Source organism: Rhodococcus sp. no. 34, from assembly GCF_054589475.1.
The window spans coordinates 161017-214663 of record NZ_BAAILK010000041.1; the positions used below are offsets into that span (position 1 = coordinate 161017).

53 protein-coding genes, 1 tRNA gene and 1 other RNA gene are annotated in these 53647 nt (G+C 63.0%); 33 read left to right on the top strand and 22 right to left on the bottom strand.

Annotated elements, in window-relative coordinates; all coding sequences use genetic code 11:
- From ACYP01_RS18225 to ACYP01_RS18265, 9 genes are all read left to right on the top strand, one after another.
- Nucleotides 1–566 (top strand): ABC transporter ATP-binding protein (locus tag ACYP01_RS18225; RefSeq protein WP_459681600.1); only part of this gene is annotated, 566 nt, incomplete at its 5' end.
- A gap of 95 nt (nt 567–661) precedes the next feature.
- Nucleotides 662–1579: a carbohydrate kinase family protein gene (locus ACYP01_RS18230; RefSeq protein WP_218748081.1), complete on the top strand. Its 918-nt coding sequence runs from the start codon at nt 662–664 to the stop codon at nt 1577–1579.
- A 95-nt stretch (nt 1580–1674) separates the two neighbouring features.
- Nucleotides 1675–3891, top strand: a complete 2217-nt coding sequence (locus ACYP01_RS18235; RefSeq protein WP_459681602.1) for an MMPL family transporter — start codon at nt 1675–1677, stop codon at nt 3889–3891.
- 18 nt (nt 3892–3909) lie between these two features.
- Complete coding sequence (locus ACYP01_RS18240; protein ID WP_459681605.1) at nt 3910–5112, top strand: sensor histidine kinase; 1203 nt, start codon at nt 3910–3912, stop codon at nt 5110–5112.
- Nucleotides 5109–5783: a response regulator transcription factor gene (locus tag ACYP01_RS18245; RefSeq protein WP_042450142.1), complete on the top strand. Its 675-nt coding sequence runs from the start codon at nt 5109–5111 to the stop codon at nt 5781–5783. The genes ACYP01_RS18240 and ACYP01_RS18245 overlap by 4 nt, the downstream gene beginning before the upstream one ends.
- A 64-nt stretch (nt 5784–5847) precedes the next feature.
- A complete protein-coding gene (locus tag ACYP01_RS18250) occupies nt 5848–7146 on the top strand; it encodes an HNH endonuclease signature motif containing protein (RefSeq protein WP_459681608.1) in 1299 nt (432 codons plus the stop codon).
- A gap of 310 nt (nt 7147–7456) precedes the next feature.
- Complete coding sequence (locus ACYP01_RS18255; RefSeq protein ID WP_003941638.1) at nt 7457–8584, top strand: NDMA-dependent alcohol dehydrogenase; 1128 nt, start codon at nt 7457–7459, stop codon at nt 8582–8584.
- 36 nt (nt 8585–8620) lie between these two features.
- A complete protein-coding gene (locus ACYP01_RS18260; protein ID WP_459681610.1) occupies nt 8621–9460 on the top strand; it encodes a serine hydrolase domain-containing protein in 840 nt (279 codons plus the stop codon).
- 128 nt (nt 9461–9588) lie between these two features.
- Complete coding sequence (locus tag ACYP01_RS18265) at nt 9589–10098, top strand: DUF3145 domain-containing protein (protein ID WP_003941617.1); 510 nt, start codon at nt 9589–9591, stop codon at nt 10096–10098.
- 112 nt (nt 10099–10210) lie between these two features.
- Here ACYP01_RS18265 and ACYP01_RS18270 read toward each other — a convergent pair whose 3' ends face one another.
- From ACYP01_RS18270 to aceE, 6 genes are all read right to left on the bottom strand, one after another.
- On the bottom strand, nt 10211–11644 hold the full coding sequence (locus ACYP01_RS18270) for an acyl-CoA carboxylase subunit beta (protein WP_003941597.1): 1434 nt from the start codon (nt 11642–11644) through the stop codon (nt 10211–10213).
- Between the two features lie 108 nt (nt 11645–11752).
- A complete protein-coding gene (locus ACYP01_RS18275; RefSeq protein WP_003941591.1) occupies nt 11753–13003 on the bottom strand; it encodes a KasA/KasB family beta-ketoacyl-ACP synthase in 1251 nt (416 codons plus the stop codon).
- A 7-nt stretch (nt 13004–13010) separates the two neighbouring features.
- Nucleotides 13011–13286 (bottom strand): meromycolate extension acyl carrier protein AcpM, encoded by a 276-nt coding sequence (acpM, locus tag ACYP01_RS18280; protein ID WP_003941649.1) that lies wholly within the window; start codon nt 13284–13286, stop codon nt 13011–13013.
- Between the two features lie 84 nt (nt 13287–13370).
- Nucleotides 13371–14279: an ACP S-malonyltransferase gene (locus ACYP01_RS18285; RefSeq protein ID WP_064689135.1), complete on the bottom strand. Its 909-nt coding sequence runs from the start codon at nt 14277–14279 to the stop codon at nt 13371–13373.
- Between the two features lie 127 nt (nt 14280–14406).
- On the bottom strand, nt 14407–15735 hold the full coding sequence (locus tag ACYP01_RS18290) for a PucR family transcriptional regulator (RefSeq protein WP_003941635.1): 1329 nt from the start codon (nt 15733–15735) through the stop codon (nt 14407–14409).
- A 99-nt stretch (nt 15736–15834) separates the two neighbouring features.
- Nucleotides 15835–18690 (bottom strand): pyruvate dehydrogenase (acetyl-transferring), homodimeric type, encoded by a 2856-nt coding sequence (gene aceE / locus ACYP01_RS18295; RefSeq protein WP_042445740.1) that lies wholly within the window; start codon nt 18688–18690, stop codon nt 15835–15837.
- A gap of 233 nt (nt 18691–18923) precedes the next feature.
- On the opposite strand from aceE, the gene ACYP01_RS18300 reads away from it, so the two are divergent.
- From ACYP01_RS18300 to ACYP01_RS18325, 6 genes are all read left to right on the top strand, one after another.
- Entirely contained in the window at nt 18924–19484 is a 561-nt protein-coding gene (locus ACYP01_RS18300) for a hypothetical protein (protein ID WP_459681614.1), read from the top strand.
- A 177-nt stretch (nt 19485–19661) separates the two neighbouring features.
- Nucleotides 19662–20087, top strand: coding sequence for a DUF3052 domain-containing protein (locus tag ACYP01_RS18305; RefSeq protein WP_003941575.1), 426 nt, complete (start codon nt 19662–19664; stop codon nt 20085–20087).
- A 35-nt stretch (nt 20088–20122) separates the two neighbouring features.
- The gene (locus tag ACYP01_RS18310; RefSeq protein WP_003941619.1) at nt 20123–20587 is read left to right on the top strand and encodes a peroxiredoxin; all 465 of its coding nucleotides are present in this window, start codon (nt 20123–20125) and stop codon (nt 20585–20587) included.
- Between the two features lie 32 nt (nt 20588–20619).
- Nucleotides 20620–20691, top strand: a tRNA-Val gene (locus ACYP01_RS18315).
- 92 nt (nt 20692–20783) lie between these two features.
- Complete coding sequence (locus ACYP01_RS18320) at nt 20784–21008, top strand: hypothetical protein (RefSeq protein WP_081558012.1); 225 nt, start codon at nt 20784–20786, stop codon at nt 21006–21008.
- A gap of 65 nt (nt 21009–21073) precedes the next feature.
- Entirely contained in the window at nt 21074–22093 is a 1020-nt protein-coding gene (locus tag ACYP01_RS18325) for a cobalamin biosynthesis protein (RefSeq protein WP_459681617.1), read from the top strand.
- Here ACYP01_RS18325 and ACYP01_RS18330 read toward each other — a convergent pair.
- The 3 genes from ACYP01_RS18330 to ACYP01_RS18340 are packed head-to-tail and all read right to left on the bottom strand — an operon-like array spanning nt 22034 to nt 24194.
- Nucleotides 22034–22972 (bottom strand): SURF1 family cytochrome oxidase biogenesis protein, encoded by a 939-nt coding sequence (locus ACYP01_RS18330; protein ID WP_030537566.1) that lies wholly within the window; start codon nt 22970–22972, stop codon nt 22034–22036. The two genes, ACYP01_RS18325 and ACYP01_RS18330, sit on opposite strands and share 60 nt — an antisense overlap.
- 48 nt (nt 22973–23020) lie before the next feature.
- On the bottom strand, nt 23021–23512 hold the full coding sequence (locus tag ACYP01_RS18335) for a low molecular weight protein-tyrosine-phosphatase (RefSeq protein WP_007735468.1): 492 nt from the start codon (nt 23510–23512) through the stop codon (nt 23021–23023).
- On the bottom strand, nt 23499–24194 hold the full coding sequence (locus ACYP01_RS18340; protein WP_042445748.1) for an HAD hydrolase-like protein: 696 nt from the start codon (nt 24192–24194) through the stop codon (nt 23499–23501). The genes ACYP01_RS18335 and ACYP01_RS18340 overlap by 14 nt, the downstream gene beginning before the upstream one ends.
- A 56-nt stretch (nt 24195–24250) precedes the next feature.
- On the opposite strand from ACYP01_RS18340, the gene cobC reads away from it, so the two are divergent.
- The 4 genes from cobC to ACYP01_RS18360 all read left to right on the top strand — a co-directional run bounded on the left by cobC (nt 24251) and on the right by ACYP01_RS18360 (nt 28397).
- Nucleotides 24251–25285 carry an Rv2231c family pyridoxal phosphate-dependent protein CobC gene (gene cobC / locus ACYP01_RS18345; RefSeq protein ID WP_459681620.1) on the top strand — a complete coding sequence of 345 codons (1035 nt, stop codon included), beginning with the start codon at nt 24251–24253 and terminating at the stop codon, nt 25283–25285.
- On the top strand, nt 25282–26415 hold the full coding sequence (locus tag ACYP01_RS18350) for a Nif3-like dinuclear metal center hexameric protein (RefSeq protein WP_311093636.1): 1134 nt from the start codon (nt 25282–25284) through the stop codon (nt 26413–26415). The genes cobC and ACYP01_RS18350 overlap by 4 nt, the downstream gene beginning before the upstream one ends.
- A gap of 108 nt (nt 26416–26523) precedes the next feature.
- A complete protein-coding gene (locus ACYP01_RS18355; RefSeq protein WP_003941604.1) occupies nt 26524–27261 on the top strand; it encodes a zinc ribbon domain-containing protein in 738 nt (245 codons plus the stop codon).
- Nucleotides 27258–28397: a bifunctional RNase H/acid phosphatase gene (locus tag ACYP01_RS18360; protein ID WP_030537561.1), complete on the top strand. Its 1140-nt coding sequence runs from the start codon at nt 27258–27260 to the stop codon at nt 28395–28397. The genes ACYP01_RS18355 and ACYP01_RS18360 overlap by 4 nt, the downstream gene beginning before the upstream one ends.
- A gap of 29 nt (nt 28398–28426) precedes the next feature.
- Here ACYP01_RS18360 and ACYP01_RS18365 read toward each other — a convergent pair whose 3' ends face one another.
- Together ACYP01_RS18365 and ACYP01_RS18370 are read right to left on the bottom strand one after the other, a co-directional pair.
- On the bottom strand, nt 28427–29662 hold the full coding sequence (locus ACYP01_RS18365) for an SLC13 family permease (RefSeq protein ID WP_007735459.1): 1236 nt from the start codon (nt 29660–29662) through the stop codon (nt 28427–28429).
- A 28-nt stretch (nt 29663–29690) separates the two neighbouring features.
- A complete protein-coding gene (locus ACYP01_RS18370) occupies nt 29691–30218 on the bottom strand; it encodes a DUF1697 domain-containing protein (protein ID WP_007735458.1) in 528 nt (175 codons plus the stop codon).
- A 54-nt stretch (nt 30219–30272) separates the two neighbouring features.
- Between ACYP01_RS18370 and rnpB the strand changes: the two genes are divergently transcribed.
- From rnpB to ACYP01_RS18385, 3 genes are all read left to right on the top strand, one after another.
- Nucleotides 30273–30687, top strand: an RNA gene (rnpB, locus tag ACYP01_RS18375) — RNase P RNA component class A.
- Between the two features lie 319 nt (nt 30688–31006).
- The gene (locus tag ACYP01_RS18380; protein WP_007735457.1) at nt 31007–31192 is read left to right on the top strand and encodes a hypothetical protein; all 186 of its coding nucleotides are present in this window, start codon (nt 31007–31009) and stop codon (nt 31190–31192) included.
- A 124-nt stretch (nt 31193–31316) separates the two neighbouring features.
- Nucleotides 31317–32726, top strand: coding sequence for an RNB domain-containing ribonuclease (locus tag ACYP01_RS18385; protein ID WP_311094875.1), 1410 nt, complete (start codon nt 31317–31319; stop codon nt 32724–32726).
- A 4-nt stretch (nt 32727–32730) separates the two neighbouring features.
- On the opposite strand, the gene pip is transcribed toward ACYP01_RS18385, so the two are convergent.
- The 3 genes from pip to panB are packed head-to-tail and all read right to left on the bottom strand — an operon-like array spanning nt 32731 to nt 35072.
- A complete protein-coding gene (pip, locus tag ACYP01_RS18390; RefSeq protein WP_118603027.1) occupies nt 32731–33714 on the bottom strand; it encodes a prolyl aminopeptidase in 984 nt (327 codons plus the stop codon).
- Nucleotides 33714–34151 carry a hypothetical protein gene (locus ACYP01_RS18395; RefSeq protein ID WP_007735455.1) on the bottom strand — a complete coding sequence of 146 codons (438 nt, stop codon included), beginning with the start codon at nt 34149–34151 and terminating at the stop codon, nt 33714–33716. The genes pip and ACYP01_RS18395 overlap by 1 nt, the downstream gene beginning before the upstream one ends.
- 51 nt (nt 34152–34202) lie before the next feature.
- Complete coding sequence (panB, locus tag ACYP01_RS18400) at nt 34203–35072, bottom strand: 3-methyl-2-oxobutanoate hydroxymethyltransferase (protein ID WP_007735454.1); 870 nt, start codon at nt 35070–35072, stop codon at nt 34203–34205.
- A gap of 207 nt (nt 35073–35279) precedes the next feature.
- Between panB and ACYP01_RS18405 the strand changes: the two genes are divergently transcribed.
- The 3 genes from ACYP01_RS18405 to ACYP01_RS18415 all read left to right on the top strand — a co-directional run bounded on the left by ACYP01_RS18405 (nt 35280) and on the right by ACYP01_RS18415 (nt 41310).
- Nucleotides 35280–36851, top strand: a complete 1572-nt coding sequence (locus ACYP01_RS18405; RefSeq protein ID WP_459681626.1) for an alpha/beta hydrolase — start codon at nt 35280–35282, stop codon at nt 36849–36851.
- 107 nt (nt 36852–36958) lie between these two features.
- Entirely contained in the window at nt 36959–38299 is a 1341-nt protein-coding gene (locus tag ACYP01_RS18410; RefSeq protein ID WP_003941637.1) for a glutamine synthetase family protein, read from the top strand.
- On the top strand, nt 38296–41310 hold the full coding sequence (locus tag ACYP01_RS18415; protein ID WP_459681628.1) for a bifunctional [glutamine synthetase] adenylyltransferase/[glutamine synthetase]-adenylyl-L-tyrosine phosphorylase: 3015 nt from the start codon (nt 38296–38298) through the stop codon (nt 41308–41310). Before ACYP01_RS18410 ends, ACYP01_RS18415 begins: the two co-directional genes overlap by 4 nt.
- Nucleotides 41311–41319: 9 nt before the next feature.
- Here the strand turns inward: ACYP01_RS18415 and ACYP01_RS18420 are convergent, their stop codons facing one another.
- Entirely contained in the window at nt 41320–42180 is an 861-nt protein-coding gene (locus ACYP01_RS18420) for a spermidine synthase (RefSeq protein ID WP_007735449.1), read from the bottom strand.
- Between the two features lie 166 nt (nt 42181–42346).
- Between ACYP01_RS18420 and ACYP01_RS18425 the strand changes: the two genes are divergently transcribed.
- From ACYP01_RS18425 to ACYP01_RS18440, 4 genes are all read left to right on the top strand, one after another.
- On the top strand, nt 42347–43474 hold the full coding sequence (locus ACYP01_RS18425; protein WP_459681631.1) for an NDMA-dependent alcohol dehydrogenase: 1128 nt from the start codon (nt 42347–42349) through the stop codon (nt 43472–43474).
- Nucleotides 43475–43662: 188 nt separating this feature from the next.
- Nucleotides 43663–44484, top strand: a complete 822-nt coding sequence (locus tag ACYP01_RS18430) for an alpha/beta fold hydrolase (RefSeq protein WP_003941629.1) — start codon at nt 43663–43665, stop codon at nt 44482–44484.
- A 60-nt stretch (nt 44485–44544) separates the two neighbouring features.
- Complete coding sequence (locus ACYP01_RS18435; protein WP_007735448.1) at nt 44545–45576, top strand: cupin domain-containing protein; 1032 nt, start codon at nt 44545–44547, stop codon at nt 45574–45576.
- An 18-nt stretch (nt 45577–45594) separates the two neighbouring features.
- Complete coding sequence (locus tag ACYP01_RS18440) at nt 45595–46116, top strand: hypothetical protein (RefSeq protein WP_042445775.1); 522 nt, start codon at nt 45595–45597, stop codon at nt 46114–46116.
- A gap of 48 nt (nt 46117–46164) precedes the next feature.
- Here ACYP01_RS18440 and ACYP01_RS18445 read toward each other — a convergent pair whose 3' ends face one another.
- Complete coding sequence (locus tag ACYP01_RS18445) at nt 46165–46851, bottom strand: GntR family transcriptional regulator (RefSeq protein ID WP_003941581.1); 687 nt, start codon at nt 46849–46851, stop codon at nt 46165–46167.
- 128 nt (nt 46852–46979) lie between these two features.
- Here ACYP01_RS18445 and ACYP01_RS18450 point away from each other — a divergent pair, with 128 nt between their 5' ends.
- The 3 genes from ACYP01_RS18450 to ACYP01_RS18460 are packed head-to-tail and all read left to right on the top strand — an operon-like array spanning nt 46980 to nt 49898.
- Nucleotides 46980–47900, top strand: a complete 921-nt coding sequence (locus tag ACYP01_RS18450) for a sulfurtransferase (RefSeq protein WP_073512201.1) — start codon at nt 46980–46982, stop codon at nt 47898–47900.
- 43 nt (nt 47901–47943) lie between these two features.
- The gene (gene thiM, locus ACYP01_RS18455; protein ID WP_050656432.1) at nt 47944–48789 is read left to right on the top strand and encodes a hydroxyethylthiazole kinase; all 846 of its coding nucleotides are present in this window, start codon (nt 47944–47946) and stop codon (nt 48787–48789) included.
- On the top strand, nt 48789–49898 hold the full coding sequence (locus ACYP01_RS18460; protein ID WP_073512202.1) for an LLM class flavin-dependent oxidoreductase: 1110 nt from the start codon (nt 48789–48791) through the stop codon (nt 49896–49898). Before thiM ends, ACYP01_RS18460 begins: the two co-directional genes overlap by 1 nt.
- On the opposite strand, the gene ACYP01_RS18465 is transcribed toward ACYP01_RS18460, so the two are convergent.
- Nucleotides 49891–50241, bottom strand: a complete 351-nt coding sequence (locus ACYP01_RS18465) for an inorganic pyrophosphatase (protein WP_459681636.1) — start codon at nt 50239–50241, stop codon at nt 49891–49893. The genes ACYP01_RS18460 and ACYP01_RS18465 overlap by 8 nt on opposite strands.
- 2 nt (nt 50242–50243) lie before the next feature.
- Nucleotides 50244–51023 carry a helix-turn-helix domain-containing protein gene (locus tag ACYP01_RS18470; RefSeq protein ID WP_256931774.1) on the bottom strand — a complete coding sequence of 260 codons (780 nt, stop codon included), beginning with the start codon at nt 51021–51023 and terminating at the stop codon, nt 50244–50246.
- 56 nt (nt 51024–51079) lie between these two features.
- Here ACYP01_RS18470 and ACYP01_RS18475 point away from each other — a divergent pair, with 56 nt between their 5' ends.
- Complete coding sequence (locus ACYP01_RS18475; RefSeq protein WP_314676987.1) at nt 51080–51472, top strand: VOC family protein; 393 nt, start codon at nt 51080–51082, stop codon at nt 51470–51472.
- Nucleotides 51473–51544: 72 nt separating this feature from the next.
- Here ACYP01_RS18475 and ACYP01_RS18480 read toward each other — a convergent pair whose 3' ends face one another.
- The 4 genes from ACYP01_RS18480 to ACYP01_RS18495 form a co-directional block, all read right to left on the bottom strand.
- Entirely contained in the window at nt 51545–52588 is a 1044-nt protein-coding gene (locus tag ACYP01_RS18480) for an alpha/beta hydrolase (protein WP_436382098.1), read from the bottom strand.
- Nucleotides 52589–52739: 151 nt separating this feature from the next.
- Complete coding sequence (locus tag ACYP01_RS18485) at nt 52740–53078, bottom strand: DUF3349 domain-containing protein (protein WP_459681639.1); 339 nt, start codon at nt 53076–53078, stop codon at nt 52740–52742.
- A gap of 11 nt (nt 53079–53089) precedes the next feature.
- Nucleotides 53090–53416: a DUF3349 domain-containing protein gene (locus ACYP01_RS18490; RefSeq protein ID WP_231915134.1), complete on the bottom strand. Its 327-nt coding sequence runs from the start codon at nt 53414–53416 to the stop codon at nt 53090–53092.
- Nucleotides 53417–53450: 34 nt separating this feature from the next.
- The coding region (locus ACYP01_RS18495) for a hypothetical protein (RefSeq protein WP_459681643.1) at nt 53451–53647 on the bottom strand (197 nt) is incomplete at its 5' end.

Here is a 53647-nt window from a genome sequence, read left to right on the forward strand (position 1 = left end):
AGATCGCGGCGTTGCAGCGTCGTCTCGGAACCACCACCGTCTACGTCACGCACGATCAGGTGGAAGCGATGACGATGGGTGATCGCGTGGCAGTGCTCAAGGGCGGCAAGTTGCAACAATTCGCTTCTCCGACCGAACTTTACGATCGGCCGGCCAATGCGTTTGTTGCAGGCTTCATCGGATCTCCAGGTATGAACTTGGTAACGGCGCCGGTCAGTTCGGGTGGGGTGCGGTTCGGCGACGTCGAGGTTCCGCTGGACCGCGAGCAGATGGCGGCAATCGCCGCGGCCGGTCTGGCTTCGGTCACAGTAGGAATTCGGCCCGAGCAATTCCAGGTGGTCGCTGCCGGAGACGGAATCGCAGCTCAGATCGACCTGGTAGAGGAACTGGGCAACGAGTCGTACATCTACGCACACGTGCCTGGTACCGAAGCCGACCCGATCTCGCTCGTTGCACGCACCGGCGGGCGATCGAAGCTGCAGTACGGCCAGACGCTGGGCTTCGAGCGGGTGGACGGCCTTGTTCACCTCTTCGACCCGGCTACGGGCGAGCGTGTGGGTAGCTGAATCCCATCACAATCGTGACCTGCTCGGCACCCGAACTCGTTCGTGCCGAGCAGGTCACATCGATCTTCGACTGGTGAGAAGGTTAGGGTCTACCGATGAGTGATACACGCGAACGATCCGTCGTGGTGTGTGGTGAGGGACTGGTTGATCTGGTTCCGGTGGGGGAGAACTTCTCACCCAAGTTGGGCGGTGGACCGTTCAACGTTGCGATTGCACTGGGTCGACTCGGATCCGACGTGGGATTCGTCTCTCGCTTGTCCACCGACGCTTTCGGAGATCGGATGATCGACTCGCTGGCCGCGTCCAATGTCGACACAACTGGGGTCGAACGTGGGCCCGAGCCGACAACTCTGGCCGTCGTGAACCTTGCAGCGGACGGAGGTGCGCGGTATTCCTTCTACCTCGAGGGAACGGCGGATCGACAGTTCGCGCTGCCGAAACTTCCCTCTGCCCGGGCATTCTCGTTCGGAACGCTGTCGCTGGTGCTCGAGCCCGGGGCCTCTGCCTACGAAGCTTTGCTGCACGAAGCACACGCCCGCGGTCGACTCACCATGGTCGACCCCAACATTCGTCCGGCGGTGATCTCCGACCCGGACGCGTATCGACGACGGTTTCGTTCGTGGTTGCCCGCCATCGATATTCTCAAAGTGAGCGACGACGACGCGAAGTGGTTGGGTTCGGTCGACGGCGCCGAGTGGCTCCACGAAGGCGTCGGCGCCGTCCTGCTCACCCGTGGCGGTGATGGGTTGCGGTTGATCACCGAGGAACTCGATGTTTCGGTGCCGGCGCCCGCGGTCGACGTCGCGGACACGATTGGTGCGGGCGATACCGTTCACGGAGCCCTGTTGGCCTACCTTGATCGTCACGATGCACTCGACGTCGCTGTTGTGCGCGGGTTCTCCGAGGCAGATTGGTCGGCCGCGTTGACCTTTGCCGCACGCGCGGCAGCCGTCACCGTGTCACGTCCCGGGGCGGATCCGCCGTGGTCAAGGGAGTTGGGCCGGCCCGTCTAGCACTGGGGACCACCGCCCTACTGCGAGCGCAGTACGTCGAACTGCCTACCTGTGCACGATGTGCGACGGGGTCGTGTATCGGCACAGTGACACGCATGTCGATATTCCTGTACAAACTCTCGCGACTCGCGTTTCGGCGCCGTTGGGCAATGGTGGGCTTCTGGGTCGTCCTGCTGGTGGCGGGCGGAGTAGGCGCAGCAACGCTGTCCGGTCCGACCGTCAATACGTTGTCGATTCCGGGCACCGAATCACAAGCGGCGCAAGATCTTCTGGCTGAAAGATTTCCGCAGTCGTCCACCGACGGAGCCAGTGCTCGCATCGTCTTCGAATCTCCGGCAGGCACGACGCTCACCGATCCGGCGATTCGACAATCCGTCAGTGACTTGGTCTCTGCGCTCGGGAAGGACCCCGAGGTTGCAGCGGTATCGGATCCGTATGCCTCCGGCGGAGTGTCGCCGACTGGGACGATCGGATACATGCAGGTCTCCTATACCGCCGACTCGATCGACTTGCCGGACAGCTCGAAAGAACTGCTCGAGTCCGCCGTCCACGACGCCGCGGATTCAGGGCTGGCAGTCGATGTTGCCGGCAACGTGCTGATGGAAAGCAGTGCCGAATCGATGGGCGAAGTGATCGGCGTCGCGATCGCCGCTGTGGTCCTGACGGTCACTTTCGGTTCGTTGGTGGCAGCAGGGCTTCCCTTGATCAGCGCGTTGATCGGCATCGGCATCGCGATCTGCACGATCACTATCGCAACGGGTTTCATCGAATTGGGTTCGAGCACAACCGTCTTGGCAATGATGCTTGGGCTCGCCGTGGCGATCGACTATTCGCTCTTCATCGTCTCGCGCTACCGCTCCGAACTACGTGACGGACATGATCCGGAAATTGCTGCGGGCAGAGCAGCGGGGACGGCGGGCTCGGCCGTAGTGTTCGCGGGGTTGACGGTGCTCATCGCATTGGCAGGACTGTTCGTCGTGAACATCCCGTTCCTGACGAGCATGGGTCTGGCTGCGGCGTTTGCAGTTGCTGTTGCAGTGGTGATTTCACTGACCCTGCTGCCCGCCACGCTGGGATTTGCTGGATCGCGCGTTCTGAGCCGATCCGATCGTCGCCTGCTTGCGTCCGGTGGTCAGTTGACGCATCGCAAGACGAAGGAAGGCGCAGGCTCGCGATGGGCCAAGTTCGTGATCCGGCGTCGAGTTCCGGTTTTGCTCGCGTCTGTCCTCGGGTTGGGATTGCTGGCGATCCCAACCTTCGGAATCAACCTGAGTTTGGCGAGCCCACCAGTGCCCGACACAACTGCCGCCAGGGCTACCGACCGACTCTCCGAGGGGTTCGGTGCCGGGTTCAGCGGTCCGCTCATGGTGGTCGTCGACGTTGCCGACGCCACAGATCCGGCAGCGGCATTGAGCGGCGCCCAGGAAAAGCTCGGTGCTCTGCCTGACATAGCGGCAGTGACGCCGCCAGCACTCAACCAGGCCGGCGATACAGCAGTCGTCACGGTGGTTCCCTCGAGCGGCCCCGAAACCGAGGCAACAAAGGCACTCGTCGCAGATATACGTGAGGTCGCCGGATCACTGACCGACGAGACCGGAGCCACGATGTCGGTCACCGGTCAGACAGCGTTGACGATCGACGTTTCGGATCGCCTGGCCGACGCCCTGGTTCCCTACCTCGCATTGGTCGTCGGCCTCGCCTTCATTCTTTTGATGCTGGTGTTCCGCTCGATCTTAGTGCCGCTCAAGGCAACTCTCGGATTTCTGCTCTCGATCGGTGCGACGTTCGGTGTGCTGGTCGCGATCTTCCAGTGGGGTTGGTTCGCAGGCATTCTCGGAATCGAAGGTCAAACCGGATCAGTTGTGGCGATGTTGCCCATCTTCATGATCGGCATCGTCTTCGGGTTGGCGATGGACTACCAGGTGTTCCTGGTGACCAGAATGCGTGAAGCGTTCGTCCACGGTGACGGACCGGATGAAGCAGTCGTGAAGGGCTTCGACCAGGGCGCGCGAGTCGTCTCGGCCGCGGCGCTGATCATGATCGCCGTTTTCGCGGGCTTCATCTTCGGCGGCGACGCCTTCATCATGCAGATCGGACTCGGACTTTCGTTCGCGGTTCTGTTCGACGCCTTCGTGATTCGCATGACAGTCGTTCCGGCCGTCATGTCCCTGTTGGGCTCGAAGGCATGGTGGTTCCCCGCTTGGCTGGACCGGTTGGTCCCGAACGTCGATGTCGAGGGGGAGCAGTTGACTGCGCTGCTCGCAGATTCGAAGGATTCCACTGAGCCCGCGAACGACAAGTTGTCGGTGTGATCCGGATACGGTAGATCGATGACCTCGACTTCGACGTGGGGTCGATGGTGTGCGGAACACCCGCGCACCATCGACCTGGCACTGACCATCCTCGTGCTCCTTGCCACGTGGACGGCGCACCGCATCGCGCTCGACGGCAATGAGACCCGCGAGGTCACGGTTGTGGGAGTTGTCGTGACAGCTATTGCAGCCGCAACCATCGTGTTCCGAAGGCGCTATCCGTTCTCGGCACTCGCGGTGGCAGTGCTTCTCGGCGTTTTGATGATTGCGCTGTCGGCGCCGCCGAATGCCGGCACAGGTTCGGCGGCGATGGTATGCCTCTATTACATTGCCAGCACGAGTGACCGCCGGAAGACCTTTTTCGCAGCGGCAATCACAGTCGGATCGCTGATGCTTGTCACGATTTTCCTCGGAGTAGGAAACAACCTCCTACAGGAAGCGCTGGGGTTGTTGTCTTGGTTGCTGATGGCGAGCTTCGCCGGCGCTGAGGTCCGTTCTCGCCGTGCATATCTGGAGTCCGTCGAAGAGCGTGCGGTGCAAGCGGAAAGGATGCGCGAGGACGAGGCTCGACACCGGGTCGTCGAAGAAAGGATGCGGATAGCGCGAGACCTGCACGACGTCGTCGCGCACCACATTGCCTTGGTCAATCTGCAAGTTGGGGTCGCGTCGCACCTGATCGGGAAAGACCCGGAGAAAGCGACGACTGCACTACGCGGAGTGGAAGAAACATCCAAGGCCGCACTGGACGAGATTCGGGCCACCGTTGGTGTCCTCCGTGATGCGCAGGACGGCGATCGCTCGATGAAGCCGGCTCCGGGGCTTTCGGATCTACCGGCACTGGTGGATCAATTCGTCAGTGCAGGAATGGAAATCGAGGTGCGCACTGTGGGTTCTGTGCGCCCACTCGGACCCGCAGTAGATCTCACGGCGTATCGAATTATCCAGGAGGCACTCGTGAATGCGAGCAAGCATGCGCTGCCAGGAGCCGTCACCGTGTCGCTGTCATACGAAGCCGAGGTTCTGATGCTGTCGGTCGAAAACTCCGGAACGGCAGTGCCTTCGACGTCACCACCCGGGTACGGACTGCTGGGAATGAAGGAGAGGGCACAGGCGATGGGAGGCGAGGTCTCAGCAGGATTCCGCGCGGACGGGGGATTTCGTGTGGACGCCCAACTGCCGCTTGTCTCGGTGTCCAGGGGTTCGGAGCGTGAGGAGTCGTGAGTATTCGGGTGGTAGTGGCAGACGATCAGGCGCTCTTCCGTCAAACGCTTGCGCTGCTGATCGGTTCGGAAGAGGACATGGAGGTGGTCGCCGAGGCGGCAGACGGAGAGCAGGCATTCCAGGCGGCGCTCGAGCATCGACCCGACGTTGTATTGATGGACATTCGAATGCCAGGCACCAGCGGAGTCGAAGCGACCGCCATGATTGCCGATCATCCGGATTTGACCGACGTGCACGTGTTGATTCTTACCACCTTCGAAGTGGATGAGCATGTGGCACAGGCGATCCGGGCGGGAGCCAGCGGCTTCATCGGCAAAGGAATCCGAGCCGAGGATCTACTCGATGCTGTTCGGACGGTCGCAGGTGGGAACTCTTTGCTGTCGCCGATTGCGACCAGCGCGTTGATTTCTCGGTTCCTTTCCACTCCGTCGCGGGCCGACTCGACTTCTGGGATTTTCGGTCAGTTGACCCCACGCGAACTCGAAGTGGTAACCCTCGTTGCCCTCGGGATGTCCAACGACGAAATCGCTGCGGAATTGGTGATCAGCGCGGTCACGGCAAAAACGCACGTGAACCGGGCGATGACAAAACTGGATGTCCGCGACCGCGCGCAACTGGTGGTTCTCGCCTATCAATGCGGTGTGGTGATTCCGGGACGCTCGGTGGATTGACTCGAGAAACTCTTGACTCGAACGGGTGTTCGAGTATTGTTTGGGGAGGGGATCGGGGGATTCAATGAGTGTCTTGTTGTCGGATGTGGTGTCGGGTTCTGCGGTGGGGTTACGCGGACGGTTGTGGCAGTTGACTGCTGCCGAGTTACGCGCTGCTGCTATCGAGGCGAGTGCGGAGATTCTGCGCCTGGAAGCGGTGCGGGTGGCGGTGGTGGACGAGTTGTCGTTGCGTCCGGATGATCAGGTGATTGCCAGCCGTGGAGTCGGGTCATGGTTGGCGGCGAACACGATGCTGCAGGTTCGGGACGGGAAGAAGATCGCCGCCCTGGGCGCAGCTTTGCGGCCGTTTCCGGCGGTGGCTGCTCGGTTCGATTGTGGGGATTGCTCGTTCGATCATGCCGTGTTGATCGTGGCGTTCTGCGAATCCCCGCCGAAGGGGATGCCGGACGAGGCGTTACCTCGCTGTATCGACCTGCTGCTTGCGGCAGCCTCGGGGGTGGAGGCGACGACGACGAAGGTGCGGCACGTTATCGCGACCTTGGAGCGCGTTTTCGAATCCGATGAGATTCCGCCCGCCGAAGATGTCGATCGGAACGAACTGCGGATCGCCTCGACCTTGAACGGTCGGGTGGTGGTTCGTGGGGAATTCGACGCCCTCACCGGCGAAATGCTGCTCTCGGCCCTGTCGAATTTGACGATGCCCACCCCGGCACCCGACGGAACCCCCGACGCACGGTCGGCGGCAAAGCGGACCGCGGACGGGTTCACCGAACTGATCCGCCGCTACCTCGACTGCGCAAAAACCGGAACCGACGGCGGCCAACGCCCACACGTGAACGTGCACATCAACGCGCGCGATCTCGCTGAGCATCGGGACTGCGCCGCCGCGCCCTCGAATGGTGAAGAGTCCCCGTCGGATCTCGATGTCGGGCACATGCCATGGCTCGGACCGCTGTCGGTGTCGCAGACGAGGCTTCTCGGGTGCGACTGCTTCCTGTCCACCGTCCTACTCGACGCTCACGGCGCACCGCTCGATGCGAGACCCGGAAAACGTCTGGTCAACGCCGAACAGAGAGTGGCCCTGATCGCCCGAGACAAAGGCTGCGCCTTCCCCGGCTGCACATGCGTACCGGCGTGGACCGATGCGCACCACATTAATCACTGGGCGAACGGCGGCCCGACGGTGATGAACAACCTGGTCCTGCTGTGCCGTTCACATCACCGGCTGATGCACCGCAAATCCGGGTTCGTCGGGAAATGGGAGATTCGGATCGGTGTCGACAACAAACCGTGGTTCATCCCGCCACCCTCGATCGACCCCGGGCAGCTCCCGCGACCGGCGAACACCACCTTCAAAACCTGAGGGGTCAAACCTCAGATGCACCAGAACATGCCCAGGCCTGTTTCAGACCCGCTGCTCTGTGTCCGACCGATTGGTGGGAGGTGGAGTCGAATGGTTGCGTGCTTTCGGGGCGGCTCTACTTTCGGGTGCCCGTGTGGCCTGTCCCACTCAGTGGGTCATTATTCCGTCGTTGCCGCGCCGGTTGTGCCAGGTCATTTGGACGTCTGACCTGCAGTGCAAAATCTTTCGTTAGAACACGTTCCAATTTCGCAGATTTGTGGCTATGGTCACAGAGATAGATGCGGGTGTGCGAATGAAAGGGTGAAGTGACGTGAAGACCAAGGGTGCAATCCTGTGGGGCCTCAATGAAAAGTGGTCCGTCGAGGAGATCGAGATCGGTGAGCCGGTAGCCGGCGAAGTTCAGATTCGCATGGAAGCGGCCGGAATGTGCCACTCCGATCACCACATCGTCACCGGCGCGACCCCGATGCCGTCGTTCCCCGTCATGGGTGGGCACGAGGGTTCGGGCGTCATCACCAAGCTCGGCCCGGAGGTCAAGGGTCTGGAGGTCGGCGACCACGTCGTTCTGTCCTTCATTCCGGCTTGTGGAACCTGTCCGGCGTGTTCGGCCGGTCATCAGAACCTGTGTGACCTCGGGATGGGCCTCCTCAGCGGCCAGGCCATCAGTGACGGCACTTACCGGATCCAGGCTCGCGGCGAAAACGTGATCCCGATGTGCCTGCTAGGGACGTTCTCGCCCTACATGGTCGTGAACCAGTCGTCAGTGGTGAAGATCGACAAGGACATTCCGTTCGAGGTTGCCGCACTCGTCGGTTGCGGCGTTCCGACCGGTTGGGGATCGGCAACCCACATCGCCGATGTGAAGCCCGGCGAAGACGTTGTGATCATGGGTGTCGGCGGCGTCGGTATCAGCGCGCTACAGGGTGCAGTTGCATCGGGCGCCCGGTACATCTTTGCCATCGACCCTGTGCCGTGGAAGCGTGAGCAGGCTCTGAAGTTCGGCGCAACGCACGCTTTCGAAAGCGCTGCCGCTGCCATTCAGCCGATCATCGACGCCACGTACGGACGCATGGCGCAGAAGACGATCATCACCGTCGGCGAAATGAAGGGTGAGTACGTCGAAGAAGCGATGATTCTGACGGCAAAGGCCGGCCGTTGTGTTGTCACCGCAATGGGGCACCTGACGGACATGGATGTGAAGCTGAACCTGTTCCTGATGGCGATGCTTCAGAAGGACCTTCAGGGCAACATTTTCGGCGGTGGCAACGCTCGCCAGGACGTGCCGAACCTCCTCGCGATGTACAAGGCAGGCAAGCTGAACCTCGATGACATGGTCACTCGGACCTACACGCTCGAAGGCGTGAACGACGGCTACCAGGACATGTTGGATGGCAAGAACATCCGCGGCGTCATCCGCTACACCGAAGCTGACTGGTGATCGAAAGCGCAACTCTTGTGCCAGTAGTCTGATCGGGTGCCCAGTACTCACCGTCTCGACGTAATCCAGCAGTGGCCGGTCGACCATGCGGCAGCGGTCGTCCTCTCCGGAAAGAATCCCGGTGAGGGCGACCGCATTCGTGGTTTCAGTGGCGACCAGGCGCATGTTTTCCCCCTGGCTTCGGTGACAAAACTGTTGTGCGCCTACGCGATTCTCGTGGCAGTGGAGGAGGGGGCGGTCGAGTTGGATGGGCCGGCCGGGCCTGAGGGGTCGACCGTTCGTCATCTCCTCGCACATGCTTCGGGATTGGCATTCGCCGAACGTGTTGTTCAGGCGCCGGTGGCGTCGAAGCGGATCTACTCGAGTGCGGGGTTCGAGGTGCTTGCCGAGTTGGTTTCCCGGGAGACCGAGATCGAATTTGCCGACTATCTGGCCGAGGCAGTGTTCGCGCCGTTGGCGATGACCAGCGCGGCTCTTGTCGGTCCGGCCGGTCACGGTGCGCAGGCATCGGCAGACGACTTGGCCAAGTTTGCGGATGAACTGCTCTCGCCGACTCTGGTCTCGGCGCAGACGTTCGCAGAGGCGACAACTGTGCAGTTCCCGGGGCTCAACGGAATTCTTCCGGGTTACGGCTCTCAGCGCCCCAACGACTGGGGACTCGGATTCGAAATTCGGGGCGACAAGCGTCCGCATTGGACGGGTCTCGAGAACTCGGCCGCTACCTTCGGTCATTTCGGCCAGTCCGGGACGTTCCTGTGGGTCGATCCCACGATCGATACTGCGTGCGTCGTGCTTACCGATCGCGATTTCGGTGATTGGGCCAAGCCTTTGTGGACCGAATTGTCGGATGGCGTGGTCGGTGAAGTTTCGCGGTAGAGCACAAATTTCTCTCCTTCCACTGGCGCAACACGGGTAACACAAGGCACACTGTTCAATCGAGCGTGCTGCACGAACTCGACAGAGGTCGTTGGGGAAGACGTCCCTCGTCGAAGCAGGAGGCTCGAGTGCGCGAAATGAATCAATTCGCGGACGTGACGACTGGTGTGGTTTACATCCACTCGTCGCCCGCGGCGCTGTGCCCGCACGTGGATTGGGCTTTGTCCGCCACGTTGGACAGCCCTGCCAAGCTCAGATGGACCTCACAGCCTGCCTACGACGGGCTTCTGCGTGCGACGACGGACTGGACGGGTCCCGTCGGAACCTGTGCTCGCCTGGTCGACTCGCTACGCGCGTGGCCGATGTTGCGGTTCGAGGTCACCGAGGACCCGAGTCATGGCGTCGACGGCGAACGGTACAGCCATGTGCCCGGTCTGGGCCTGTGGCGCGGATCCACCAGTGCGAACGGTGATGTCGTCGTAGGGGAGATGAAACTGCGGTCCATCATGAATTCCGGTGGAGACATCGCCGCGGAGATCGATCGGGCGATAGGCGCACCGTGGGACGAGGAACTCGAACCCTTCCGGAGTTCAGGCGAAGGTGCCGAAGTGACATGGCTGCGAAGGCGTGTCAGCTAACCGAGGTCCATCCTGAACCCTGAGCGCTCTCGCGGGGCTTGAACGACAAAGACTTGAATGACAAAGGTGGGCCCCGCCGTATCGGCGAGGCCCACCTTGCTGTCCAGGGTTGTCAGAGCGGAATGTTCTTGTGCCGCGCGCGGACAGATGGTGCAGACGCGAGCGCAGCAGTGACGATGCTGCGAGTCTTCGCCGGGTCGATTTCTTCGTCGACGACGCCGATTTCGACCGCGCGGTCGACGCCGCCCGCGATTGCCTCGTGCTCGGCAGCGAGTCGGTCGTGCAATGCTTCACGCTCGTCGTCCGGTGCTGCTGCGAGGGCCCGCTTGTGCAGGATGCCGACAGCAGCCTTCGCACCCATCACGGCTACTTCGGAGTTGGGCCAAGCGAATACGGCAGTGGCTCCCAGTGCTCGCGAGTTCATCGCGATGTAGGCGCCGCCGTAGATCTTTCGAGTGACGACGGTGACGCGGGGGACCGTTGCCTCGGCGAAGGCGTGAAGTAACTTCGCTCCGCGTCGGACAACGCCTTCCCACTCCATCGAGACGCCCGGCAAATACCCGGGAACATCGACGACGACCACGAGCGGCACGCCAAATGCGTTGCACAGTCGCACGAATCGAGCGGCCTTCTCTGCACTTTCGGAGTTCAGGCACCCCCCGAGTCGCAGTGGGTTGTTCGCGATGACGCCAACGGTGCGTCCGGCCATCCGGCCGAAACCGGTGACGATGCTCCGAGCGTAATTGCCTTGCAGTTCTTCGAAACTCGACTCGCCTTCGACGTTGTCGAGCATTTCGTGAACGATCGGACGAACGTCGTATGCGCGTTTCGCGGAGGCAGGCATCATGGCGCGCAGATCGCTGTCGCCGAGTTCCGCTGCCCGCTGATCGAATTCGCCCTGCTCGCACATCATCGAAACCAGGCGGCGCGCGCGGTGCAATGCGTCGGCCTCGTCGTGTGCGGCGATGTGCGCGACACCCGACTTCTTGGTGTGTGTGTCCGGACCGCCGAGTGACACCATGTCGACCTGTTCGCCGGTGACACTACGAACTACGTCTGGCCCGGTGACGAACACTCGGCCTTCCGGCGCCATGATCACGACATCGGTGAGGGCTGGACCGTACGCGGCTCCGCCAGCGGCAAAGCCGAGCACGACGGAAATTTGAGGTATGAGACCCGACGCGCGGACCATGGCCTCGAAGACCAGTCCGACGGCGTGGAGCGCCTCGACGCCTTCAGCCAGACGCGCGCCACCGGAGTGCCAGAGGCCCACGATGGGGGACTCTTCCTCGATGGCGGTATCGATGGCTTTGACGAGGTGTTTGCAACCGTCGACGCCCATGGCGCCACCCATGACAGTGGCGTCGGAGCAGTACGCGATGGTGCGGACGCCGTCGATGTTTCCGGACGCGGCGAGCACACCGGACTTGTCACGGGCGTGGAGCGGCACTGTTGTGCCGGGGTCGAACAGATTTTCCAGGCGCGCAAGAGGATCGCGCGGGTCTGTCGATGATTCGGACTTTGTCACGGGGGCCAGGATGGTCATCGCGTCCTCCTTCAGTACGAGCCTTGGGTGGAACGAAAGGTCGGTGTTGTCCGCGGGTGACGTTGTGTTGCAACGACACCCGCGGACAGATGCAAACCGCGGTTCGGGCTAGGCCCGACCGAAGGCGAGCGCGACATTGTGCCCACCGAAACCGAACGAGTTGTTCAGTGCGAAATCGAAAGAGCCGGTTCGGGGTTCACCCTTGACGACATCGAGATCGATCTCTGGATCCTGGCTGTCAACGTTGAGCGTGGGCGGGATGATCCCGTCACGCACTGCCAGAACCGTGAGGACTGATTCGAGGGCGCCGACAGCGCCGATCGAGTGTCCCAGCGCGGATTTCGGGCCGTACACCGCAGCGTGATTGCCGACCGCTGCGTTGATTGCCTTTGCCTCTGCGATGTCACCGATCGGCGTCGCAGTGGCGTGGGCGTTGATGTGCTTGATGTCGGACTTCGTCAGTCCGGCCATCTCGATTGCTCGGGTCATGGCTCGCGCCGCGCCCAGGCCTTCCGGATGCGGTGCCACGATGTGGTACCCGTCCGAAGTGATTCCGGAACCAAGCAGGCGGGCGTGAATCGTCGCCCCGCGTGCCTTTGCGTGCTCCTCGGTTTCGAGGATCATCAGGGCGCCGGCTTCGCCGAAGACAAATCCGTCGCGGTCCTTGTCGAAAGGACGTGAAGCTGCGGCCGGATTGTCGTTGTTGGTGCTCATCGCACGCATCATGGCGAAGCTCGCGATCGGAACGGCGTCGATGAAGCTCTCGACTCCACCAGCCACAACCATGTCCGCGTCACCCATGACAAGCATGCGGTGAGCGTGAGCAATTGCCTCGGAACCTGATGAACATGCCGACACCGGAGTGATGACGCCACCGCGGGCCCCGAGTTCGAGTCCGACCGTTGCGGCCGGTCCGTTGGGCATGACCATCTGCACCGAGAACGGGGACACCTTGCGGTATCCGCCGCCACGGAGCTTGTCGACGGCGTCGATGAGCGTGTCGCCGCCGCCGAGTCCGGTGCCGATGACAACGGCCAGGCGGTCCTGATCGACTTCAGGGCTGCCTGCGTTGCTCCAGACCGTGCGACTCAACGTGAGGGCAAGGCGTTCCACCCAGCTCATCCGTCGAATTTCGACGCGGGACAAGCCCTCGTCCGGTGAAACCTTCAGGTGCCCGCCGATGCGAATGGGAAGGTCGAACTCGTCGATGAACGGGTCATCGAGGATTCCGATGCCGCTTTCGCCGGCGAGGAGCGCCTTCCACGTGCCATCCACATCACCAGCCACCGAGGTCGACGTCGCGAGGCTCGTGACGACGATGTCGGGGAATTTCCCTTTGCGGGTAGAAGCGGAAGTCACGGTCGGCTCACTCTGCGTTCTTGGCTTCGGCGCCTTCGGCTTCGAGCTTCTGGATGTACGCGACGATGTCGCCGACGGTGCGCAGGCCTGCGAGATCCTCGTCGGGGACCTTCACGCCGTACTTGTCTTCGGTCTGAACGGCGATCTCGACCATGGACAGGGAGTCGATATCGAGGTCGTCCACGAAGGACTTGTCAACGGTGACCTCGGAAGGCTCGATACCGGTGACCTCCTCCACGATCTGGCCGAGTTCCGCGATGATTTCTTCCTGAGTGTGGGCCACTGGTGTGGCTCCCTTCTTGATCGATTGAGGTGGGGTGAAACGTCCGGCCGCCGTTCGGGCTGATCGGCCGGGTGGGCGTCCGAGCTAGGTCAGCTCGGACAGTGCGGAGATATCCTCCGGGTTCTTGAGGGCCACCGTCGGTGTGCCACGCATTTCACGCTTGGCAATTCCGACGAGGGTTCCGGCCGGCGGGAGTTCCACGATCGCGCTGACTTCTGCTGTCCGCAACGACGCGGAGCAGAGGTCCCAACGAACGGGGCGGGTTACCTGCGCGGCAAGCTTGGTGAGGGCGTCGGCGCCCGAGGAGACGGGTGCGCCATCCGAGTTGGAAAGCAGCGTGCGCGTCGGATCGGAAGGGGTGATCTTGGCGGCAGCAGCTGCGACGGCGTCCTGCGCAGGCGCCATGAAGCGGGTGTGGAAAGCTCCGGCGACGGGTAGTGCGCGGACTCGGGCCTTTTCGGGTGCGTTTGCTGCGAGTTCTTCGAGCGCGGTGAGCAGTCCGGCCGCCACGATCTGGCCGGCCGCATTGCGGTTGGCTGCTTCCAGCCCGAGTTCTTCGATTCGTGCGAGCACTTCGGCTTCGTCTCCACCGAGAACGGCTGACATGCCCGTGGGCTCGAGCGCACAAGCCTTGGCCATCTCGGCGCCACGGAGGGCGGCAAGCGCGACCGCGTCGTCAGCGGAGATAACACCGGCGACCGCAGCAGCGGCAAGTTCACCCACCGAATGGCCGGCAGCGATGACGTCGGCGCCGAGGAGCCCCCGTGATTCGATTTCCTCGTATGCCAGCAGAGCAGCGGCAACGACGAGGGGCTGGGTTACCGAGGTGTCGGTGATTTCTTCGGCGGTCGCGGTCGTGCCGAGTCGGACGAGGTCCAGGCCGGCTGCCTTCGACCACACTTCGAGGCGGTCTTGTGCTCCGGGCAGTGCCAGCCAGGGGCTGAGCATGCCGGGTGTCTGAGAGCCCTGTCCCGGGGCGAGCAACGAAATCACTTATTAAGAGAACACCGCCGCGAGCGACCTGCGAGATGTCGGTCGCGATGAACTCTGGCGAAGTGTTTTGTAGGGTTCCCACAAAATCCCACGTCGCGCTCGGCCATCGAAATTGGACGCTCAGGGGTTACAGGTTTGTTTGTCCGGATGTTAAAGATGTGACTGAAGTAACCGAATTGTTCGATTTGAGATCGATTTGTGTCAATCGGCCCACGGTAGCGGCGATCCGTAGTACATACGCGTCGCGTGGATTCGTTGGATCCCGGCCGGTAACTTCCGCGATTCGCTTCAAGCGGTACCGAACGGTATTTGGATGAACAAACAGAAGACGTGCACAAGTCTCAACCGCACCTCCACAGTCGAGATAACTGTCTAAAGTATCGGTCAAGACTGTGCCGGATTCAGCTAAAGGTGCGACGAGGAAATCGCGAAGAGCCTTCACGGCAGCGGCGTCTCCCAGTAGTGCCCGTTCCGGGAGCAGTTCAGTCGCGAAAACGGGACGAGGTGCGCCGCGCCACCCGGCAACAGCCTTGATTCCCGCCAGAGCTTCGGACGCACTGAAGTGCGCTGCGCTCAACGAGGGTGTTGTCGGGCCGATCACCACCGGCTCGTCGGCGAAACTCATGAGCAGGTCTTGAAGGAATTGGCTGCCTTCCGTCTTACTGCTCAGCTCGCCGCTGACGATCATCACCAGTCGCGGACCCTGCACCACGGCGAGAACAGCGCGCCCGTGCGCGGCGGCAGTCGCGTGGACGGTGCCGGCAACCGAGACCCGCTCGTCCGGCGGGGGAGACCCGACGATGACGGTGGCCGGAGCCGTGGCATCCCAGTTCAAGGTGGCGGCGCGAGAGAGCATGTCCGAGCCGGTGTCTCCCTGCACGACGGCGTCGACGACGAGCGCTTCCAGTCGCGTGTCCAGGGCACCCCGCGACTCGGCAGCGCTTGCGTACACCGTCGCTGCTGCGAAACCGAGTTCACGCCCGTAGCGCAGGACGGCTTCTGTCAGCGCGATCAGCTGCTGATCGTTGCGGGCGAGAGCCGGCAGCCATTTCTCGAAGAACTCCATCGCCACCCGGACCATGTCGACGGTCTGGCGCAGCGTGAGCTGTCGAGCAAGATCCTGAGGGATGACCGGAAACGACTCGTATCCGAAGCTGATCTCCGAGTCGAGTTGCCGCAGCCATTCCAGGAAATTCACCACCGACGTCTGCACCAACAGTTGAACGTCGGCGCGTTGCGAAGCGTCGAGACTGTCGAAGAACGGAAGCTGCTCCTCCATCACGGTCACGGCCTCGGTGGAGAGCCGGCCGGAGAACTGTTTGACGCGGCGGAGCAAGGCTTCTGGAAGTGGATCGCGAACCTGACGACGGCGGGCGAGTACAGCCTGCAACCCGGACGACTGTGGTCGAGTGCGGCGTACGCCCTCTTCGGGTTTCTCGGGATCAGGTTCGGGCATGAGAAAAACCTACGCCCATCGCCGCAGCGGATGTTGAGATGACACCCGCGGCGATGGGCGTAGGTCTGTTTTCGATCGCTGGGACTGTTGCCCTACGACTTAGGCGCTACCGGTGTCCCCGGTCTGCTCGGGAGCAGCATTCACGTCGTCGATGCGGTATCGGCTCGCTGCTTCGACGGCCTTCGACCGCTCGATCGATCCTTCCTTCGCCAAACCGATCAGCACGGCAACGACGATGGATTCGGCATCGACGTTGAAGTAACGACGCGCAGCGGTGCGGGTGTCGGAGAAGCCGAACCCGTCCGTGCCGAGCGTGGTGTAGTCGCCGGGAACCCACTGACGGATCTGGTCCGAGACCGCCCGCATCCAGTCCGAAGCCGCAACGACGGGGCCTTGGGCCGACGACAACGCCGTGGTGACGAAGGGAACCGGAGCATCCTCGGACGGATTGAGCAGCGCCTGACGTTCGCACTCGACGCCTTCGCGGCGCAGCTCACCCCAGGACGTGACCGACCAGACGTCGGCCGAGACGCCCCATTCGTCGGCAAGCAGCTTCTGCGCGCGCAGCCCCTCGGGCATCGCGACACCGGAGACGAGGATCTGTGCCTTCGGGCCGGATGCTTCGGACGTCTTGTAGAGGTAGATGCCCTTGAGCAAGCCCTCGACGTCGAGACCTTCGGGCTCGGCCGGCTGAACGTACGGCTCGTTGTAGATGGTCAGGTAGTAGAAGATGTTCTCGCCACCGAAACCGTCGACGCCCTCGGTGCCGCCGTACATGCGGCGCAAGCCGTCCTTGACGATGTGCGCCAACTCGTACGAGAACGCGGCGTCGTACGTGACAGCTGCGGGGTTGGTGGATGCCAGGAGCAGCGAGTGTCCGTCGGCGTGCTGGAGACCTTCACCGGTCAGAGTTGTACGACCGGCGGTGGCGCCGAGAACGAATCCCCGAGCCATCTGGTCGGCAGCCGCCCACAGGCCGTCGCCGGTGCGCTGGAAACCGAACATCGAGTAGAAGATGTACAGCGGAATCATCGGTTCACCGTGGGTGGCGTACGACGTGCCGACTGCGGTGAACGAAGCCGTCGAGCCGGCCTCGTTGATGCCCTCGTGCAGGATCTGGCCGATCGGGCTCTCCTTGTAGGCGAGCATGAGTTCGGCGTCGACGGAGGTGTAGAGCTGCCCGTTGCGGTTGTAGATCTTCAGCGACGGGAACCACGAGTCCATACCGAACGTGCGAGCCTCGTCCGGGATGATCGGCACGATGCGCTTGCCGATTTCCTTGTCGCGCAACAGTTCCTTGAGGATGCGCACGATCGCCATGGTGGTGGCGACTTCCTGCTTGCCCGAACCCTTGCGGATGACGTCGTACGTCTTGTCCTCGGGGAGCTTGAGCGGCGCCGCATCGGTGTTACGGGAAGGCAGGAACCCGCCGAGTGCTTTACGACGGTCGAGCATGTACTTGATCTCGGGAGCGTCCGCGCCTGGGTGGTAGTACGGAGGCAGGTACGGATCCTTCTCGAGCTCGGCATCCGAGATCGGGATGTGCTGCATGTCGCGGAACGCCTTGAGATCGTCCAGCGTCAGCTTCTTCATCTGGTGTGTGGCGTTGCGGCCCTCGAAGTGCTTACCGAGGGTGTAGCCCTTGATGGTGTGCGCCAGGATGACCGTCGGCTGGCCCTTGTGTGCCATGGCCGCTGCGTAGGCGGCGTGGACCTTGCGGTAGTCGTGGCCGCCACGCTTGAGGTTCCAGATTTCCTGGTCTGTGAGGTCCTTGACCAGTTCCTTGGTGCGGGGGTCACGTCCGAAGAAGTGATCGCGTACGAACGCGCCGTCGTTGGCCTTGTACGTCTGGTAGTCACCGTCCGGCGTCACGTTCATCAGGTTGACGAGTGCGCCGTCGCGATCGGCGTGCAGCAGCGCATCCCACTCGCGACCCCAGACGACCTTGATGACGTTCCAGCCGGCACCGCGGAAGAACGATTCCAGTTCCTGGATGATCTTTCCGTTGCCGCGGACCGGGCCGTCGAGGCGCTGGAGGTTGCAGTTCACGACGAACGTGAGGTTGTCGAGGCCTTCGGTTGCCGCGACGTGAGCGAGGCCGCGTGACTCGGGCTCGTCCATTTCGCCGTCGCCGAGGAACGCCCACACGTGCTGATCGGTGGTGTCCTTGATGCCGCGGTCGTTGAGGTAGTGGTTGAACCGGGCCTGGTAGATGGCGTTCATCGGGCCGAGGCCCATCGAGACCGTCGGGAACTCCCAGAAGTCGGGAAGCAGCCGTGGGTGCGGGTAGGACGGCAGTGCGCCGCCGAAGTCGGCGTGGGACTTCTCCTGGCGGAATCCGTCGAGCTGTTCCGCGGGGATGCGGCCCTCGAGGAAGGCGCGTGCGTAGATGCCGGGGGAGGCGTGACCCTGGATGAAGATGTGGTCGCCGCCGCCGGGATGGTCCTTGCCACGGAAGAAGTGGTTGAAGCCGACCTCGTACAACGCTGCCGACGAGGCGTAGGTCGAGATGTGTCCGCCGACGCCGACGCCCGGTCGCTGAGCGCGGTGGACCATGATCGCGGCGTTCCAACGGATCCAGGCGCGATAGCGGCGCTCGACCTCTTCGTCACCGGGGAACCACGGCTCGTTTTCGGTCGGAATCGTGTTGACGTAGTCGGTCGAAGTGAGCGCGGGGAGTGCGACATGCTTCTCACCGGCGCGTTCGAGCATGCGGAGCATGAGGTAGCGGGCACGCGTGGGTCCGGATCGATCCAGAAGTCCGTCGAATGATTCGAGCCATTCGGTGGTCTCGTCCGGATCGATGTCCGGCAGGTACGACGCAACACCTTCGCGAATGACGCGAACGCGACCGTCGGTTCCCCCCGGCGTATTCGACGCGGGCGAACCCGACTCGCCGGCGGCGCCGGAATCGGCGTTCTGCCCGGACGCGGGACCCTGGATCAGGTCAGACAACGTGTGCTCCTCATTGGTTTGGGGACGCGTGGTGGGGCGTCCTTACATAGGTGATCGAGGCCTTGTTAGGTCCGACGCACTTCCATCGTGAATATGGCGCGTACCTCATCTTTCACCATCCCGGTCGGTCCGGCATACCTCGCCTCTGGTTACTCTCGGGTAGCGTTTTTCGGCGTGACGCAGGGGTGTGATGGTTCCCCGTAGTCACAGGCTTGGGGGATCGATCGGAACGTATGAAGGGGTGGGAAAAAATAAACAAAGAAATCAATTACGGCAGGGTCGGGGCGTGGGTCTCGGTCGGATCGATCGCAGTGGGACTGTCGGTGATCGTGGGATGTTCGGCGGCGGTGACCGGATCGGCAGTACCCAATGAAGCGCACGTGGCTGCATACCAATCCGAGGTGAGTATTTCGATGGCCGCCGCGTCCTCGTCGAAAGCGGCGGCAGATGCGGCAGAGGCAGCTTTCGCGATCTGTGAGGAAGCGGTCTCTCGATCGAAAAACGACGTGGTTGCGTTCAATGCCTACGTCGACGCCGGAAATCATGGTGAGCCCGACCTGAGAGCCGAAGCAAGCGCTGCTGCTTCCTCGGCAAGGGAGACGGCCTCGTGGTTCGACTCGGTCGCGAGTGAACTTCCGACGCAACTTTCCGGACTGTTCGCCGAATTGGCCGCGAACCTACGTTCATCTGCTGTCGTGATCGAGAGTGATCATTCGGCCGATGAAATCAATTCGATCAGCGATACGAGCAATTCGATTCGCAAGTCGATCTTCGATGAATGTGGATCCCTGTGACCTGCGGTAATCCGCAGGCGTAAGGTTCGCCGTGTGTCAGAAGACGATCTTTGGTGAAAGTTTTCGGCGTGGTCGGCTTGCGCTAACGCCTCAGACCATGTTCGCTTTCCCTAATTGATCGTCAAACGGTAGGTGTGCGGGGTCGCCACACACCATCAACAAAAGGAGGACCCCACCGTGGTCGCCGCGGCGGATGCCCAGAACTACGCTCAGAAACTCGGGATTACCACTGACATGGTGGTGCAGGAACTGGGCTGGGATGAGGATACCGACGACGGCATTCGTGCCGCGGTTGAGGAAACCATCGGCGGGGAAATGCTCGACGAGGATTCCGACGAGGTCATCGACGTCGTGCTGCTGTGGTGGCGCGACGAGGACGGTGACCTGGTGGACGCCCTCATGGATGCCATCGGGCCCCTCGCCGACGAAGGCTTCGTGTGGGTTCTCACTCCCAAGACCGGTCTCGACGGACACGTCGAGCCCAGCGAGATCGCCGAATCGGCGCCGACTGCCGGCCTGACGCAGACATCGGCAGCCAACCTCGGTGACTGGTCGGGAAGTCGACTGGTTCAGCCGAAGGCTCGTCCGGCCAACAAGCGCTGACCCGGTCCTTTCCGCACTTTCCCAAGGAATCGCACATGCCTCTCGAAGTTGGTGCCCAGGCACCGGATTTCACCTTGAAGGACCAGAACAACCAGGAAGTTTCGCTCGCAGATTTCCGCGGTAAGAAGAACGTTCTGCTGGTCTTCTATCCGTTGGCCTTCACCGGGACTTGTCAGGGGGAACTCTGCAAGGTCCGTGACGAGCTTCCGAAGTTCGAGAACGACGACACCGCCATTCTCGCGATTTCTGTCGGTGCTTCGCCGACTCACAAGATCTGGTCGGCCGAGCAGGGATACACATTTCCCTTGCTGTCGGACTTCTGGCCGCACGGTGAGGTCGCTCAGAAGTACGAGGTGTTCAACGACAAGTTGGGCTTCGCGAATCGTGGCACCTTTGTCATCGACAAAGACGGAATCATTCGTTTTGCCGAGATGAACGGCCCCGGAGAAGCCCGTGACCACGGACTTTGGGCAAATGCGCTTGCCGCGCTAGAGTCTTAGAGCACTCCCGGTGAGGGTCTCACCGGGAGTTCGGGCGTGTAGCTCAGTGGTAGAGCTCTGGTTTTACACACCAGCGGTCGGGGGTTCGAAACCCTCCGCGCCCACCGAAGAATTCAAACCCCGATCTGCATGTCGATGCAGATCGGGGTTTTTCATTTTCGACAACGAATTGTCCGCAATACGCCATTCTGGACGCATGTCCAGTTCTGTGATCGAAGTAGCCGTCGACCCGACGCGCGTGCATCCCACCCGTCCGCACATACACATCGCCGAGATGCCCAGTCTCAGTGTTGCGTTGTTCGCGGGGCAGACGATCCGGGTTCGTTCCCAGAGCGACGCACTGGCGACCGGGATTGCCCGTGTCTGGGAAATCAACCGAATGCACCGCTTGATCTATCTGACGATCGACTGGGACAGGTAGTGCTCAGCTCGGGCAGACACGTGACGGTTGGCCAGAGAACGAGCGTAGCTGCTAAAACTACGCTCGTGCACATTTCGGTTCGCTTGTCCCGATCTCGATTCAACGCGCGAGCTGCCGGGCTTCTCCTCGGCTTCGTCGCGGATCGGGTCTTCGCCGATCCGGGGCGGTTCCATCCGGTCGCCGGCTTCGGAACCGCGGCTATCGCGCTGCAGAAGATGTCCTACCGGGACTCGCGCGCGGCCGGAACACTTCATGTTGCCGTGCTCTTGGCCGGCACCGCAGGACTTGGGCTCGCAGCCGAAACAGCGTCGCGCCGGGCCGGTTGGGTGGCCGTCACGGGTACGACGGCGATAGCTACCTGGGCCGTGCTCGGCGGGACGTCGCTTGCACGCACAGGCATCGACATGGCCGCTCGATTGGAGGCGTCACAGGTCGATGGTGACCTGACGAAAGCGCGCGAGCTTCTCCCTTCACTGTGTGGACGCGATCCATCGGTACTGGGCGAGGACGGCCTCACGCGTGCAGCGCTGGAGTCGGTCGCCGAAAACACCTCGGATGCAAGCGTCGGTGCAATGTTGTGGGGTGCAATTGCGGGCGTGCCGGGGCTGTTCGTCTACCGCGCTGCCAACACACTCGACGCGATGATCGGCTACCGCTCCGAGAAATACCTCAGATTCGGGTGGGCTGCGGCGAGGTTCGACGATCTGGTCAACATCGTCCCCGCTCGGCTGACAGGTGCGCTGACGGCTGCGTGTGCACCGGTGGTATGCGGCTCGGTTCAGGAATCACTGGCAGCGTGGAAACGCGACGCAGCGGCTCATCCAAGCCCCAATGCGGGCGTCGCGGAAGCGTCGGCGGCAGGTGCGTTGGGCATTTCGTTGGGTGGTCGGACCGAGTACGCGCACGGGGTGGAGATGCGTCCCGTCCTCGGCCGCGGGCCTGTGCCGACGCCGAACGATCTGCGCCGCGCGGCGAGGCTTTCGTCGGCGGTGCAGATCAGTGCAGCTGTGGTGTCAGCGGGTATTTCAGCGGGTATTGCCGTATCGATCGGCAAGTTTGGCTTCCTGCGCCGTGAGCGGCACTGATTCCGGCTCCGGCTTCTTGCGACGGCTGAAGGTACGAGCCGGTTCGGCGGGGGAAGCGGCAGGCGCGGACACTGCCGCTTCCGGGGTCGTCTCGGCAGCGGCGTCGTCGGCTGCGAAACCGTCCACAGCTGCTTGAGCTGCCTTTTCCTTGCGACGTTCGCGCCACTCGGCGCGAATGAAGTAGGCCAGTCCGAGCGGCGCCATGATGCCGAACGCCAGCCACTGGAACCCGTACGAGAGGTAGGGGCCTGCATCGAGTTGGGGGAGAGGGATCGTCCCCAGGCCGCCGGGCTGGTCGGGTTCGAGTTGGATGTACGCGTCGATCAGGTCCGTTCCGATGAACTCGCCGATAGGTTGTGCGTCGATGGAGTAGACCTGTTTCGCGCCGTCCTCGAACATCGGAACTCGGCCGGGCGCGGTGCCTTCCGACAGACGCACGCGACCGTTGAGAGTGACCGGATCGGTCGGCGGCGCGGCGATGGGCGGTGCCTCGGCGCCGTTGATCGGCCGAACGTATCCGCGATTGACGAGGATCGTGCGACCGTCGTCCAGGCGGAAAGGCGTCAGGATCTCGTACGACGGTGCGCCCTCGATGGACTGCAGTCGAACGAGGATGTCGGCGTCCGGCAGATAGGTGCCTGCCGCGGTGATGTTTCGCCATTCGTCGTCCGGTGCGATCGTCGAATCGGCGATGACATCACCGATCGGCACGGTCTCCGCGTTGATCGAGTTCGAGATCAGATCATTGCGGTGCTCGGTCTTCGTGTTCTTGCCGAGCTGCCACGGAGCGAGCACGGTGAAGCACAGGTAGGCGAAGAGCCCGACCACAGCTGCCAGTACCAACCAACCGGGCCGCAACAGGAATTTCAGTCTTCGCACACGTCCACGGTATCCGTTGCCCGAACGGGAGTGAATTTTGCTCCGGGTTCAGGCTCGCTCGCGGATCCAGTCGAGTATGTCGGGAATGGCTGCTTCGATCTGGTCTCGCACCAGTTCGAAGTCCTCCTGATCCCCGTAGTACGGGTCCGGAACCGATTCTCCGTCAGCCTCGGGGTCGAACGATCGCAGTAGGCGCCGACGCTCGGTTGGCACGCCGAGATGAGCAAGCTCACGTTCATGGCCGGTGTCGAGGGCGACGACCAGATCGGCCGCGAGATGATCTGCATTGACCTGCGCGGCACTGTGGCCCGTCGGATATCCGGCCGCTCGGAGCACGACGTTGGTCCGCTCGTCGGCCTCGCTACCGGTGTGAAACCCCTCGGTACCTGCACTGCTGACACGGACTCGGTCGGCGAGGCCTTCACGGTCCAGATGCGCGAGCAAGATCTTTTCGGCCATCGGTGACCTGCAGATATTGCCGGTGCACACAAACGTCACATGAAGTGGTTCAGTCACGTGGAGTGGTTCAGTGGCGGCCATCGAGAAGTCCTCCCAGTTCGGATGCCGACGATACGGAGCGAAACGCTTGCCGCGCTTCCTCGGCGGAACCGTAGCCCCATTCGACGACGACGGTGGGGATGCCGTACTTCGCGGCGCCGAGCACGTCGTGATCACGGTCGCCGATCATGAGAACGTCGGGGGTTCCGCCGTCGGATGCGAGGACGGGAGTGATCCCGAGTGAGGTCAGCGAATGCGCGATCACATCGGGTTTAGCCCGACGAGTTCCGTCGTCACTCGCGCCGCCGATGAACTCGAAGTGCTCGGCCAGGCCGAAATGCTCGAGGATTCGAATGGCGAATCGCTCCGACTTGGAGGTGGCGACGGCCAGTCGGGTGCCGCTCGCGCGAGCCTTACCCAGGACGACGTCCATGCCTTCGTACACCGAGTTCTCCTGCCACCCGGTCGCGTCGTAACGCTCGATGTACGCGGCGATCGCCCGATCCACGTCCGCCGGGGCCATACCGAGTGACCTGAAGGTGTCGACCATCGGCGGGCCGATCACCGATGCCAACATCGCTTCCGTCGGCTCCGGATGGCCGACAGTTGCCAACGCGTGTCGGAAGCCGCCGTGAATGCCGGGAGCGGAATCGGTGATGGTGCCGTCCAGATCGAACAGAACTACGGGAAAGCGGTCGAGCGGGGGTGTCGTCACGGCACTCATTGTCCCGGACGGCAGGGGTGATGTCCGCGCACGGTGCTCGACCGTAGGCTGACCGGGTGAGTACCGGAACGTTTGACCTGGAGAGCTTGCGACATCACGGCGATGTCGAAGCGGAGCCCGGGTTACTCGATTTTGCCGTCAACGTTCAAGGCTCCGGCCCGCCGAAGTGGTTGCGGGATCGGCTGGCCGCAGGGCTGGCGACGCTCGGTTCGTACCCGTCGGCCGCGGCGGAACTGAAGGCACGCGAAACGGTCGCGCAGCGGCACGGGCGCCGGCCCGAAGAGGTGTTGTTGCTCTCGGGCGGTGCCGAGGGATTCGCGATGCTGCCGCGCCTGGGCACTCGTTCGGCAGCGCTGATCCATCCGTCGTTCACCGAGCCGGAACTGGCACTGCGAGAGGCCGGTGTGCCGGTGACTCAAGTGATTCTGGAGCCGCCTTTCGAGCTTCGGACCGCGCAGGTACCCGAATCCGCGGACCTTGTCGTTCTGGGCAATCCGACCAACCCGACGTCCGTGCTTCACCCCAAGGCCGATGTGTTGGCATTGCGTCAGCCGGGCCGGATCCTGGTGGTGGACGAGGCCTTCGGCGACGCGGTCCCCGGCGAAACGGAGAGCATCGCCGGTGTCGAGTCGGCGGATGTACTGGTCCTTCGGAGCCTGACCAAGACGTGGGCGCTCGCCGGATTGCGGTGTGGATACGCGATCGGCTCTCCCGATCTTCTGGCTCGACTCAGTCACGGCCGAGCCCACTGGCCATTGGGCAGTCTGCAGATCGAGGCCATCACGGCGTGCTGCGAACCGTTTGCCGTCGAGCAGTCGAGGATCAAAGCCGACGTGATTTCCGTGGACCGCCGAGACATGTCGCGGCGACTGACCGAGATCGGGATTGCCGTGCACGAACCCGCTGCGGGGCCGTTCGTGCTCATCGACGTCCGTGACGGCGCCACGATGCGAGAGCACCTGCGTGCCCGCGGAATCGCCGTCCGCAGGTGCGACACCTTTCCCGGACTCGGCCCGGATCGGCTGCGCGTGGCCGTCCGTCCAGCCGAGCAGGTTGCGGTACTGATCGAAGCGATGAAGGAGATCTTGTGAGTGGCCCAACTCTTGCGGACGTCATAGCCGTGCTGGAATCCGCTTATCCGCCGGCCCTGGCGGAATCGTGGGACTCGGTCGGCCTGGTCTGCGGCGATCCGGCCGACGCTGTGACGAGAGTGGTTTTCGCGGTGGATCCGACCGAGGCAGTGGTCGACGACGCCATCGCCTCCGGTGCCGACCTTCTGGTCGTTCACCATCCACTTCTGCTGCGTGGGGTGGACACCGTCGGTGCTCACACACCCAAAGGTGCGTTGGTTCACAAGCTCATCAAGGCGGGGTGCGCGCTGTTCTCGGCGCACACCAATGCGGACTCGGCCGACCCCGGAGTGTCCGACGCGTTGGCGCAGGCTCTGGGCCTGACCGTGCTGCGCCCGATCGAACCCAAGCCGACGCAGCCGCTCGACAAGTGGGTCGTCCTGGTTCCGGTGGAGAATGCATCGGCCGTGCAGGATGCACTTTTCGAGGCCGGGGCTGGGCGGATCGGTGACTACAGCCAGTGCAGTTGGACCGTCACGGGTACGGGTCAGTTCCTGCCCGCCGACGGAGCGAATCCGACGATCGGGACCGTCGGCGCTGTGGAGCAGGTTCGCGAGAATCGTGTGGAAGTGATTGCCCCTCGCGGAAAGCGAAGCGCAGTGCTGGGCGCATTGCGTGCCTCCCATCCGTACGAGGAACCGGCCTTCGATGTCTTCGAACTCGCAGCGTTCCCCAGTTCACTCGGACTGGGGCGGTTGGGTGAGCTCGACCACCCCGAAACCTTGCGGGAATTCACCGCGCGAGTGGCGCGCTCACTGCCCTCGACCGAGTGGGGTGTTCGCGCGGCCGGAGATCCAGACGCGACCGTTCGTACCGTGGCGGTGTGCGGCGGTTCCGGCGACTCGTATCTCGACGTGGTGGCGGCACTGGGCGCCGACGTCTACGTCACTGCGGACCTGCGGCATCATCCCGCGGACGAGCATCTACGCGCCGGTGGCCCGGCTCTGGTCGACGTCGCGCACTGGGCGAGTGAATACCCGTGGTGCGCACAGGCGAAATCGGTGCTCGACGCCGCGTTTGCCGACAATCCGGAGTGGGAAAGCCGGGTTTCGACAATTCGCACCGATCCATGGTGTTTGAGTGCGCATTAGTGCAGCGCTCTGCAAGGTACGGTTGCACGAACAATTCAAGAGCAGTTCTTCGAGAGCCGTCCTTCGCGAGCACTGCCGACATCGGACTTACAGCAGGAGTTATACAGCGTGAACGTCGAACCACAGGTGCAATCCAAGCTTCTCGACCTCGCCGGGGTGGATGCTGAGCTCACTCGGATCACCCACCGACGCGGAGCGCTTCCCGAGCAGCAGGAAGTCGAACGTCTCGAGGCCGAGCGAATCAGCCGTAAAGACGCGTCCGTAGCCGTCGAAATCCAGATCGACGACATCGATCGCGACATTCGCAAGCTCGAAGGCGAGGTCGACGCGGTTCGTCAGCGCGAGGATCGTGACCGCACACTCTTGCAGAGCGGGTCGGTCGGGGCGAAGCAGCTCACCGAACTCGAACACGAACTCGGCAGCCTGGTCCGGCGTCAGGGGCTCCTCGAAGACGAGTTGCTCGAAGTGATGGAGCAGCGTGAGGCGTTGCAGGCCGATCACGATCACGCCGGTGCCCAGCTGTCCCAGGCCGAAGAAGAGCTGATCGACGCCAAGCGTCGCCGCGACGATGCCGTCGCTGATCTGGACAAGGCGCAGGAGCGTTGCGCTGCCGATCGTGAACGACTCGTCGGTGAATTTCCCGCCGATTTCCTTGCTGTCTACGAGAAGCAGCGCAGCCTGGGCGGACCGGGCGCGGCGCTTCTGCAGGCACGCCGATGCGGCGCTTGCCGGATCGAGATCGACCGCGGCGAGATCTCCCGAATCGCCGCGACACCGGCCGACGTCGTAGTTCGTTGCCCAGAGTGCAATGCAATCATGGTGCGTACCAAGGAGTCCGGTCTGTGACTCTCTCGCAAGTCATCGTCGAGGCCGACGGTGGATCGCGGGGCAACCCCGGTCCGGCCGGCTACGGAGCGGTGGTGTTCGACGCCTCGCGCTCGGTGTTGGCCGAACGCAAGGAAAGCATCGGTATCGCGACCAACAACGTCGCCGAGTACCGCGGACTGATCGCCGGGTTGACCGCTGCCGGTGAACTCGGCGCGTCGACGGTCGACGTCCGCATGGATTCCAAGTTGGTCGTCGAGCAGATGTCCGGGCGCTGGAAGGTCAAGCACCCGGACATGATTCCGCTGCAGCGGCGCGCTGCCGAGCTGGCGACGCAGTTCTCGCGAGTGACCTACACGTGGATTCCTCGCGGCGAGAACTCTCATGCCGATCGCCTTGCCAACGAGGCGATGGACGCGGCTGCCGGCATCGAAACCGGCCCAGTCGCACCTTCGGCCCCCGCACCTGCTGCACCTGCCGCGCCGTCCGAAGAGACGTCGGAGCCGCAGATCGCCGGCTCTCCGGGATGGATCGCCACCACCGGCAAGCCGACACGAATGTTGTTGCTACGTCACGGACAGACAGCGATGTCGGTCGATCGCCGGTACTCCGGACGCGGGAATCCGGAGCTCACGGAACTGGGCCGCGCGCAGGCTGCCGGCGCAGCCGGACGCTTCGGGAACCGAGGCGGTATCGACGCCATCGTCTGCTCACCCCTCGGCAGAACCCGTGAGACGGCAGAGGCATCGGCCCGCGTGCTCGGTTTACCCGTCGTCGAGCACAAGGGTTTGATCGAAACCGATTTCGGCGACTGGGACGGACTCACGTTCCGCGAGGCAGCCGAGCGTGACCCGGACCTGCATCGCGAATGGCTCTCGGACACTTCGGTGCGTCCACCGGGCGGCGAGAGTTTCGACGAGGTACGCGAACGAGTCGTCGCCGCGCGTGACGACCTGATCTCGACCTACGGCGGCGCGACGCTGTTGGTCGTCTCTCACGTCACCCCGATCAAGACTTTGGTGCAGCTGGCCCTCGATGCCGGGCCGTCGTTGCTGTACCGGTTGCATCTGGATCTGGCGTCGCTGAGTATCACCGAGTTCTATCCCGACGGGGGAGCCTCGGTCCGGTTGGTCAACGACACGTCACACCTTCGCTGAAAGAGCCCCGACGGCTGATCAGCCTCTGATCAGATCACCAACCACAGGGCACTCACGGCGGCGAGCAATGTCAGTGGCGTCGTGATGACCCCGAGCAGAGTGAATGTCGCCAGCGTGGGCGGTGCGCCCGCGCTGGTGGCGACTCGTCGCCAGAGCATCGTTGCCAGTGAGCCCACGTAGGTGAGGTTGGGGCCGAGGTTGACGCCGATCAACATCGCAAGCACCAGCGCTGGAGGTGCCGCCGTTCCGAGCGCTGCGATCATCAGCAAGGTTGCCGGCAGGTTGTTGACGAGATTGGACGCAACCGCCGCTACCGCGGCGACAAAGAGCAGTGAGCCGTAGCTGGTGTCGCCTGGCAGGATCTGCGCAATCCATTCGCCCACCGGCCCGTTCGCGACTCCGGCGACGATGATTCCGAGAACCAGGACGAACGCGCAGAACCAGAGGTCGGCAGCGTAGAGCATCTTGGCGGCGGTCGTACGGTGCCGAGCCAGAGCGATCGCTCCCAGGACACTCGCACCCACCACCGCGATCCAGGCGGGCTCGATCCCGAAGAAACCCGAAACCGCGAAACCGAGCAGCGTCATTCCGATCACCGTCAGCGGCAGAATCGGCGCAGGCGCAGATCTGGCTGCCACCGGCGGTTCGGCGCTGTCGCCCCGCGCGAGTTCCGAACGGAAGAACAGTCGAAAAATCAGGTACTCGACAGCGATCGTCACGACCCACGGCAACGCCATCAATGCGGTGAAGTGCAAGAACGTCAAACCTGTTGCGGCAAACGCGATGAGGTTGGTCAGGTTGGACACCGGCAGCAGGGTCGACGCCGAATTCGACAGGTGCGCACTGGCATAGGAATGCGGCCGGGGACTTGCTCCGATGGATCGTGCGGCCGCGATCACCGCGGGTGTCAGCAGCACGACGGTGGCGTCGAGGCTCAGGACCGCCGTGGTCAGGGCGGCGGCGCCGAACACATAGATCAGCAACCGGTGTGGATCGGCGAGGGATTTTTGCTGCAGGATCTGGCTGACCCAGCGAAAGACGCCGAGAGCATCGGCGGCATGAGCGAGAACCAGCACGGCAACCAGGAAGACGACGGTGGGTGCCATGCTCGCCAGTTCGTCGCGGGCTTCGTCGAGAGTTACGACGCCGGTCAGGAGAACGACGACAGCTGCCGGCCCGGCGATGACGATCTCGGGAAGCCCGCGTGGACGCACTATCGCGAAGACGAGGACGAGGGCGACGAGCAGGATCGGTAGAAGAGTCACGCGATGGTGCTCCGTGTCGGGGCGAGCGTCATTTGAGCAGTTTGTAGAGCGTGTTCAGGTTTCGGGTTGTGGTGAACGCCTTGAACTTCGGTTTTCCGGTGTTCCTGCCGAACGCGCTCTTGACGGTCTGCCCCTTCTCGACCTCCCAGTACAGGACTCCGTCGCCTGCCGCCACACGCTCGACCGAGGCATCGAGTTGCGCTGCTGCAGTGCTCAATTCCTCCAGGATTTCCGGCTCGGAGGCAACCATCGCATAAGCATGCCAACCCTCGCGTTCGCGCTCGAACGGGTAGTTGTCCACGATCGCCTGCAGTGTCGGAAGGTCGAGGACGAACACCCAAGCCTCGTAGCCGAACTCGCGGGCAAGGGCGGATTCGATCTGTTTCTTCAGCGTCGGGATGTCGGTGCTCGGACTGTCGAACAGAACGTTGCCTGAGGCCAACACGGTTTTCACCCCTTGGAATCCGAGGTCACCGAAGACTCTCGCCAGGTCCGCCATCTTGATGTTGATGCCGCCCACGTTGATACCGCGTAGTAGGGCCACGTACCGAGTCATACGGTGACCATAGTGCCGGCCACCGACAGGCGCCCGGTAGCATACGGGGGCGGACGAGTTGGCCGGGCGGCCGCGGCTTCTGGAACCAGCGCGTATCGCGCACAGGCCTGGGGCCGAGGAAAGTCCGGACTCCACAGAGCAGGGCGGTTGTTAACGGCAACCCGAGGCAACTCGCGGGACAGTGCCACAGAAAACAGACCGCCTGCCTTTCGAGGCAGGTAAGGGTGAAACGGTGCGGTAAGAGCGCACCAGCACCTCGGGTGACCGGGGTGGCTAGGTAAACCCCGCCCGGAGCAAGGTTGAAGGTCGCATCGCTCGCGGTGCGGCTGCGCAGGTGTTCGAGGGCTGCTCGCCCGAGCCTGCGGGTGAACCGCTCGAGGCACCCGGCGACGGTGTGCCCAGATGGATGGTCGCCACTCGGCACTTCGGTGCCGCAGGACAGGATCCGGCTTACACGCCGACTCGTCCGCCCGCGATCTGCACAGTGAGAAAAAGAAGACCCCCACCGGATCGGTGGGGGTCTTCTTTGTTCGAAAAGCTGTCAGACAGGCTTGATGACCAGCAGCGTAGCCCAGTACGTTGCCGCGTCATGGCCCATGAGCGGGAGGAGGTAATCGTAAAGAATTGCGGACATGCGCACTCCATTTTCTGTTCGTAGCTTGTGTTGGGCATTCAAGCAGAACTCACCGTTCGAATGTCCGGTTCTCACCTGCCAGGCCAAGTAGAAAGAATATCAGTCTCACAGCGATCTACAAGCTTCTATCTCACTCTGATGTCACACTGTGGATATGACTGATGAAGATCGACTCTGGTACTTCGACGTGTCCGACGGTTCCGTCACGCAGGGAAAGGGTGCGTCCTCGCTGACGAGGATGGGGCCGTACCCTGATCGGGACTCTGCCGAGCATGCATTGAAGATCGCTGCCGAACGCAACAAAGCCGCCGATCGGGCAGACGAAGACTGGAACAACTGAGACTTGGAATAACTGAGACTTGGAACAGCTGGGACTTGGAACAGCTGGGACTCGAACAACTGGGACCGGTACTGCTGCTACACCGGCCCGAACCGATCATGGAGGATGCGTGCCCGCAAGTCGAATGATGGTGCAGGGAATCGACTTCGGAGTGGTTCGGGCGGAGTTCGACTTGCCAGGAGCATTCTCGGCTGCGGCGCAGGCCGAGGCCGAGAATGCCGTGGATCGTTTCGGCGCCGGGCGTGTCGACGAAACGGGTATCGCCTTCGTGACCATCGACCCTCCCGGATCGATGGACCTCGACCAGGCAGTGCACATCGAGAAGACCTCGACCGGGTACGTCGTGCACTACGCGATCGCCGACGTCGCGGCGGTGGTGACGCCGGGTGGCGCTCTCGACATCGAAACTCGCAAGCGGGGCCAAACCTTCTATCTCCCGGACGGTTCCGTCCCGCTGCATCCTCGCGCGTTGTCGGAGGGATCGGCGAGTCTGCTGCCGGACGTGGTTCGCCCCGCCGCGCTGTGGCGGATCGAACTCGACGCGCAGGCCGAGCCGACGTCGTGGCAGGTGAGACGCGCTCTGGTGAAATCCGTGGCACGTCTGGACTATTCGACCGTGCAGCGCGATGCCGACGCGGGAACCTTGCATCCGTCCATCGCCGCACTACCGGAGTTCGGACGATTGCGCAGTGCCTCGGCGGTTGCCAGGGGCGCCATCGAGCTGAAACTGCCCGAGCAGTCAGTGGTTCGGGATCAGCCGGAGGACGAGTCCTCGGCTCGCTGGCGGATCGAACTGGAGCCACGCACCGAAGCGGACGACTGGAACGCAGAAGTGTCGCTGCTGACCGGGATGTGTGCCGGCCGCATGATGATCGACGCAGGTATCGGGTTGCTTCGCACGCTGCCGCCGGCCGAGGAGTCCGCGGTTCGGACCTTGCGGAGAACTGCAGTGGCGCTGGGTATCACGTGGCCGGAGGGGCAAAGCGTCGGGCAGATTCTTGCCGGACTCGATTCCAACGAGCCGTCGACGATGGCGCTGATGTCGGTTGCGCCGTCGTTGCTGCGCGGGGCAGACTACGCGGCCTTCGACGGCCGACTACCGGAGTTGACGGTGCATGCGGGGATCGGAGCGCCCTACGCTCACGTGACTGCTCCGCTGCGCCGGCTGTCCGATCGTTTCAGCACCGAGGTGTGTCTGGCGATCACAGCTGGTACGCCGGTACCGGAATGGGCGCGCACTGCACTTCCCGAGCTGCCCGACATCATGAGTGGGTCCGACTCGCTGGCGAACAAGGTCGACCGTGCGTGCATCGATCTGACCGAGTCCACGCTGCTCGACGGCCGGGTCGGCGAGGTCTTCGACGCAGTGGTGATGCGCGCCAAGGACGGAAAGCGCTCGGCGGAAGTGTTTGTCCCGTCGGTCGCAGTGATTGCGAAATGCGTCGGAACGCCCGACGACGGTGAGCGCGCAAAGGTGCGACTCACCGCCGTCGACACCGTCAAACGGACGGTGGAGTTCACGTTCCCGGCGTAGCGAGCTACCGGTAAGAATCGGTGGCTTCCACCAAGTGATGTGCGATGCCGGGCTCCATCGCGGAGTGTCCGGCGTCGTCGACGATCACGAGCTTGGATTCGGGCCACGCCTTGTGCAGCGCCCACGCGCTGGTGGCGGGGCAGACGACGTCGTAGCGGCCCTGGACGATCGTCCCCGGAATGCCGTGCAGTGCGGAGCTTTCGCGTAGGAGTTGACCCTCGTCGAAGAATCCGCCGTTGACGAAGTAGTGGTTCTCGATACGAGCGAAGGCCAAGGCGAACCTGGTCTCGGAGTTCTGTTCGATCTTGTCCGCCTGTGGGTACAGGTAGCTCGTCGATCCTTCCCAGGCCGACCAGGCGATCGCTGCCCGGGCTGCGACGGCGGGGTCTTCGGAATGGAGCAGTTGGTGATAGACCGCGACGAGGTCTTCGCCGCGCTGCGCCTCGGGTACCGGTTCGAGGAATTTGTCCCAGCGCTCCGGGAAGATGTTTCCCGCGCCGCCGTTGTAGTACCAGTCGATCTCGCTACGACGCAGGAGGAAGATCCCGCGCAGGACCAGCTCAGTGACGCGCGTAGGAAACGTTTCGGCGTAGGCGATGGACAGCGTGGAACCCCAGGACCCGCCGAAAACCATCCACTTGTCGATCGAAAGATGTTCGCGCAGGGCTTCGATGTCGGCCAGCAGCTTGTCCGTCGTGTTCACCGACAGGTCGGCGCCGTCGGCAACGTGAGGGGTGGACCGCCCGCAGCCGCGCTGGTCGAGTAGAACGATGCGGTATGCGGCCGGATCGAAGAACTGGCGTACCGCCGGTTGCGCACCACCGCCGGGGCCACCGTGCAGGAACACCACCGGCTTGCCGTCCGGATTTCCGCTGACTTCCCAGTACATGCTCTGGCCGTCACCGACATCGAGGAAGCCGGTGACGAAAGGCTCGATCGGGGGATACAGACTCCGGAGAGTCGACGGCTGCGCGGAAGTGTCGGTCATCAGAAGCCCACCAGGCCGGAGGCGAGATCGGGGATCTCGAGTGCGGAAATCGCGCCGCTCCGGACGTCCGGGCACGCGGCCGAGGTTGCCGCGTCGATGCTTTCGCGGTTCTGAGCGAGATCGAGCAGGTTGATGCCGTTCTGCGTCGCCCACGTGATGACGATCGTGTTCAGTCCGCCCTTGCCGAGCGTCGGGGTGACGGTCCGCCAGTTCTGCAGCTGCCCTTCCATATCCGAGCACAACTGCTGGACTTGAGCGTCGGTGAACGTCGAACCGGACGCGGTTGTTGCCGGCGCCGTCGTGGTGGAACTCGCGGGCGTAGTGCTGCTGGGCGCGGGAGAGTTGGTGGACCCTCCCGCGCATCCGCTCAGCACCGTGACGAGAGCTGCCGCGCCGACTACAGCTGCGGCAGTAGAACTTCGACGGTTACCGATCATTGAACGCACCCCTGGCTGGTTGAGAGACAGGCGGCGTTCGCCGGTCTCGGATCAGAAACTGTGTTCTGCGGCCGGGAAAGCGCCAGTGCGAACTTCTGATGCATAGGCTGCGGCTGCGGAACGCAGTTCGTCACCGACGTTACCGAAACGCTTGACGAACTTGGCTGTCTTACCACTCGTGTAACCCGCCATGTCCTGCCAGACGAGTACCTGAGCGTCGCATTCGGAACCGGCCCCGATGCCGACGGTGGGGATGGTGAGTTTGCGGCTGACCTGGCCCGCAATCTCGGCCGGAACCATTTCCATGACGACGGAGAACGCCCCGGCTTCCTGGACTGCAATGGCGTCCGCCACAAGTTGCTCGGCCGCGTCGCCACGACCCTGGACGCGGAATCCGCCGAGCGAGTTCACGCTCTGCGGGGTGAATCCGACGTGTGCCATGACGGGGATGCCGGCCGAGGTGATTGCCGCGATCTGCTTGCTCATCCGCTCACCGCCCTCGAGTTTGACGGCGTGCGCGAGGCCTTCCTTCATGAACCGTGTGGCAGTCGCCAGGGCCTGCTCGGCGGAACCCTCGTAGGTGCCGAAGGGGAGGTCGGCGACGACGAGTGCGTGCGGCGCGCCGCGAACGACGCCACGCACGAGCGGGAGCAGTTCGTCGACGGTGATCGGCACGGTGGTGTCGTAGCCGTAGACGACGTTGGCGGCAGAGTCGCCGACGAGCAGCACCGGGATGCCTGCGTCTTCGAAGATGCGTGCCGTGGAGTAGTCGTAAGCGGTGAGCATCGACCAGCGTTCGCCGTTCTGCTTCATCTCGGCGAGGTGGTGAATGCGCGTCTTACGCTTCGGTGCATCGGTAGAGCTTGCAGTGGGTACAGAAACTGCACTGGGTACAGAACCGTAGAGAGGTGTTTCGGACATCGTTGTCCCTTTCTGGCCTCGAGGCCCTGAGCGTTGATCGCCTTCGGGTCCCCGGGTGTGGGTGATGACGTGTTCAGTCTGCCACCGGACATCGCCGACACGAATAGTTGACGGGGTGCAATGGGTCACATCACCGCGCGCGTATCAGGTAGGTGCCGAGACGAGGCGAACCGCTGGCTATCGCGGTTTCCTGGCACCATCGATGGCATGTCGAAGTTCGTTCGCCTCTCCGGTGCCCTCGCCGGAAGCGCAGCAGTGCTCGTGTTGGTTGTCGGTTGCACCAGTTCGGAAGGCACGCCCGAATCAGTGGAACCTGCTGGTTCTGCCGCGTCCGCGGTGCCGTCCGGCCTCGAGAAATTCTACGAGCAGACGCTCGACTGGGGTTCGTGCGACCAATTTGTCGAAGAAGGAACTGCGCCGCTGGGGCGTGGGGTCGACTGCGCCGAGGTGAGCGTTCCCGTCGACTACGCGAATCCGAACGGCGACACCGCGAAGGTGGTGATCTCGCGTTCGAAGGCAACCGGCGACCGCATCGGCTCACTGTTGCTGAACCCCGGCGGGCCGGGTGGGTCCGGGCTGTCGATGGCGACCTCGGGTTCGGGCACCGAATTGCAGGAACGTTTCGACATGATCGGCTTCGATCCGCGGGGGATCGGGGCGTCGACCCCGCAGGTTCAGTGTTTGACGCCGGAGGAGACCGACGCGGAGCGTGCGGAGGTCAACGTCGACATGACGCCGGAGGGCATCGCTCTCGCCGAGGCGGACAGCAAGGACTACGCCGCCAAGTGCGCTGAGCGGACCGGTACGGAGTTCCTCGCTCATGTCGGTACCTACGAGGTGGTGCGAGATATGGACGTCATTCGGGGCGTTCTCGGCGATCCGAAGATGAACTACCTCGGGTTCTCGTACGGGACCCGGCTCGGATCCACGTACGCGGAAACCTTTCCGCAGAACGTCCGAGCGATGGTCCTCGACGGCGCGCTCGACCCCGAGCAGGATCCGGTCGACGAAGTGGTCTTGCAGGGGCAGGGCTTCCAAGGCGCGTTCGACGCCTTTGTCGCCGACTGTGTCTCGCGAACGGATTGCCCGCTGGGTGATGATCCGGCGCAGGCGCAGGCACGCTTTCAGGCACTCGTCGATCCGTTGATCGAGAAGCCGGCACAGACCACCGATCCGCGCGGGCTGAGTTATTCCGACGCGATCACCGGCGTGCAGCAGGCTCTGTATTCGCCACAGTTGTGGACGCCGCTGCGTGGGGGTCTGTCGAGTCTGGCCGACGGACGCGGCGACTCGCTGCTCAATCTCGCCGACATGTACGAAGGCCGTGAGGATGACGGCAGCTACTCCAACATCAACGACGCGTTCAACGCCATTCGCTGCGTGGACGATCCGGCAACCACCGACCGCGCCGAGGCCGGCGAATCCGACACTCGGTACCGCGAGGCGGCGCCGTTCCTCGACGACGGCCGCGGGACGGGTCAAGCGCCGCTCGACCTGTGCGCGTTCTGGCCCGTTCCGGCTACCGGCAGCCCTCACGCGCTCGACCCCCAGGCACTCGCTGACGCCGGTCTGCCGCAGCTGGTCGTCGTGTCCACGACGCAGGATCCGGCGACCCCGTATCAGGCCGGAGTGGATCTCGCGAAGCAGTTGGGCGCTGCTCTGATCACGTTCGACGGAACCCAACACACGGTGGTTCTGGACGGAAACTCCTGCGTCGACGATGCCGTCGTCGACTACTTCGTTTACTTGAAGGCTCCGGAAGAGGGTCTGACATGTTAGCCGGCGCGACGCCGTACGCTGCGCCTATTCGATGGTGACCAATCACTCTGTTAACCGGGACCACTGATGTAACACAGATTTAACGTGGCTTGCTTAGTCTCGCGTGCATGGATCGCCAAAAAGAATTCGTGCTTCGTACCCTGGAAGAGCGCGACATTCGGTTTGTCCGCTTGTGGTTCACCGATGTTCTCGGGTACCTCAAATCGGTGGCGATCGCCCCCGCCGAACTCGAAGGCGCCTTCGAGGAGGGAATCGGATTCGACGGTTCCGCCATCGAGGGATTCTCTCGAGTCTCCGAAGCCGACACCGTCGCTCGGCCCGACGCCTCGACATTCCAGATCCTGCCGTGGGCCCACAAGGACGGTGCGCAGCATTCCGCTCGCATGTTCTGTGACATCACGATGCCCGACGGTTCGCCGTCGTGGGCCGATCCGCGCCACGTACTGCGTCGCCAGTTGAGCAAGGCCAGCGACTTGGGCTTCAGCTGCTACGTCCACCCGGAAATCGAGTTCTTCCTTCTGGAGAACGGCCCGATCGACGGCACTCCACCGATCCCGGCGGACTCGGGCGGATACTTCGACCAGGCTGTGCACGATTCGGCTCCGAATTTCCGCCGCCACGCCATCGACGCACTCGAGTCGATGGGCATCTCGGTCGAGTTCAGCCACCACGAGGCCGCGCCGGGTCAGCAGGAGATCGATCTGCGCTACGCCGACGCACTCTCGATGGCCGACAACGTGATGACGTTCCGGTACGTCGTCAAGGAGGTCGCGATCGGTGAAGGCGTCCGGGCGAGCTTCATGCCCAAGCCGTTCAGCGATCAGGCCGGCTCCGCGATGCACACCCACATGAGCCTGTTCGAGGGCGACACCAACGCCTTCCACAATCCGGACGATCCGATGCAGCTCTCCGAGACCGGCAAGGCGTTCATCGCCGGCATCCTCGAGCACGCCAACGAGATCAGTGCGGTCACGAACCAGTGGGTCAATTCGTACAAGCGACTCGTCCACGGGGGAGAGGCACCCACTGCTGCGTCGTGGGGCCCGTCCAACCGATCGGCTCTCATTCGCGTCCCGATGTACACGCCCAACAAGGCGTCGTCACGTCGCGTCGAGATCCGTAGCCCAGACTCGGCTTGCAACCCGTACCTGACTTTCGCGGTCCTGCTTGCTGCCGGTCTTCGCGGCATCGAGAAGGGCTACACCTTGCCGCCCGAGGCAGAAGACGACGTGTGGTCGTTGACCTCCGCCGAGCGTCGCGCCATGGGTTACAAGGAACTGCCGAGCAACTTGGACAGCGCTCTGCGCGAGATGGAGAAGTCGGAGCTCGTGGCCGAAGCACTCGGCGAGCACGTCTTCGATTTCTTCCTGCGCAACAAGCGTCGTGAGTGGGAGGAATACCGCAGCCACGTGACGCCGTTCGAGCTCAAGACCTACCTCGGTCTGTGACGGTGAAACCGCCCGCTGCGAGATCAGCAGTTCCAGGACCGGGTCGACTCGGGCTGGTCGAGCCCACCGCTGCCGACGAGTTGCGTCAGCTCGGTTGGGTCGACGCCGAGAGCATCGAACTCTTGTGGTCGCTGTCGCGTGCCGCGAACGCCGACCTCGCTCTGCGCACCCTTGTGCGGATCAAGGACGGGCTCGGCGACGGGTGGCGCGAACTCGATCAGGCCCTTCGCAAGGACAAGAGCCTGCGCGGCCGTTTGTTCGCACTGGTGGGTGCGTCGTCGGCCTTCGGCGACCACCTGGCCGCGGATCCGATCGGCTGGAAACTGCTCGACGGCACCGCTCTGCCGACCAAGGACGAGGCGACTGCAGCCTTGCTGGAGGTCGTGGGTGCAACTGTCGACGAGGGTGCCACCGAAGGTTCATTGGCCTACCGCGCCACCGTGACCGGACCGGAAGCTGTTGTTGCTCTGCGTAAGAGCTACAAGGACCAGTTGATGCTGCTGGCTGCGGCTGATCTTGCGGCGACCGTCGAGAACGAACCCGTAGTTCCGTATCAGACTGTGGGGCACCAGCTTTCCGATCTGGCCGACGCCGCGCTGACCGCTGCACTTGCGGTGGCCATCGCAACGGTGTGTCCCGAGGGCAGCTGTCCGATCCGGCTCGCCGTGATCGCCATGGGCAAATGTGGTGCGCGCGAGCTGAACTACGTCTCCGACGTCGACGTGGTGTTCGTCGCCGAACCGGCCGATGCGACGGCCAGTCGCGTTGCCGGTGAGATGATGCGTATCGGTACCTCCGCATTCTTCGAGGTCGATGCTGCGCTGCGGCCCGAAGGCAAGCGCGGAGAATTGGTTCGCTCCCTCGAATCCCACATCACGTACTACAAGCGCTGGGCCAAGACCTGGGAGTTCCAGGCACTGCTCAAGGCTCGTCCGATGACCGGCGACATGGAGCTCGGTCGCCAGTACTCCGAGGCGATGAGCCCGATGGTGTGGATCGCCTCCGAGCGCGAGGACTTCGTCCCCGAAGTCCAGGCCATGCGTCGACGCGTCGAGGAAATGGTTCCCCCCGAACTGCGTGAGCGTGAACTCAAACTCGGCCGCGGAAGTTTGCGCGACGTCGAATTCGCCGTCCAACTCCTGCAATTGGTGCACGGGCGCGCCGACAGTTCGTTGCATGTCCAGAGCACCGTCGATGCACTGACTGCATTGGCGGCGGGTGGATACGTCGGCCGCGACGACGCCGCCAACCTGACTGCGTCGTACGAATTCCTGCGTCTGCTCGAGCACCGTCTGCAGTTGCAGAAGCTCAAGCGCACGCACACCCTGCCGCCGCCGGACGACGAGGAAGCGCTGCGTTGGCTGGCCCGCGCCGCGCACATGCGACCCGACGGTCGTCTGGATTCCCTGGGAGTCCTGCGCGCCGAGATCAAGCGGAATTCGCATCGGATTCGCCGCCTGCACGCCAAGTTGTTCTACCGCCCGCTTCTCGAATCGGTGGCGCGGATGGACAAGGAAGCACTGGTCCTGGGGCCAGAAGCCGCGGTTCGCCAGTTGGCCGCTCTCGGTTACACGGCACCCGAGCATGCTCTCGGGCATCTGACTGCACTGACGAGTGGCGCTTCACGCAAGGGTCGCATTCAAGCGCTCCTGTTGCCGACTCTGCTCGAATCACTCGCGGACACACCGGATCCCGATGCCGGGCTGCTCGCTTACCGCAGGCTCTCGGACGCGCTCGTCGACCAGACGTGGTTCCTGCGCCTGCTCCGTGACGAGGCTGCGGTCGCCGAGCGTCTGATGACCGTGCTGGGCTCGTCCGCGTACCTACCCGACCTGCTCATCAAGGCTCCCGACGTGATCCGTTTGTTCGCGGATTCACCGAGCGGGCCGCGCCTGGTCGAGCCGAAGCCCGAGGATGTCGCTCGCGGAATCCTCACCGCCTCCGGCCGACACAGTGATCCCAATCGTGCTGTTGCTGCGGCCCGCTCGCTGCGGCGACACGAGCTTGCGCGCATCGCTTCGGCCGACATCCTCGGCATGCTCGATGTTCCCGCCGTCTGCAAGGCGCTGTCCTCGGTGTGGGCCGCGGTGCTCAATGCATCGCTCTCCGCGGTGATCAAGGCCAGCGTCACCGAACTCGGGACCGAGGCGCCGGCCAGTTTCTCCGTCATCGGCATGGGTCGACTCGGCGGCGGCGAACTGGGCTATGGATCCGATGCTGACGTGCTGTTCGTGTGCGAACCTCGTGAGGGCGCCGATGAGACCGTTGCGGTCAAGTGGGCCAACAGCATTGCCGACAAGGTCCGCAAGCTCCTCGGGGCACCGAGTACCGATCCGCCGCTCGAAGTCGATACCGGACTACGTCCGGAAGGCCGTAACGGTCCGATGGTGCGCACTCTCGAGTCTTACGACGCGTACTACGCGAAGTGGGCTCAGGCGTGGGAGATTCAAGCGCTGCTTCGTGCGCACCCGGTTGCCGGTGATCCTGAATTGGGACTGCGGTTCCTGCACATGATCGACAAGACCCGCTACCCCGAAGGCGGCGTCAGTGATGCGGCGGTGCGCGAGATCCGGCGCATCAAGGCGCGAGTCGATTCCGAAAGGCTCCCGCGCGGAGCCGATCCGGCGACGCACACGAAACTGGGTCGCGGCGGCTTGGCCGACATCGAGTGGACTGTGCAATTGCTGCAGCTGCGCCACGCCGACAAGATCGAGTCGCTGCACAACACGTCGACCCTCGAGACTCTCGACGCCATCGGCGCCGCGGAACTGCTCAGCGAAGGTGACGTCGAACTGCTGCGTGACGCCTGGATCACCGCGACGAAGGCACGCAACTGCCTCGTTCTGGTGCGAGGCAAGCCGACCGATCAGCTTCCCGGCCCGGGCCGTGTTCTCGCGGCGGTGGCGCAGGTCGCTGGATACGGCGACGACGCAGGGGAATTCCTCGACAACTACCTGCGCATCACGCGTCGGGCAAAAGCAGTGGTGGAGAGGGTCTTCGGCGGGGAGTAGCGTTTTCGCTCAGTCTTGGCGAACCGGCGCATTCGCGGCGAACTTGCGGACTTCGGCGTCCTGCCACACGTGGGCGGGAACTCCTCCGCCGAGTAGCTCGCGCGCGAGCGCGGGTTGCCCGCCGATCGGTACGTCGCTGCCCGCGATGATCATGTTGCCGTAGCGACGGCCCTTGAGCATCGCGGGATCGGCGATGATCGCCATGTGTTCGAACTGCGCACCGATGGTTGCGGCTTCACTGCGCGCGCCCTGAAGATCCGGGGTGTCGCCGCAGTTGACGATGTAGATACCGCCCGGTGCGAGCACGCGTCGTACGTGGGTGGTGAATTGCGCCGTCGTCAATGGTGTCGGAGTTGTGCTGCCGGCGAAGACATCTCGAATCACGATGTCCCGGGTGGACTCGGTGAGAGTTTCGGTGACGGCGCGGGCTTCTCCGACGCGGATGCGCAGAAGAGGCGCACGCGGGAGGTCGAACCAATCGCGTACGAGTTCCGCCAGAGCACCGTCGATTTCGACCACCACTTGACGCGCGTCGGGGTACGTGGCGGCGAAGTATCTGGCCATGGAGCAGGCGCCACCGCCGAGATGAAGCACCCGCAGGCGCTCGGCCTTGTCACGTTCGGAATCGACCAGATGCGCGATCCACCGCATGTACTCGAAATCGAGCACCGTGGGATCCGCGACGTTCACGTGGGAACTGGGCACTCCGTTGATCTGGATGATCCAACTGTCATCGGAGTACTGATCGCGGACTAGTTCGCACGTCCCGGTATCGATCGGAAAAGTGCCGGCGACGGGACCGGACTCGCCTCGCTCGGGAGTACTGCTGCGAGTTCTGGTCTTGCGAGTTCCCTTGGCCACTGTGTCCATGTTAGCCGTGCGCCTTTCTGGTAAAGGCGGCTACCAAAAAGGCACACGGACCGACGGTATTCTCGGGCTACTTCAGGCACACTCGTACATGGAGTGTGATCGGCGACACAAATGCCGGCGCGTTCTTTCGTCGTCCGTGCATCACGAAGAATTTCGAGGAGTGCAGGTGAAGGTCAAGGCAGCGGTAGTCAAGGCGCCAGGTCAGGCGTGGGAGATCGAAGAGGTCGAGCTGGGGGACCCGGTCTCGGGTGAGGTGCAGGTCCGACTCGCCGCATCGGGGCTGTGCCATTCGGACGAACATTTGCGTACGGGCGCCAGCCCGCTGCCCTTCTACCCGGCCCTGGGCGGGCACGAAGGCGCCGGAGTGGTGACGAAGGTCGGCCCGGGTGTCGCGAGCGTCGAAGAAGGCGACCACGTGGTTCTCGCCTTCATCCCGGCGTGCGGACGTTGTCCGTCCTGTGCGAAGGGTCTGCAGAACATCTGCGACGAGGGAGCCGGCCTGTTGACCGGGCAGGCGATCTCCGACAAGACGTACCGCGTCACCCTCGACGACGAGCCGGTCATCCAGATGTGCCTGCTCGGAACATTTTCGCCGTACGTGACCGTCAACGAGGCGTCGGTGATCAAGATCGAGAAGGACATCCCGCTCGACAAGGCGGCCTTGCTCGGCTGCGGTGTTGCCACCGGTTGGGGATCGGCCACCGCAATCGGTGGAGCCAAGGTCGGCGACACGGTGGTGGTCGTCGGCGTCGGCGGCGTCGGAATCAACTCGGTGCAGGGTGCGGCGTCCGCCGGAGCACGATTTGTGATCGCGATCGATCCCGTCGAGTTCAAGCGCGACAAGGCAAAGGAATTCGGCGCCACACACACTTTTGCCTCCCTCGAGGAAGCGCTACCGGTGATCGGCGAGATCACCTGGGGCAAGATGGCCGACGTCACCGTGATCACCGTGGGCGAGATTCACGGCGACATCATTCAGCCCGCGCTCAGCGCGACGGGCAAGGGTGGCCAGGTCGTGGTCGTCGGAATGGGGCATTACGGAGATTCGCAGGTGACGCTCAGCCTCTTCGAGCTGACCCTTCTGCAGAAGCGTTTGCAGGGAGCCATCTTCGGCGGGGTAGGGCCACGGTCCCAGATTCCCAAGTTGCTCGATCACTACCGAAGCGGCGCACTCAAACTCGACGAGTTGGTGACCAAGACTTACAAGCTCGAGGAGATCAACGAGGGGTACGCCGACATGCTCGAAGGAAAGAATCTGCGCGGGATGATCGTCTACACGGAGGACGATTACTGATCGTTTCCCTTTGACTGAAGGCTCCGGCCCGGCACCACGCTTCGTGGTGTCGGGCCGGAGTCTTCTGCCCCCACGCACATTTCTGTCGATCGATGAGTCGACTGCCCCCGTAGTGGGCACTCGCAGAGTGAGGAAACCGGGCACCGTGTCCGGATCTCAGTCCACGACTCGACAGAGAAGAGCAGAGCATGCCCTACATCACCACCTCCGACGGAACCGAGATCTACTACACCGAGCACGGCGTCGGCCGGCCGATCGTCCTCAGCCACGGGTGGCCGCTGAGTTCTGACGCGTGGCAGGTCGAGATGAAGTTGTTCGCCGACGCCGGATACCGGACCATCGCGCACGATCGTCGAGGACACGGTCGCTCGTCGAAGACGTACACCGGCAACGACATGGATACATATGCCAAGGACCTGGCTGAGCTGATCGACACACTCGACCTGAAAGACCTGGTCCTGGTTGGCCATTCGACCGGCGGCGGGGAAGTGGTCCGGTACGCGGCGCAGCACGGCAAAGGGCGCGTGGCGAAGGTGATCACCGCCGGCGCCGTACCGCCGATCATGGTCAAGTCGGACGGCAACCCCGAAGGCACACCGATCGAGGTCTTCGACGGCATCCGTGAGGGAGTTCTGCGAGACCGATCGCAGTTCTACAAGGATCTCAGCGAGAGCTTTTACGGCGCGAACCGCGAAGGTGCCGACGTCTCGCAAGGGGCGAAGGACGACTTCTGGCGGCAAGGTATGTTGGTCAACCTCGCCGCGGCCTACGACTGCGTCAAGGCATTCTCGGAGACGGACCAGACCTCCGATCTCGAAGCCATCGACGTTCCGTTCCTCATCGCTCAGGGCGACGACGATCAGATCGTGCCGATCGGCGCAGCGGCCGAGAAGGCGATCAAGCTGGTGAAGAAGGGCACGCTGAAGGTGTATCCGGGCGCACCTCACGGCATCTACGGCTCATATCAGAAGACACTGGACCAGGACATTCTCGCGTTCATCGAGGACTGACGTCAGCGAGGCGGAAGGGAGCGGAGTCGAAAGGACCAGAGTGGGAAGGATAAAATTGCCATGTCTACACACGTTGCCTCACTACGCAATGGCCCCAGTGTCTTCGAGAACGAACTCGGGTCGATCTCGCAGCTCGACACGAGTTCGTTGCCGATCCTGTCCGGTCTGTCGATCAAACGAATTGTTCTCGGTCCCGGCGCGATCCGTGAACCACAATGGAACGTCAACGCGAACCAGATCGCCTACGTCACCAGCGGAACCGTGCTCGTCTCGATGTTGGGCAATGCTGACGAGTTCGCCAGTTTCGTGGTGCGAGCGGGGCAGATGTATCACGTCGAATCCGGCGCGATTTATCACATCGAGAATGTCGGAGAGGAGGAGGCGGAGATCATCGCCGCCCTGCGTACTTCTCTGCCGCAGCACTTTTCGTTGCAGAGTAGCGTCAGCGCAATGTCGAACGCGGTGCTCGGCAATACGTACGATCTCGCCGCATCGGCCTTCGACGTCTTCGGTAGAGCCGATGCGTCCCAGATAGTTCGGCGGGACGGCGCCGCCGTCGTTCCCGATACCGCCGGCCTTCCCAACGCGCATCTCTTCGATCTCGAAGGCCAGATCGCGCCTCTCGCATATCCGTACGGACAGGCGAAAGTGGCGCGAAAGCAGTATTGGGCGGCGCTGGAGGATCTTTCGATGTACTCGTTGACTATTCGCGAGAGTGGAATGCGTGAGCCACACTGGCATCCCGTCACTGCCGAAATGGGATACGTGCATCGTGGTCACGGGCGGATGACGGTCCTCGATCCGGACGGTTCGCTCGACACCTACCTACTGGAGCCCGGTCAGGTGTATTTCGTTCCGCGTGCCTATCCCCATCATATCGAGGTTCTAGGTGACGAGGACATCAATTTCCTCATCTTCTTCGACCAGCCGACACCGGGCGACATAGGCTACCGTGCAACGGCTTCCGCGTTCTCGCGCAGCGTTCTCTCGGCCTCGTTCGGCGTTCCGGAGCGGGAGCTGCCGCACTTCCCTTTCACTCCGATCGATCCGCTCATCGTCTCGCGGATCAATCCGATCGACCGCCAGCACTGACCGGCAAGGACGCCCATCATGGCCACCACGCTCACCGTGACCGATCACGGGACGATGCTCGACTTCACGTACGAGGACGCCCTCCGCTATCACGGTCCGCAGGCCCCGGGCGGCGTGGCGCATGCCTACAAGGTTCTCGAGCGCGCTCTCGGTGTGCTCGGCGGGGAAGGCTCCGTCGAGCGTCGCGAGCTGGTCGTCACCACCGCACACGGCGGACCAGGAGTGCGCGATGCGTTCGAGTTGGTCACGCGCGCGGTGACCGAAGGGCGGTACACCGTTGACAGTTCCTTGGCCAGGCGTGAACGTGGAAATACGCTCGCGCTGTATGTATTTCGGATCACCTATCGCGGCGCGAGCGTCACGCTGACTGTTCGGGAGGGGTTCGTCGTCGACGAGTTCATCACTCTGTCCCGTAAGTCCGACCGGACGGCCGAAGACGAGTCACGGCTGACAGAGCTCAAGCAGGAGATGGCGGATCGAGTGATGTCGAGCCCGGCCGAGAGCGTGTACGACGTCGACACCGGCACGCTCCCCGTCTGAGCGACGGCGGCGCAGGCGTCAGTGTGCAGAAATCTGGGCTGTCTGAAGTCAGCGGCTGGCGAACATCCTTATTCGTTGGTCGCGGCTGCGCTCGAGATGGTTGCGCATGTGACCACGTGCGGACGATTCGTCCCGGGCGCGGATGGCGTTCAGGATCTCTTGATGCTCCGAATTGAGCAGGTCAGGTTCGCCGTAGTTCGACGGCGGGCCGCTGTCGTAGATTCGCAATTGGGTGGTGAGGCGGATCAGCAATGAGGTGATCGTGGAATTGTGGGCGGCCTGCCAGAGGGCCTCGTGAAACTTGAAGTTTCCGGCACGAACCTCGGTGCCTTCTGTTGCAGTGCAGCAGAACTCGTGCAATCCGTCCAGGCGGGCAAGGTCGAGATCGCTGTGGCGGAGTGCGGCGGCGCCGGCGGCTTCCGATTCGAGGGCAACCCGCGCTGCGTAGATTTCGATGACGTCCTCGGGTGTGCCGGAACGGACACGAAAACCGCGGGCGGCTCGTTCGAGTAGACCGTCGTGCGCGAGCCAGTTGAGTGCCTCGCGGATCGGGGTACGCGATGCGCCGTACGATTCGCACAATTGAGTCTCGTGCAGCGGAGAGCCCTGGGGGAACTTGCCGGCCAGGATGTCGGCTCGCAGGCGCAGGTACTGCCGCGAGGTCTGATCGGACCGGCCCAGCGCAGCCTCCGGCACCAGCAGATCGGTGGTGCTCGTATCGGCGTCGAGATCCATGTGTCCTCATTCCTGTGCATGCAAGTAGAGCGCGTTCGATTATGCCATCGGCGACGAGTGAGTACTTGCGTATACGCTAGTACTCATTTAGGTTCGTGCTTGTTCGTTTCCGAGGGAGAGGGTCTGAAGTGGCTGGAGAGACCGCGTCGCCGCTGGTGAGTGCTGCTGAACTCGACGCGATGCTGCGCGAGGGAGGCGTCGCTGTGCTCGACGCGACGGTTCATTTTCCTCCCGCTCGATTCGACGGCGACTATCGCCCGGAGTCCGGGTACGACGGCTGGGTTTCCTCGCACATCCCGGGTTCCCGACACGTCGACCTCATGGACGTCTTTTCCGAAAGGGAAGCGGCGCTGCATTTCACACGCCCGTCAACGGAGCAGTTGATGTCCGATCTCCAATCCAGTGGTATCGAACCGGGTGCGACAATCGTGATCTACGACCAGGGTTCGACCACTTGGGCATCACGGCTCTGGTGGGTGTTTCGCAACGCCGGCATCGAAGCAAGGGTCCTCGACGGTGGCCTCGCCGAATGGACTCGATGCGGCTTCGCCCTCGCGAGCGGCGACGACGTCACCCACACGTCGGCGTCGAAGCGTTGGAGTGTGACGGACCTTGGCCTGTGGGTCGATCTACCTCGCGTTGCCTCACTGTCCGCAGGAGAAGAAGCCGGAACGCTGGTGTGCGCGCTGGCGCCTGAGCAGTACGAGGGAACGGAGAAGACGCGATATTCGCGACGCGGACATATTCCGTCAAGTGTGAATCTGTCTGCGAAGGGTCTTCTCGACGCCGATGCCCGGATGCTTCCGGCGGACGATGTTCGGTCGAAATCTGCTGACGTTCTACCACCCGTCGCTGAACCTGTCGTGATCTATTGCGGCGGTGGAGTTTCGGCGTGCCTGACAGCACTCGCACTGATCCGCGGCGGCTATGAGGACGTCAAGGTCTACGACGGTTCATTGGAGGAATGGACTGCAGATCCGACTTTGCCGATGGTTGTCGGCGGTGAGCCCGGCGGCGCGCTTGCGGATGTTCGATGTCCGCGGTCCTGAATCGCCGCAGTCCTCAATTACCTCCCGTTCTGAAGGAATTCTCATGTCTGACACTGTCTCTGTCGAAACCGTCGCGTCGGCGATCGACGCACTCCGCGATCAGGTACCGCTCGTCCAGTCGCTGACCAACATCGTTTCTGCGAACTTCTTGACCAATGTTCTGCTCGCCGCCGGCGCAAGCAACGCTCACATCGACAACGTCCACGAAGCGGGTGGGTTCGCTGCCATCGCCGGGGGAGTGCTCGTCAACCTCGGAACGCCGGACGACGGGACAGCCGAAGCTTTCCTGATAGCAGCAGAAGCGGCCCGAACTGCCGGTACGCCATGGGTTTTGGATCCCGTCGGTGTCGGCGGACTACCCTGGCGGAGCGGTATCGCTGTGGATCTGCTGCGCTTTCACCCCAGCGCCATCCGCGGGAACGCATCGGAGATCATCGCTCTGGCCGGACTCGGCGGTGACACCCGCGGCGTCGACAGTGCCTCCGATTCCGCCGACGCAGTGCCCGCCGCTCTGTCACTCCTGAAGCGTGCGGATGCCGTGTCGGCATCCGGACCGGTCGACTACATCGTCGGCCGCGATGGTGGCGGCGACGTTCGGGGCATCCGAGTCTCCGGTGGCAGCGCTCTGTTGCCGCGCGTGACCAGTACCGGTTGCTCTCTGGGAGGCCTGGTCGCTGCCTACCTCGCCGTCACGTCGACCGCGCTGGACGGATTGGTTGCCGCGCATACGCATGTTGCCGTGGCATCGGAGATCGCCGAGGAAAATGCCTCAGGTCCTGGTTCTTTCGCGGTCGCATACCTCGACGCGCTCTACAGCGTGAATGCGGACACCATCCGTTCGCGTGCCCGAATCGAATCGTTCGACCTGCCGGCTGGAGTGCAGAACTGATGGGCATCAAGACATTCTGGTATCTCACCCAGGCAGACGGGGACTACCCGTGGAGCCCCGGTGGGCTGTTCCCCGTGGACGGGGCCAGGCAGATCGAGCTCGCGAAGACCATCGACGACGGCGGATTCGAAGGTGCGCTTGTTGCCACCTGGCCGAACGATCCGTTCATCTCGGCGACGTGGGCGGCAGCGCACACCACGCGCATGAAGTTCCTCGTCGCCGTCTACGCGAACATGACGCCGGTGCGACTGCTGGCGGAGAAGGCATTGACTTTCGACGCCTTCAGCGGCGGCCGACTGTTGATCAACTCGGTCAACGGACGCGAGAACATCCTGACCAAGTACGACATGAACGTGCCCCACGACGAGCGTTACGAGTTGGGGGAACAGTACTGGGCGGACTTCCGCCGCATCTACGCCGAAGGCACGGAGTCGAACTTTCCCAACACACCACTGCGTATCGATGCGCCCGCTGGGCATCAGGTTCCGCTGTGGGGTACCGGTGATTCGCCTGCAGGCCTGGCGAATTCAGGCAAGGTGCTCGACACCTACTTGGCGATGCTGCGCGAGACTTCGTTCATCGAAGACAAATTCTCTGCCGCACGGGCGGCGGCGGAGGCAGCCGGGCGCGAGTTCACCGACTTCGGTGCGCTCACCGGTGTGATCGTTCGCCCCACCAAGGCGCAGGCGCACGACCGGTTCCGTTCGTTGTTCGAGAAGACGGGCGTCGAGCAGATCGCTCATGTCTTGGACAACGCAGTGCGTCGTCGTACTCAGGGGAAGCAAGACCTCAAGACCTTCACCGCCCGCGACGCTCAGCGACAGGGTTGGGCGGACAAGATTGCCTCCGGCCGACTTCCGGAACCGGAGGAGTTGTACGTCGGTGACGGGCTGTACGCGGGTATCACGGCGTGGTCACCCCTCGACATCTTCGGCACCGGGTCATCGGCCGTGTACTACGTCGGCGATCCGGATTCGATCACGGACTCGGTACGCACGCTTCGCAGCCGAACCGGTTTGACTGCACTGATCCTGGCAGGTTGGCCTCTGATCGAGGAAGCGAAGTGGGTTGCGGAGCATCTTGTTCCGCGATTCGACGAACTCAGCTGACGGCGCGCCGCAAGACAGTGGCACCGAGACCTAGAACGTCGCGGAGAAATGCTGTGGCAGTGTCGATTTCAGGCGCAGTACATTCGAGAAGGATCTTGACTTCCACGTCCTTCTTGACGATGTCGGCAATAACGGCCGCGGCGACAACACCGTTGCCGACGGCCGAGCCTCGGAACAGATCGATTCCGCCGCCGTCCGCGCTGACCGTGTCGTCGAGATAGCCGTAGTCGAGCGGATAGATCGCATCGGGGTACCGCGGGTGTGCCGACCCTCGGGGGCGATCGATCACGACAGCTGACGTGGCAGCCAGGTGATCGAGGGCGGCGAACAGTTCTTCGCTCATCGTCACCGGTGCTCGCGCAGTAGCTGAGTCGGTGTCAGACCTGCCAGTGCACGCGTATCGCGCGCGAGGTGAGCTTGGTCGGCGTAGCCGGCGCGACCGGCCAGTGACGACAACGACAGATCTGCGCCGCGGCTGAGAGCTAGTACATTCTGCATGCGTTGTACCTTCTGAATCAGCTTGGGGGACAGCCCGACCGACGACGTGATCGAGCGTCGAAAATGACGTTCGGAAACTCCGAGGTCTGCAGCAATCTCTCGTATCGGCGTCGAAGGGGAGGAGATGAGCGCGGAGTAACCACGCTCGATTCCGTGGTCGGGTTCCAGTCCGCGCCACAACTGGCCCAGTAGGTGAGCGTCGACTGCCTCGTGGCGCAGGGCGTCGGCAAGTACCCGCGCTTGTCTGGAAGTGAGGATGTCGTCGAAGGCGATCTTCGAATCCTGCACCGCGTCGGCAGCTGTGCCGAGCAGGCTCCGCAGAGCCGGTGGATTGATCCGGATGCCCCACATGGTTGTACCGGCGGCGACCGAAACCAGATCGGCACCGGTGGCAGGTCCGACGAGCCACGACTTTCCGGTGCTGTCGACGATGAAGTCGGCGCAGAGATCGGGAAGAATTCGCTTTGCTTCCGTGGGCGTATGGGCTTCGCTGATGCTTTTCCACGTGCAACTGAACAGGCCGGCCGAACCGGTGATCCGAGTCTCGACATAGGTGTGGCCGTTTTGTTCAAGACTCGACGCTACCGTCCGACTACCGTCAAGAGCGAGGGTGTCAGTGCCGGTCATCAGATCATCGTCACACACTCGCCGATCACTTCTCGACCCGAAACAGGAGAAATACCGTGTCCGTCTCTCCGAGACTCGATCTCGTCGGAATCGTCACCAACGATCTCGCGCGTTCCCTCGCGTTCTACCGAACCCTCGGGCTCGACATTCCGGCAACACCCGCTGACGCTCCACACGTGGAGTTCACTTTCGACAGTGGGCTTCGGCTGGCCTGGGACGCGCTGTCCACCATCGCGAGCTTCGATCCGGACTTCGCTGTCGGGGAAGGTCGACACCCCGTCGCTTTGGCCTTCGATTTCGGGACACCCGCTGCAGTCGACGAGGCGTATCAGCGCATCACAGCCGACTTCCCCGGACATAAAGAGCCATTTGATGCCGTGTGGGGCCAGCGCTACGCCGTTCTTCTCGATCCCGACGGCAATACCGTGGATCTCTTTGCCGCGCTCTGATGTCGAACGACGCAGGCCCCGACCGAATATCGGTCGAGGCCTGTGGTTGTCGGTGATCGAGTAGTTGTCAGTTCACCAAGCGTTGAGGGTGTCGAGGATCTGGCCTCGGGCCTTCCACAGTTCTGCACCCCAGTACGGCCACGAATGAGTGCCGTTGGCTGGGAAGCTGTACGTTGCCGGAATTCCCAGGGAGTTCATGCGCAGTTGGAATGCCCGTGAGTTCATCAAGGCAAGGGCCTCGAGCCCGATGGCACTACCGGTATTCACGAAGTCGACGGGCCGACGCGGTTGATCGAACTGCCCGGGCAGGCCGCTCGCAGCGGATATGTACAGCGAGAGCCCAGCCAGTTCGGGTGCAAACACGAAGGGATCGTTGCGGAGCCAAGCGGGGTTCCACGGCGGTCCCCACATTGCATCGACATTGAAGGACCCGGCGCTGACCATGGCCACGCGGATTGCTTCACGCATGCCTGGAGCTGAGATGTTGAGGTATCCCGAGAGCGATCCGGCGAACTTGAACTGATCGCGGTGATAGGCGGCGAGCGTCAGTGCCGCGCTGCCACCCATGGACAATCCGAGCACACCGTTGTTGGTTCGGGAGACGCCGCGCGATTCCAGATAGGCGGGAAGTTCCTGGGTGAGGAAGGTTTCCCATTTGTACGTGACCGGCTGGCGATTCAAATTGCTGTTCGCATACCAGTCGGAGTAAAAGCTGGACTGCCCGCCGACCGGCATGACCAGCGTGACGTTGTCGCCACGATACTGCTCGAGAGCGTTGGTCTCGAAACTCCATGCGTTTCGGTCGTCGCGTGCTCGTAGGCCATCGAGAAGATAGAGCGCCGCGTTGCCGCCGCGCGAAGCCCACTGGATCTGAACCTTGATCGGTCCCATCGACGAGTCTACGAACACTTCCTCGTAGCCACCGGCCGGGGCGGTACGCGCGGGCGCTGCGGTCGCTACCGATCCGCTGATCAGGCCTGCGGTCAGGGGGAGTGCGAGTGCTGTCGCGGCGAGGCCCAGGATCCGACGCTTGATTCGGTTCGAAATGCGGTTTCTCGAAATATCCGGGTTCGAAATATCTGGGTTCTTCGCCAAATCTGTTTGAGCCTCGTGCATGTATCACTCCCGCCCCAAAGGTGCTTGCACACCGAAATCCGACCGAGCCCCCCGAGGCGCGGAATTCCTTATGACACTAAGTGGTCTGTATTGACCTCGACGGCACCGTTACCGGTTCGTTATCAAACTGGTCTGATTTACCGTAATGCCGTCAGGCGTCGTCGACCGGAGGTTGCGCCTCGATTTGCCAACCTCCACGAATCAAGTGTTCACGCACCCGAGCGACGTCCGATTCGTGCGGAATATCGTCGGTGACCTTGGTGATGAGGACGCCGATGTCGATCGGATCGACCGAACCGGGAAAGTCGATCGGATCGACCGGAAGCGGAAAGCCGGCGACGAGATCGTCAGCAAGAACGGCGATCTCGTCGTCGGACAGTTGTCTCCGGAGCAGGGCAATCAAAGGGACGTAGTCCTGCTCCGGCACACCGTTCGGATACCCGGCACGCAGCCAGCCGAGTATCGAAGCCAGAAGTGGTGGAAGACTCAACGAATCGAGCTTCAGTGGTTGTCGAGATCAGCGAGGGGCCACCCGGCGGCAGCAAGGACGGAGGCAACGCGCGCGATGTCCTCGTCCGAGGGAGTCTGGCTCGTCAGATCGGCGATCTGAGCGCTGATCTCGTCGCTCGAGATCACCTGGTTACTGTTGACGTCGCTCAGTTCTGCGAGTGCAGCGCCGATGGCAATGTCTCGAATTTGCGCGTCCGAGAGTTTGCGTCGTAGCAATGCGACCAGCGGAATGCGGTCCTTGGGCGGTATGCCTTCGGGGTAGCCGGCGCGAAGCCAGTCAAGAATGGATTGAGGAAGGGATGGAGTCGGTGCAGTCACGGTGATGTCTTTCCGCTCGTGAGGGCGCACGGGATCAGAAGATCTCGATGCCGAATGTGTGGCTGAGGAAGCCCTGCATGATGAAGAGGATTCCGGTGACGATCGCGATGAGCACGACCGCGAAGCACACCACTGCGCCTGCCACGGCCAACGGACTGCGAGCCGCGACGGCAGTGCTCCCGCCGCCACTGCCACGTTGTCCGGCGTCGAGCGACTTCAGGCCGATTGCGA

What these genes read in the sequence shown, in the direction of transcription:
- ACYP01_RS18230 (WP_218748081.1), top strand. Translation starts at nt 662, where the DNA reads ATGAGTGATACACGCGAACGATCCGTCGTGGTGTGTGGTGAGGGACTG.
- ACYP01_RS18235 (WP_459681602.1), top strand. Translation starts at nt 1,675, where the DNA reads ATGTCGATATTCCTGTACAAACTCTCGCGACTCGCGTTTCGGCGCCGT.
- ACYP01_RS18240 (WP_459681605.1), top strand. Translation starts at nt 3,910, where the DNA reads ATGACCTCGACTTCGACGTGGGGTCGATGGTGTGCGGAACACCCGCGC.
- ACYP01_RS18250 (WP_459681608.1), top strand. Translation starts at nt 5,848, where the DNA reads ATGAGTGTCTTGTTGTCGGATGTGGTGTCGGGTTCTGCGGTGGGGTTA.
- ACYP01_RS18270 (WP_003941597.1), bottom strand. Translation starts at nt 11,644, where the DNA reads ATGACCATCCTGGCCCCCGTGACAAAGTCCGAATCATCGACAGACCCG.
- ACYP01_RS18290 (WP_003941635.1), bottom strand. Translation starts at nt 15,735, where the DNA reads ATGCCCGAACCTGATCCCGAGAAACCCGAAGAGGGCGTACGCCGCACT.
- ACYP01_RS18300 (WP_459681614.1), top strand. Translation starts at nt 18,924, where the DNA reads ATGAAGGGGTGGGAAAAAATAAACAAAGAAATCAATTACGGCAGGGTC.
- ACYP01_RS18310 (WP_003941619.1), top strand. Translation starts at nt 20,123, where the DNA reads ATGCCTCTCGAAGTTGGTGCCCAGGCACCGGATTTCACCTTGAAGGAC.
- ACYP01_RS18320 (WP_081558012.1), top strand. Translation starts at nt 20,784, where the DNA reads ATGTCCAGTTCTGTGATCGAAGTAGCCGTCGACCCGACGCGCGTGCAT.
- ACYP01_RS18335 (WP_007735468.1), bottom strand. Translation starts at nt 23,512, where the DNA reads ATGGCCGCCACTGAACCACTCCACGTGACTGAACCACTTCATGTGACG.
- ACYP01_RS18340 (WP_042445748.1), bottom strand. Translation starts at nt 24,194, where the DNA reads ATGAGTGCCGTGACGACACCCCCGCTCGACCGCTTTCCCGTAGTTCTG.
- ACYP01_RS18370 (WP_007735458.1), bottom strand. Translation starts at nt 30,218, where the DNA reads ATGACTCGGTACGTGGCCCTACTACGCGGTATCAACGTGGGCGGCATC.
- ACYP01_RS18380 (WP_007735457.1), top strand. Translation starts at nt 31,007, where the DNA reads ATGACTGATGAAGATCGACTCTGGTACTTCGACGTGTCCGACGGTTCC.
- ACYP01_RS18385 (WP_311094875.1), top strand. Translation starts at nt 31,317, where the DNA reads ATGATGGTGCAGGGAATCGACTTCGGAGTGGTTCGGGCGGAGTTCGAC.
- pip (WP_118603027.1), bottom strand. Translation starts at nt 33,714, where the DNA reads ATGACCGACACTTCCGCGCAGCCGTCGACTCTCCGGAGTCTGTATCCC.
- ACYP01_RS18395 (WP_007735455.1), bottom strand. Translation starts at nt 34,151, where the DNA reads ATGATCGGTAACCGTCGAAGTTCTACTGCCGCAGCTGTAGTCGGCGCG.
- panB (WP_007735454.1), bottom strand. Translation starts at nt 35,072, where the DNA reads ATGTCCGAAACACCTCTCTACGGTTCTGTACCCAGTGCAGTTTCTGTA.
- ACYP01_RS18405 (WP_459681626.1), top strand. Translation starts at nt 35,280, where the DNA reads ATGTCGAAGTTCGTTCGCCTCTCCGGTGCCCTCGCCGGAAGCGCAGCA.
- ACYP01_RS18410 (WP_003941637.1), top strand. Translation starts at nt 36,959, where the DNA reads ATGGATCGCCAAAAAGAATTCGTGCTTCGTACCCTGGAAGAGCGCGAC.
- ACYP01_RS18420 (WP_007735449.1), bottom strand. Translation starts at nt 42,180, where the DNA reads ATGGACACAGTGGCCAAGGGAACTCGCAAGACCAGAACTCGCAGCAGT.
- ACYP01_RS18430 (WP_003941629.1), top strand. Translation starts at nt 43,663, where the DNA reads ATGCCCTACATCACCACCTCCGACGGAACCGAGATCTACTACACCGAG.
- ACYP01_RS18435 (WP_007735448.1), top strand. Translation starts at nt 44,545, where the DNA reads ATGTCTACACACGTTGCCTCACTACGCAATGGCCCCAGTGTCTTCGAG.
- ACYP01_RS18440 (WP_042445775.1), top strand. Translation starts at nt 45,595, where the DNA reads ATGGCCACCACGCTCACCGTGACCGATCACGGGACGATGCTCGACTTC.
- ACYP01_RS18445 (WP_003941581.1), bottom strand. Translation starts at nt 46,851, where the DNA reads ATGGATCTCGACGCCGATACGAGCACCACCGATCTGCTGGTGCCGGAG.
- thiM (WP_050656432.1), top strand. Translation starts at nt 47,944, where the DNA reads ATGTCTGACACTGTCTCTGTCGAAACCGTCGCGTCGGCGATCGACGCA.
- ACYP01_RS18460 (WP_073512202.1), top strand. Translation starts at nt 48,789, where the DNA reads ATGGGCATCAAGACATTCTGGTATCTCACCCAGGCAGACGGGGACTAC.
- ACYP01_RS18465 (WP_459681636.1), bottom strand. Translation starts at nt 50,241, where the DNA reads ATGAGCGAAGAACTGTTCGCCGCCCTCGATCACCTGGCTGCCACGTCA.
- ACYP01_RS18470 (WP_256931774.1), bottom strand. Translation starts at nt 51,023, where the DNA reads ATGACCGGCACTGACACCCTCGCTCTTGACGGTAGTCGGACGGTAGCG.
- ACYP01_RS18480 (WP_436382098.1), bottom strand. Translation starts at nt 52,588, where the DNA reads ATGCACGAGGCTCAAACAGATTTGGCGAAGAACCCAGATATTTCGAAC.